General features: G+C 69.3%; 35 protein-coding genes (1 of these 35 only partly in view). 19 read left to right on the top strand and 16 right to left on the bottom strand.

The window, feature by feature from the left end:
* The 3 genes from BM070_RS13885 to BM070_RS13875 all read left to right on the top strand — a co-directional run.
* The coding region (locus BM070_RS13885; RefSeq protein WP_139222768.1) for a transposase at positions 1-328 on the top strand (328 nt) is incomplete at its 5' end.
* Between the two features lie 220 nt (positions 329-548).
* Positions 549-2,630, top strand: a complete 2,082-nt coding sequence (locus tag BM070_RS13880; RefSeq protein ID WP_245785223.1) for a methyl-accepting chemotaxis protein — start codon at positions 549-551, stop codon at positions 2,628-2,630.
* Positions 2,627-4,135 (top strand): chemotaxis protein CheW, encoded by a 1,509-nt coding sequence (locus tag BM070_RS13875; RefSeq protein ID WP_092939991.1) that lies wholly within the window; start codon positions 2,627-2,629, stop codon positions 4,133-4,135. Before BM070_RS13880 ends, BM070_RS13875 begins: the two co-directional genes overlap by 4 nt.
* Before the next feature lie 34 nt (positions 4,136-4,169).
* Here BM070_RS13875 and BM070_RS13870 read toward each other — a convergent pair whose 3' ends face one another.
* The 3 genes from BM070_RS13870 to tgt are packed head-to-tail and all read right to left on the bottom strand — an operon-like array spanning position 4,170 to position 7,630.
* Positions 4,170-4,859, bottom strand: coding sequence for a glutathione S-transferase family protein (locus BM070_RS13870; RefSeq protein ID WP_092939990.1), 690 nt, complete (start codon positions 4,857-4,859; stop codon positions 4,170-4,172).
* 31 nt (positions 4,860-4,890) lie between these two features.
* Entirely contained in the window at positions 4,891-6,438 is a 1,548-nt protein-coding gene (locus tag BM070_RS13865) for a GGDEF domain-containing protein (RefSeq protein WP_092939989.1), read from the bottom strand.
* A gap of 19 nt (positions 6,439-6,457) precedes the next feature.
* Positions 6,458-7,630: a tRNA guanosine(34) transglycosylase Tgt gene (gene tgt / locus BM070_RS13860; protein WP_092939988.1), complete on the bottom strand. Its 1,173-nt coding sequence runs from the start codon at positions 7,628-7,630 to the stop codon at positions 6,458-6,460.
* 95 nt (positions 7,631-7,725) lie between these two features.
* On the opposite strand from tgt, the gene BM070_RS13855 reads away from it, so the two are divergent.
* Complete coding sequence (locus BM070_RS13855; protein ID WP_092939987.1) at positions 7,726-8,187, top strand: universal stress protein; 462 nt, start codon at positions 7,726-7,728, stop codon at positions 8,185-8,187.
* Positions 8,188-8,287: 100 nt separating this feature from the next.
* Here the strand turns inward: BM070_RS13855 and BM070_RS13850 are convergent, their stop codons facing one another.
* Both BM070_RS13850 and BM070_RS13845 read right to left on the bottom strand, forming a co-directional pair.
* Positions 8,288-8,674, bottom strand: a complete 387-nt coding sequence (locus BM070_RS13850) for a hypothetical protein (RefSeq protein WP_092939986.1) — start codon at positions 8,672-8,674, stop codon at positions 8,288-8,290.
* Between the two features lie 226 nt (positions 8,675-8,900).
* On the bottom strand, positions 8,901-10,118 hold the full coding sequence (locus BM070_RS13845) for a phospholipase A (RefSeq protein ID WP_092939985.1): 1,218 nt from the start codon (positions 10,116-10,118) through the stop codon (positions 8,901-8,903).
* Positions 10,119-10,417: 299 nt separating this feature from the next.
* Here BM070_RS13845 and BM070_RS13840 point away from each other — a divergent pair, with 299 nt between their 5' ends.
* The gene (locus BM070_RS13840; protein WP_092939984.1) at positions 10,418-12,007 is read left to right on the top strand and encodes a methyl-accepting chemotaxis protein; all 1,590 of its coding nucleotides are present in this window, start codon (positions 10,418-10,420) and stop codon (positions 12,005-12,007) included.
* A 37-nt stretch (positions 12,008-12,044) separates the two neighbouring features.
* On the opposite strand, the gene BM070_RS13835 is transcribed toward BM070_RS13840, so the two are convergent.
* Positions 12,045-14,111: an ATP-dependent helicase gene (locus tag BM070_RS13835; protein ID WP_092939983.1), complete on the bottom strand. Its 2,067-nt coding sequence runs from the start codon at positions 14,109-14,111 to the stop codon at positions 12,045-12,047.
* A gap of 169 nt (positions 14,112-14,280) precedes the next feature.
* Between BM070_RS13835 and BM070_RS13830 the strand changes: the two genes are divergently transcribed.
* Positions 14,281-15,243 (top strand): AEC family transporter, encoded by a 963-nt coding sequence (locus BM070_RS13830; RefSeq protein ID WP_092940018.1) that lies wholly within the window; start codon positions 14,281-14,283, stop codon positions 15,241-15,243.
* 64 nt (positions 15,244-15,307) lie between these two features.
* Here BM070_RS13830 and BM070_RS13825 read toward each other — a convergent pair whose 3' ends face one another.
* Positions 15,308-15,652 carry a cupin domain-containing protein gene (locus BM070_RS13825; protein WP_434803188.1) on the bottom strand — a complete coding sequence of 115 codons (345 nt, stop codon included), beginning with the start codon at positions 15,650-15,652 and terminating at the stop codon, positions 15,308-15,310.
* Between the two features lie 83 nt (positions 15,653-15,735).
* Between BM070_RS13825 and BM070_RS13820 the strand changes: the two genes are divergently transcribed.
* From BM070_RS13820 to BM070_RS13805, 4 genes are all read left to right on the top strand, one after another.
* Positions 15,736-17,274, top strand: a complete 1,539-nt coding sequence (locus BM070_RS13820) for a glycosyltransferase family 39 protein (protein ID WP_092939982.1) — start codon at positions 15,736-15,738, stop codon at positions 17,272-17,274.
* 66 nt (positions 17,275-17,340) lie between these two features.
* Positions 17,341-18,375, top strand: coding sequence for a glycosyltransferase family 2 protein (locus BM070_RS13815; RefSeq protein WP_092939981.1), 1,035 nt, complete (start codon positions 17,341-17,343; stop codon positions 18,373-18,375).
* Complete coding sequence (locus BM070_RS13810) at positions 18,372-19,241, top strand: ChbG/HpnK family deacetylase (protein WP_092939980.1); 870 nt, start codon at positions 18,372-18,374, stop codon at positions 19,239-19,241. The genes BM070_RS13815 and BM070_RS13810 overlap by 4 nt, the downstream gene beginning before the upstream one ends.
* 198 nt (positions 19,242-19,439) lie before the next feature.
* Entirely contained in the window at positions 19,440-21,410 is a 1,971-nt protein-coding gene (locus BM070_RS13805; RefSeq protein WP_092939979.1) for a gamma-glutamyltransferase family protein, read from the top strand.
* 233 nt (positions 21,411-21,643) lie between these two features.
* Here the strand turns inward: BM070_RS13805 and priA are convergent, their stop codons facing one another.
* Both priA and hemE read right to left on the bottom strand, forming a co-directional pair.
* On the bottom strand, positions 21,644-23,821 hold the full coding sequence (gene priA, locus BM070_RS13800) for a replication restart helicase PriA (RefSeq protein ID WP_245785222.1): 2,178 nt from the start codon (positions 23,819-23,821) through the stop codon (positions 21,644-21,646).
* A gap of 638 nt (positions 23,822-24,459) precedes the next feature.
* On the bottom strand, positions 24,460-25,575 hold the full coding sequence (hemE, locus tag BM070_RS13795; protein ID WP_092939978.1) for a uroporphyrinogen decarboxylase: 1,116 nt from the start codon (positions 25,573-25,575) through the stop codon (positions 24,460-24,462).
* Positions 25,576-25,834: 259 nt separating this feature from the next.
* Here hemE and BM070_RS13790 point away from each other — a divergent pair, with 259 nt between their 5' ends.
* Positions 25,835-26,809, top strand: a complete 975-nt coding sequence (locus tag BM070_RS13790; protein ID WP_092939977.1) for a tripartite tricarboxylate transporter substrate-binding protein — start codon at positions 25,835-25,837, stop codon at positions 26,807-26,809.
* Between the two features lie 17 nt (positions 26,810-26,826).
* The gene (locus BM070_RS13785; RefSeq protein ID WP_092940015.1) at positions 26,827-28,170 is read left to right on the top strand and encodes a sulfatase family protein; all 1,344 of its coding nucleotides are present in this window, start codon (positions 26,827-26,829) and stop codon (positions 28,168-28,170) included.
* Positions 28,171-28,267: 97 nt separating this feature from the next.
* Here BM070_RS13785 and BM070_RS13780 read toward each other — a convergent pair whose 3' ends face one another.
* A complete protein-coding gene (locus BM070_RS13780; protein WP_092939976.1) occupies positions 28,268-29,203 on the bottom strand; it encodes a restriction endonuclease in 936 nt (311 codons plus the stop codon).
* A 184-nt stretch (positions 29,204-29,387) separates the two neighbouring features.
* Between BM070_RS13780 and BM070_RS13775 the strand changes: the two genes are divergently transcribed.
* The gene (locus tag BM070_RS13775; protein ID WP_092939975.1) at positions 29,388-31,292 is read left to right on the top strand and encodes an ATP-dependent nuclease; all 1,905 of its coding nucleotides are present in this window, start codon (positions 29,388-29,390) and stop codon (positions 31,290-31,292) included.
* A complete protein-coding gene (locus tag BM070_RS13770; protein WP_092939974.1) occupies positions 31,289-32,962 on the top strand; it encodes a UvrD-helicase domain-containing protein in 1,674 nt (557 codons plus the stop codon). The genes BM070_RS13775 and BM070_RS13770 overlap by 4 nt, the downstream gene beginning before the upstream one ends.
* A gap of 243 nt (positions 32,963-33,205) precedes the next feature.
* Here BM070_RS13770 and BM070_RS13765 read toward each other — a convergent pair whose 3' ends face one another.
* Positions 33,206-34,096 (bottom strand): LysR family transcriptional regulator, encoded by an 891-nt coding sequence (locus tag BM070_RS13765; protein ID WP_092939973.1) that lies wholly within the window; start codon positions 34,094-34,096, stop codon positions 33,206-33,208.
* A gap of 294 nt (positions 34,097-34,390) precedes the next feature.
* Here BM070_RS13765 and BM070_RS13760 point away from each other — a divergent pair, with 294 nt between their 5' ends.
* The 3 genes from BM070_RS13760 to BM070_RS13755 are packed head-to-tail and all read left to right on the top strand — an operon-like array spanning position 34,391 to position 36,173.
* Positions 34,391-35,398, top strand: a complete 1,008-nt coding sequence (locus BM070_RS13760) for a TerC family protein (protein ID WP_092939972.1) — start codon at positions 34,391-34,393, stop codon at positions 35,396-35,398.
* A 35-nt stretch (positions 35,399-35,433) separates the two neighbouring features.
* The gene (locus BM070_RS24810) at positions 35,434-35,598 is read left to right on the top strand and encodes a hypothetical protein (RefSeq protein ID WP_175518495.1); all 165 of its coding nucleotides are present in this window, start codon (positions 35,434-35,436) and stop codon (positions 35,596-35,598) included.
* On the top strand, positions 35,595-36,173 hold the full coding sequence (locus BM070_RS13755; protein ID WP_092939971.1) for a DUF2062 domain-containing protein: 579 nt from the start codon (positions 35,595-35,597) through the stop codon (positions 36,171-36,173). The genes BM070_RS24810 and BM070_RS13755 overlap by 4 nt, the downstream gene beginning before the upstream one ends.
* Positions 36,174-36,325: 152 nt before the next feature.
* Here the strand turns inward: BM070_RS13755 and BM070_RS13750 are convergent, their stop codons facing one another.
* Positions 36,326-37,525, bottom strand: coding sequence for an MFS transporter (locus BM070_RS13750; protein WP_245785221.1), 1,200 nt, complete (start codon positions 37,523-37,525; stop codon positions 36,326-36,328).
* Between the two features lie 111 nt (positions 37,526-37,636).
* On the opposite strand from BM070_RS13750, the gene BM070_RS13745 reads away from it, so the two are divergent.
* Both BM070_RS13745 and BM070_RS13740 read left to right on the top strand, forming a co-directional pair.
* Entirely contained in the window at positions 37,637-38,239 is a 603-nt protein-coding gene (locus BM070_RS13745) for a TetR/AcrR family transcriptional regulator (protein WP_092939969.1), read from the top strand.
* A 129-nt stretch (positions 38,240-38,368) separates the two neighbouring features.
* Positions 38,369-39,442, top strand: coding sequence for a formylglycine-generating enzyme family protein (locus tag BM070_RS13740; RefSeq protein ID WP_434803187.1), 1,074 nt, complete (start codon positions 38,369-38,371; stop codon positions 39,440-39,442).
* 78 nt (positions 39,443-39,520) lie between these two features.
* Here the strand turns inward: BM070_RS13740 and BM070_RS13735 are convergent, their stop codons facing one another.
* The 4 genes from BM070_RS13735 to BM070_RS13720 all read right to left on the bottom strand — a co-directional run.
* Positions 39,521-40,639, bottom strand: a complete 1,119-nt coding sequence (locus tag BM070_RS13735) for a branched-chain amino acid ABC transporter substrate-binding protein (RefSeq protein WP_092939967.1) — start codon at positions 40,637-40,639, stop codon at positions 39,521-39,523.
* Between the two features lie 133 nt (positions 40,640-40,772).
* A complete protein-coding gene (locus BM070_RS13730) occupies positions 40,773-42,221 on the bottom strand; it encodes an efflux transporter outer membrane subunit (protein WP_092939966.1) in 1,449 nt (482 codons plus the stop codon).
* Positions 42,218-45,445 (bottom strand): efflux RND transporter permease subunit, encoded by a 3,228-nt coding sequence (locus BM070_RS13725; RefSeq protein WP_092939965.1) that lies wholly within the window; start codon positions 45,443-45,445, stop codon positions 42,218-42,220. Before BM070_RS13725 ends, BM070_RS13730 begins: the two co-directional genes overlap by 4 nt.
* A protein-coding gene (locus BM070_RS13720; protein WP_092940014.1) for an efflux RND transporter permease subunit crosses the window boundary here: on the bottom strand, positions 45,442-46,025 show its 3' portion. It continues 2,560 nt past the right edge of the window; 584 of the gene's 3,144 nt are visible here — the last part of the coding sequence; the start codon falls outside the window, past its right edge — the gene reads right to left on this strand; its stop codon occupies positions 45,442-45,444. The genes BM070_RS13725 and BM070_RS13720 overlap by 4 nt, the downstream gene beginning before the upstream one ends.

Raw genomic sequence — 46,025 nt, 5'->3', positions numbered from 1 at the left:
GACGGACCGCAAAGGAGCCTTGCAGGCGCTGCAGCGCTGCCGACCTGCGCTGGGCAGGGTGCGAAGCCTGCTGTGCGACAGCGGCTACGTGGGCAAGCCGTTCGCCCTGGGCGTGCAAGAGATCCTGGGCGAGCACGTCACCGTTCAGATCGCCAAGCGAAGCGAGTTGCACGCGTTCAAGGTGATGCCTCAGCGCTGGGTGGTGGAGCGCAGCTTTGCCTGGTTGGACAAGAACAGGCGTTTATGGAAGAACTGCGAGAGGTCGCTCAACACCAGCTTGCAGTTCGTCCACTTGGCATTCTTGGCTTTGCTGTGTCGAAGATCGTAAACAGGTTCTTAGAGCCTGAAGCGGAGGTCGGCGCCGAGCCTCTTCCTGCAGGCAATCGGCAAGGGCTGCACGGCGTCGGGAGAACGTCGAGTGCTCCCAGGGGGCTCCGCCGGCAGCGCCCTGCAGAAATCTTTCGGCGCCGATAGTATGTAACCAGTTGAATTACAAAAAATCAATTGGAAACAAAATGACGGACCCGGTCTCTTCCCCTTCTGACGCGATGCTCGTCGCCCTGGCCCGAGGACTCCTGGATGCCCAGCCTTGCCTTGAGCTGGACGGGCGGGGCCAGATCATCTCGGCCAACGCGGCCTTTCTCTCGATCAGCCAGCATCAGGCGGACGAGGTGCTGGGGCATCACTACCGACAGTGCTTTCCCCGGGCAGCCGACTGGCTCGACGCGTGCCTGGCCACCGGCGAGGCACCGCCACAGCGGGTGACGGGACGGCACTTCGGCAGCTGGAAGCGTGATTGCGTCACGCGCACGCAAGTCCACCTGCTGCGCGACGAGGAGGGCGCACTGGCGCGGGTAGTGCTGCTCGTCGAAGACGTGTCGGAGCACCGCGCCGCGATGCGGGAATACGAAGGCCACATGGATGCCATCGACCGCTCGATGGCGGTCATCGAGTTCGACCTCAAGGGCCATGTGCTCAAGGCCAACCAGAATTTCCTGGACACCTTCGGCTACGCCGCTGAGGAGATCGCAGGCGTGCATCACCGCATCTTTTGCGACGCGGCCCATGCGCGCAGCCCGGACTACCGCGAATTCTGGGAGCGGCTGGCCGCCGGTGAATTCCAGCGCGGCGAGTACCGCCGCATCAGCAAGACGGGCCGCAACGTGTGGATCCAGGCCTCCTACACCCCGGTGCTGGACGAAGACGGCCGCCCGGTGAAGGTGGTCAAGTACGCCACCGACATCACCGAAGCCAAGCTGCAGACCACGGAGAACGCTGGCCGCGTGCAGGCGATCGACCGATCCACGGCCGTGGTGGAGTTCTCGCTCGACGGCATCGTGCTGGGAGCCAACCAGCTCTTTCTCGACGCCATGGGCTACACGCTGGACCAGATCCAGGGCCGGCACCACCGCATCTTCTGTACGCCCGAATACGCCGCAAGCCCCGCCTACCGCGACTTCTGGCGCAAGCTGGGCGACGGCGAATTCGAGTCCGCCGTGTACAGACGCGTCGCCAACGGCGGACGTGAAATCTGGCTTCAGGCCTCGTATAACCCCATCTTCGACGGCGAGGGCCGCCAGGTGAAGGTCATCAAGTACGCCACCGACATCACCGAGGCCAAGACCCGCAATGCCGAATACGAGGGCAAGGTCACCGCCATGTCGCGCGCCCAGGCGGTGATCGAGTTCGATCTGGAAGGCAATGTGCTGCATGCCAATGCCAACTTCCTCGATGCGCTGGGCTACACCCTGCGCGAAGTGGTCGGACAGCACCACAAGATGTTCTGCGAGCCCGAGTTCGTGCGGTCCTCCGAATACCGCGACTTCTGGGCGCGCCTGAGCCGCGGCGAGTTCTACTCGGGCCTCTACAAGCGCATCAGCAAGCACGGCTACCCGGTCTGGATCCAGGCGACCTACAACCCCATCATCGGCCCCAACGGCGAACCGGTGAAGATCATCAAATACTCCATCGACGTGAGCGAGCAGGTCGAGCGCGAGCAGCTCGTGCGAAGCCGCGTGCTGGCCATGAACGGCTCCATCCAGCAGCTGACCGAGACCATCGGCGAGATCGCGCGCACGACGCGCCAATCCACCGAGCTGGCGGCGGAGACGCAGTCCGAGGCCCGGCGCGGCAGCCAGACCCTGCTGCGCTCGCTGGACGCCACCCAGGCCATCCAGGAATCGTCCGACGACATCCGTGCCATCGTTCAGGTGATCGGCGATATCGCCAACCAGACCAACCTGCTGGCCTTCAACGCCGCCATCGAGGCCGCCCGGGCGGGCGAGCACGGGCTGGGCTTTTCCGTGGTGGCCGACGAGGTGCGCAAGCTGGCCGAGAAGTCGTCCCAGGCCACGCGCGAGATCACCAAGCTGATCGCCGAATCGGTGGCGCGGGTGCGCCAGGGCGGCGAAATCTCTTCGCAGGCGGCCGAGAACTTCGAGCGCATCGTGCAAGGCGTGGAGCGGACCACGACGTCCATCGCCGGCATCCTCGCCGCCACCGAGGCGCAGACGGTCGCCACGGGCAACGTCGCGGCGCTGCTGGACGAGCTGACACACGTCTCCTCGCGCGGCCACGCCGCCGCCGCCTCTGGCGCCACGGCCGGCAGCGCCCGGCCCGTGCGCGCATGAGTGCCGACGGGGCGGCCCTGCATTACGGCATCGTCCGCACCGCCGGGCAGGACATCGCGATAGCCGCCCGTGAACTGATCGAGGCGGTGGACATCCCCGAACCGCTGCTGCCGCTGCCCGAGCCTTCGCCGCTGATGGCCGGCATGTTCCTGCTGCGGGGCCAGCTGGTTCCCGTGCTGGACCTGCGCCGCCTGATGGCGCCGGCCGAGGCCGCGCCCGTGCTGCCGCGCGAGGACTGCGCCGCCGAGGCCGCGCCGCGGGCGGCCCGGCAGGTCGCGGTGGTCGCGCACGGCGGGCAGCGCCTGGGCATCGGTGTGGACGCCATCGCCGGCGTGCTGCGCGTTGCGCCTTCCGCCGTCACCCTGATGGGGGGCGTGCCGGGTGGCCTCTTTGATCGCTGGCTGGTCACGGACGGGCCGGATGCGCGCGCGCTGCCCGTGCTGCAGGTGGCGGCCTTGCTGGAGCGCACGCCGGGCGTGGTGCCGGTCCGCGAGCGCTCCGCCGCAGGTGGGCCGGATGCCGGTGCGTCGCGGCCTGCGGCGGCGCTGCGCCGGCACACGTTGGCGGGGCTGGGCACGCAGGTGCTGGCCTTCGACTTCGCCGATGTGCCCGACGTGCAGCCCATGCCGCCCTTGCGTTCCTTCTTCGCCGTCGGCGGTGCGCTGCGTGGCTTGGTGGCCTGGCGCGGCAAGGATGTGCCCGTCGTCGATCTGCAGAGGCTGCTGGGCTTGCCGGGCAGCGCGCCCGCATCAGGCCGCCCCTTGCTGATGCTGCTGCAGCACGGCGAGCGTCGCATCGGCGTGGAGGTCGATGCCCTGCTGGGCATGGAAATGGTGGCGGCCGACGCCATCGTGCCGCTGGGCGCCGGTGCCATCCTGCAGCCCGAGTGCTACGCGGGCGCCCTGCGCACGGCCGAGCATGGCATGGCCGCCGTGCTGCGCGTGCAGGCGCTGCTGGCGCACCCCCTCGTCGCCGGCTTTCTGGAGACGCATCCCGGTGCCGCAAGCCAGGCACCGGCGCAGTCGCCCTCGCACGCGGCGGCCGGCGGGCGCACCACGTTCCTCGTCTATCGGGCCGGTGGCGGCTGTGCGACGCCGCTCGTGGATATCGAGGAAATCCTGGACTACCCCGCGCCCGCCGTGCGCATCGATGCGGCGGGAGACGGCATGTGCGGCCTGGTCGAGCGCAAGGGCCGGCCGCTGGAAGTCTTCGATCTGCGCACCCTGCTGGGCAGCCCTGCGGTGGACATCTCGCCGCAGTCGCGCGTGCTCGTGGTGCGCCAGGGCGAGCGCCTGCGCGGTTTTCTGGTGGATAGCCTTGTGTCGCTCGTCGCGGCCGACGCCGCCGAGCAGCTGGGGTGCGAGCCTGCCGGTGGCGCCATGCGTTCCGGCAGCGGCCTGGGGCGCATGCTGGCGGTCGGCCAGGGGGCAGATTCCATGACCTGCCGGCAGGTGGACCTGCTCCGCTTCATGGGGCCGGCCCTGGCGCAGCGCGGACGGGAATAGCCGGCGTGCCCGGCTCTCGGAACAGGTCCCTCGCTCAGGTCCCCATCACCACCGGCCCGCCCTTGTCCAGCGCCCGCTGGTAGGCCGGCCGGGCGCGGATGCGGTCGCGGTAGGCGCTCAGGTGCGGGTGGCGCTCGGCGCCTTCGGCGCGCGAGAGCGCGGCTTCCACCGGAAAGCTCATCTGGAAGTCCGCCAGGCTCAGCGCATCGCCCGCGAACCAGGTGTGGCGCGAGAGGTGCTCGTCCATGAAGGCCAGCGCGGTCGCGAGGTTGGGGTCCACCAGCTTCTGCTGCGCCTGGCCGCAGACGGCCCGCGCCACGGGCCGCACGAAGAAGGGCATGGGCTGGGTGGGCAGCGTCTTGAAGACCAGCTTCATCACCAGCCAGTTCATGAGCGAACCCTCGGCGTAGTGCATCCAGAAGCGGTTCTGGCGGTGCGCCGGCGTGCCGCGCGCGGGTTCCAGCTGGGCGAGGTCGGGCGGTGCCTGGTCGCCGAAGCGCTCGGCCAGGTATTCGAGGATGGCGCCGGACTCGGCGATCACCTCGTCGCCGTCGGTGATGACCGGCGACTTGCCCAGCGGGTGGATGCGCTTGAGCTCGGGCGGCGCCAGCCGGGTGCGCGGGTCGCGCGCATAGCGCTTGAGCGCGTAGGGCACGCCCAGCTCCTCCAGCAGCCAGAGGACGCGCTGCGAGCGCGAGGTTTCGAGGTGGTGAACGGTCAGCATGCCCGCATCGTAGGCGCTGCACCGGTTCCCGTCATGTCGGACGGGCGGCGCTCGTCCAGTCCGTCTCCGCGAGGCTGCCGGGCCGGTCCAGGGCGCGGAAGACCACGCAGTCGCGCCCGGCGGCCTGCGCCTGGGCCCGCAGCCGGTCCGCGTCGCGCAGCATGGGGCGGATCAGGGTGTCGGACGTGCCATCGGCGGGCACCGCCACGTCGGCGTAGAAGGCGGCGCCGATGCTGATCGTCACGGCCAGCGGCTGCCCGTCGGCGAGGGTGACGGACAGGGTGCGGGTCGCGGCGCACAGGCGGTCGGCGGCGGCCAGGACCTCCGAGTCGGTGGCGCCGGGCAGCAGCAGGACGAACTTCTCGCCGCCCAGCGGCGCCAGGGGTTCGTCCGTGCGCAGCAGCGGCGCGATGCCCTCGGCGAAGGCGGCGCGCACGCGCTCGCCCGCGTCGCGGCCATGGCGCGCGACCACGGGCTGCAGGGAGTCCAGGCCGAGCATCAGCAGGCCGACCGGGCGGCGCTGGCCTTCGGAGAGCGTGAGCTCGAGCCAGTGCCGCGCGCGCTGCACGAAGGGGCTTTGCGCCAGGAAGGCGGCCAGATCGTCGTCGCCGGCCTGGGCCCGGTCCAGCTGCAGCAGCATCCCGTCGCGGGACGCCATGGCGCTCGCGACGGCCAGCGGGCCCAGCGACAGCATGGCGATGCCCAGGCGCAGCGACAGGATCATCTGCCACTGGTCGGGGCTGAACGCCAGCGCGGTCACGGCGGCCAGTTCCACGGTCTTCCAGAGGCAGACGGCCAGGCAGAGCAGGCAGGTGACGAAGCGGCTGTAGGTGACGGCGCACCACAGCAGGGCCGGCACGACCATCGCCACGGACCAGGGCCCGCCGACGACGGGCACCAGGATCTCGGCGCCCAGCACCGCGAGCAGCGGGCCCACCTGCTTCCAGGTGGGGGCCGCCGGGTGCCGCGTGGCGAAGACCGTTCCCAGCCGGCCGCGCCGGGGCGCGGTGAGCATCACGGGCAGGATGAGGATGTAGTTCAGCAGCTCGGAAGAGAACCACATGGACAGGCTGGGCAGCCAGGGCGTGCCGAAGACGGCAGGGCCGGCGCCCCCGCCCACCAGCGCCGCCACGCCCGATGCGGCTGCGGAGATGCCGAGCAGGTGCAGCGCCGAGAGCTGGCAGCGCAGCTGCCGTACGGGCGTCGCGAGCCGGCGCAGCAGCAGCGTGGCCATGAGCACGCCGGCCAGGTTGGCGCCGGTGAGCCAGGTGGCGAGGGTCCAGGCTGATCCGTTGATCAGGTCCGCCGCCACGTACCCGGCGAACGCGCCGGCCCAGACGGCCGGCCGCCGCACGAGGCGCAGGCGCACCAGCACGCCGACCAGCAGGGCGTTGGCCGGCCAGAAGCACGAGAAGAAGCCGGTGGGCCGCATCGCGATGCCGGCCAGGCAGGCCAGCAGCACGCCCAGCGCGACCAGCAGGGGCATGCGCACCGCCTGCGCCCAGGCCCGGGGGCTCGCAGGCAGCGGCTGCCCGCCGGCCGTGCTGCCGGGCAGGGGGGAGGGGGTGGCTGCGCGCATGGGGTGGTGGCCTGGGGGGTCAGACGCCGCGCGCGCGGTCGGCCGCGAACTGCTGGCGGAACTGCGCGAAACTGCCGGCGTCCAGCGCCTCGCGGATCTCGCGCATCAGGTTCAGGTAGTAGTGCAGGTTGTGGATGGTGGTGAGCATGGGGCCCAGCATCTCGCCGCAACGGTCCAGGTGGTGCAGGTAGGCGCGGCTGAAGCCGCCGCGGCCGCCGTCGGCCCAGGCCACGCCGTCCTTGCCGGCGCAGGCGTGGCAGGTGCAGGTGGGGTCCAGCGGCTGGTGGTCGGTCTTGTGGCGCGCGTTGCGCAGCTTCAGGTCGCCGTAGCGCGTGAAGATGGTGCCGTTGCGCGCGTTGCGCGTGGGCATCACGCAGTCGAACATGTCCACGCCGTCGGCCACGCCCTGCACCAGGTCCTCGGGCGTGCCCACGCCCATCAGGTAGCGCGGCTTGTTCGCGGGCAGCCGGTGGGGCGTGTGCGCCATGATCTCCAGCATCTCGTCCTTGGGCTCGCCCACCGAGACGCCGCCCACCGCATAGCCGGGAAAGTCCATCTCGACCAACGCCTGCAGCGACTCTTCGCGCAGGTGGGGGAACATGCCGCCCTGCACGATGCCGAAGAGCGCGTTGGGGTTGCCCAGGCGCTCGAATTCGTTCTTGGAGCGCACCGCCCAGCGGCGGCTCATCTCCATGGACTTGCGCGCCTCGGCCTCGGTGGTCTTGCGGCCCTGGGTCTCGTAGGGCGTGCATTCGTCCAGCTGCATCACGATGTCGGAATTGAGCGTGGTCTGGATCTGCATGCTCACCTCGGGCGACATGAAGAGCTTGTCGCCGTTGACGGGGCTGGCGAAGGTGACGCCTTCCTCGGTGATCTTGCGCATGGCGCCGAGGCTCCAGACCTGGAAGCCGCCGGAGTCGGTCAGGATGGGCTTGTTCCACTGCTCGAAACCGTGCAGGCCGCCGAAGCTCTGCATCACGTCCAGCCCCGGCCGCATCCACAGGTGGAAGGTGTTGCCCAGGATGATCTGCGCGCCCATGTCGTGCAGGCTCTGCGGCATGACGCCCTTGACGGTGCCGTAGGTGCCCACGGGCATGAAGATGGGCGTCTGCACCACGCCGTGGTTGAGGGTGAGGGTGCCGCGCCGCGCGTGGCTTGTGGGGTCGGTCTTGAGAAGGTCGAACTGAAGCATGGGCGGGATTGTCCCAGACGGCGCGGGGGCAGAGGGGCGTGGGGCCAGGCTCTACACTGGATCGACGCATTTCCATCCCATTCAGGAGCGAATCCATGTCCCTCAAGATCCTCATCGCCGTTGACGGCTCCGACCTTTCCCTCGATGCGGTGCGCCATGCGCTGGCGCTGCTGCAGTCCGGCCTGCGCGCCAGCCTGGTGCTGGCCCATGTGCAGGAACCCGCATCGCTCTATGAAATGGTGGTTTCGCGCGACCCGGACCTGATCGCCGCCGCCAGCCTGGAGGCCGGCCAGCACCTGATGGCCTCGGCCCGGGCCCTGATCGACGCGGCCGGCGTGCCCTACGAGACCGAAGTGGGCGTGGGCGACGTGGCGCACACGCTGGTGGACATCGCCGAGCGCCAGGGCTGCGGGCACATCGTGATCGGGGCGCGCGGCCATGGCGCGATCGCCAGCGCGCTGCTGGGCTCGGTCTCGCAGGAGCTGGTGCAGGCCAGCCCGGTGCCGGTGACCATCGTCAAGCACGCCGATGCGCTGGCGGCGGCAGGGGAGGCCTGAGAAGCGGAAGAGGTTCTGGAACGCAGCGCCTGAGCCGCAGCCGGCCGGCGGGAGGACGCCGCTGCGCCGGCAGGCCCTGGCGAAGGCCCGGTGCGGCGCGTCAGGCCGCCTGGCGGAAGGGCTCGGCCGTGCGCTGGAACTTGCCGTGCGGCAGGCTGGCCAGGCGCTTGAACATGCGCCGGCAGTAGCCGTTGATCCAGAGGCACTTGTTCAGCTCGTCCACCGGCAGCGGGCCGGAGACGACGACGATGTCGTTGGCCGCTTCCACCGCGCCGGCGGCGCGCAGGCGGCGGCGCGTGTTGCTGGCCCAGGACTGGATGCGGTTGGGGCTGCCGTGCTGGTGCACCTGGCCGGTGTGCAGGTCGAAGGCGATGGCCACGGTGTCGGTCTTCAATTTGAACCGGCGTTCGCCGGTGACCGCGCTGGGCGCATCACGCATGTCGTACAGGTAGTAGCTGCCCGACTTGAGCTGATATTGCATTTCCATGGGTTCGTCCTCCGAGCTGCATTTTCCGGGGGGCTCGTGGCGGGCTATGGCAGAGAAAACAGGAAGAAAACCGCGCTTATCGCAGCGCTGTCGCGCAATGGCCGGCCGGGCGTCGCATTGTGTCGCCCAGGCCGATGGTCGCGGGCCTGTGCGGCCGGGCAAAGGGTAACGGGTTGTTGTGGCGCCTGCTGCCGCGCAGGCGCCCCGGGCGCGGTGGCTGGCGCGGTCAGAAATCGACCAGGCTCAGCCCCACGCTGAACACCGTGCGCTTGCGGTTGTAGTCGATCAGGCTGTCGCCGTAGCCCGAGAAGATGGCTGTGTGCAGCCGCAGGTTGCTCTTGCCCGCGCCCATGTTCTGGCCCAGCGTCTGCAGCCATTCCAGGCGTGCGGAACCGCGGTGGGCGCCGCCCAGCGAATGCCGGCCGGTCAGGATGAAGGTGTTGCTGCGGTCGCGCTGCCAGCTCACCGTCATCTCGCCGCGGCCCATGTAGTTGCTGATGCCGGGGTTGTCGTCGTCGGCGGCGCTCTCGTGCAGGCGCTTCCAGAGGCGGGCGCCCACCGTCCAGCGGTTGTCCAGCTCGATGCCGGTCATCACGTAGGCGCGGTTCCAGCTGCGCGACAGCGGCAGGCTCTGGCCGTTGGACTGGTGGACCAGGCCCAGGCCCGAATAGCGCCAGCGCCAGCCGAAGGGCAGCTGCGCGGTGGTGGGATAGACGTACATCACCTCCGGCTCATGGTCGGTGGCGCGGAAGGGGCGCGAGATCGCGGGGCTGAAGACCTGCCAGTACGACTGCTGCGAGTAGCCCAGCCACAGCGAGTCGCGCAGGTTGGAGTTCTCCGACGTCAGGATGTTCTGCGCGAGCTTGGTGCGCACCGACAGCTGCACGCGCATTTCGGCGCTGCGGTAGTCGGTGGCGCTGGCGGCGGTGTGGCCCGGCGCGTCGGAGCTGGGCTGCCGGTTCACGCTGCTGGCCTTGGTGAGCGACACGCTGATCGGCCGGTAGCCGCGGAAGCGGAAGCTGCCGCAGTCGCTGCCGGATTCCAGCTCCCAGAAGCGTGAGAGCGCGCTGTACTGCTCGTCGCGGCAGCCGTCGGTCTGCGCGACTTCGATGATGCGGGTGGCGGGCAGCGTGGCGTCCACCGGCTTGGGCAGCGCGGCATTGCCGCCATCGGCCGGCGTTGCCGATGCCGTAGCGGCGGACGCGGTGGCGGACGGGGCCGCGGGCGCGCTGACCGACGCGCTGGCGGCCCACTGGTCGAAGCAGGCCAGCCGCGCCTCGCCGCTGTCGGTGATGGCGGCGCAGCGGCGCCAGGCGGTGTCGCCTCCGGTGGCGGGCGCGGCCGGGGCCTGCTGCGCCAGCGCGGCGCCCATGGGCGCGCTCAGCGCCAGCACGGTGGCGAAGGAGGCGGTGCGGGGAAGGACGGGGAAGGGCAGGAGGGGCATGGTTCGCGTCGGTTTCTGCGGGCAGCGGCGGTCGGCGAGTATCGCCGGCCCTGGCGCCCGGCAGTGCTGGCGGGGTGGGGCTGCTGGCCCCGGGGAGCGGCTCGCGGGGCCCTGCCGCAACCGTTGCCGCCGCTTGCCGCCTGGCCCCTGCAGCCCGGGGTGCCGCACCCGGCCAGAACCGCTTTTCCGGCACCGTCCGCCGCGTGTGAGTTTCGTATGTAATTCACAAATACATACAATTGATACATCTATCGGTTAACCTATAAGGGTTTTCACCTATGCATTGAGTTGAAGAAGAAATGAACCTGCATCACTTTTCCATCGGCAAGCGCCTGGGCATGGCGTTCGGTTTGCTCACTCTGTTCATCGTCGGCATGGTGGCCGTCGGAACCTGGCAGCTGCAATCGGTGGCCCGGGAAACGGCCAACGTCATGGCCCTGCCGCTCGCCAAGGAGCGCACGCTGTCCGACTGGTATCGCAACATCTACAGCAACGTCCGCCGCCACACCGTCGTGGCCCTGAGCCGCGACGAAACCCTGGCGCCGCGTCTGGCCGGCGAGAACACCGAGTTCTCGCGCGTCTCGTCGCTGCAGCAGCAGCAACTCGCCAAGCTGATTTCCGGGCCGCAGGAGCAGGCCCTGTTCGACGACGTGGGGGTGCAGCGCAAGCGCTTCCTCGCCGCCCGCGATGCGATCTACAAGGCCAAGGCGGAAGGGCGCGAGCAGGACGTGCAGCGCATGCTGGCCAGCGACCTCACGCCGCAAGGCGACCGCTATCTGGGCGCGCTGCAGAGCCTGCTGGACTTCCAGCGCGCGCGGATCAATGAGGCGGGCGAATCCGTCCAGCGCAACTACGAGGCCGGCCGCCTCGCGCTGATCGCGCTGGGCGTGCTGGCCACCGTGGCCGCCGTGGCCCTGGCCTGGGCGATCACCCGCAGCGTCACCGGGCCGCTGCACCGCGCGGTGGCTGTCGCCGAATCGGTCGCCGGCGGCGACCTGACCGTGCGCGCCGAAAGCACCGCGCGCGACGAAGCCGGCCAGCTGCTGCGCGCCCTGGACGCCATGGGCCGGCAGTTGCGCGACACCGTCGATCAGGTGCGCCGCGGCGCGGACGGCATCGCCCTGGCCTCCAGCGAGATCGCCAGCGGCAACATCGATCTCTCCAGCCGCACCGAGCAGCAGGCCAGCGCGCTGCAGCAGACGGCCGCGTCGATGGAGCAGATGACCGCCACCGTGCGCCAGAACGCCGACAGCGCCGCGCTGGCAGACCAGCTGGCGCGCTCGGCCTCCGACATGGCGGTGCGCGGCGGCGACGTGGTGGGCAACGTGGTGAGCACCATGGGCGGCATCCATTCCTCCTCGCGCAAGATCGTGGACATCATCGGCGTGATCGACTCCATCGCCTTCCAGACCAACATCCTGGCGCTCAACGCCGCCGTGGAAGCGGCCCGTGCGGGCGAGCAGGGCCGCGGCTTCGCCGTGGTCGCATCGGAAGTGCGCAGCCTGGCCGGCCGCTCGGCAGAGGCGGCCAAGGAGATCAAGGCCCTCATCGACGATTCGGTGACGCAGGTGGACGCCGGCAACCGGCTGGTCGAGGAAGCCGGCAAGGTGATCGGCGACGTGGTGGCCGGCGTGCGCCGCGTGACCGACATCGTGGGCGAGATCAGCGCCGCCAGCCGCGAGCAGACCCTGGGCCTGGAGCAGGTGAACCAGGCCATCGCGCAGATGGATCTGGTCACCCAGCAGAACGCGGCGCTGGTCGAAGAAGCCGCCGCTGCCACGGGTTCGCTGGAAACGCAGTCCAGCCAGCTGGTGCAGGCCATGTCGGTGTTCCAGCTGGACCAGGGCAGCAGCGCCCAGCGTGCGCGGCTGCGCCTGACGGCGGCCTGAAAACGGCGCCGGCCGCGGCCGGCGCCGGGGCGGCGGATCAGCCCCCGGCCGGCGGCGTGGCCTTGCGCGCCGCGAATTCCGCGCGCAGGGCGCGCAGCTTCTCGCGCGGGTCTTCGCGGGCGGTGTTCTTGTCCAGGCCCATCTCGGCGATGAAGCGGCTGGGCTGGGCGCTGACGAATTCGCGGCCCTTCTTGCGCTTCTTGGTCCAGCTCACGGCCAGGCTGCGCTGGGCGCGGGTGATGCCCACGTACATCAGGCGGCGCTCTTCCTGCAGGCGCTGCAGGGTGTCTTCGGTCACCACCTGCTGGCGGCCCTCGTCGTCGTCGAGCTTGAAGGGCAGCATGCCCTCGGTCACGCCCACCAGCATCACGTGCGGCCATTCCAGGCCCTTGGAGGCATGCAGGGTGGAGAGGGTGACGAGGTCTTCGTCCTTCTCGCGCTCGCTGATGGTGGAGAGCAGGGCGATGGTCTGCGCCACCTCCAGCAGGCTCTTGGTTTCCCTGGCCATCACGGTGCCGGCGGCGTCCTCGATCTGCCCGCCCGCGCGCTGGCTCATCCAGTCGCAGAACTCCAGCACGTTGGTCCAGCGCGACGCGGCGGCGGTCTCGCTTTCCTCGCTGTCGTAGAGGTACTGCTCGTAGCCGATCTCCTTGAGCCAGTCGGTCATGAAGGCGCGCGAGGCCTCGGCGCCGTGCGTCTGGCGGGCCTTGTATTCGAGGTAGTTGATGTAGCGGCCGAACTCGATCACGCTTTCGTGCGCCTTGCGCGGCAGCACGGCTTCGAGCATGTGGTTGAAGAGCGCGCCGAACATGCTCACCTTGTGCTGGGTGGCGAATTCGCCCAGCTTGGCCAGCGTGGTGTGGCCGATGCCGCGCTTCGGCGTGGTGATGGCGCGCAGGAAGGCCGGGTCGTCGTCGTTGTTGATCCAGAGGCGGAACCAGGCGCAGAGGTCCTTGATCTCGGCGCGGTCGAAGAAGCTGGTGCCGCCCGAGACCTTGTAGGGCACGTTGGCCTTGCGCAGCGCCTTTTCGAACGGCTTGGCCTGGTGGTTGGCGCGGTAGAGGATGGCGAAGCTCTTCCACGTCGGCTGCGGGTTGAGCGCGGCGCGCAGGCTCTGGATGCGGGCCACGGCGCGCTCGGCCTCGTGCTCCTCGTTGTCGGCATCGACGATGCGCACCGGCTCGCCCTCGCCCAGCTCGGAGAACAGCGTCTTCGGATACAGCTTGGGGTTGGGCTGGATCACGTTGTTGGCCGCGCGCAGGATGGCGCTGGTGGAGCGGTAGTTCTGCTCCAGCTTGATGACCTTCAGGTGCGGGTAGTCCAGCGGCAGCTTCTTCAGGTTCTCCAGCGTGGCGCCGCGCCAGCCGTAGATGGACTGGTCGTCGTCGCCCACGGCGGTGAAGTGGCCGCGCTCGCCCACCAGCAGCTTGAGCAGTTCGTACTGCGTGGCGTTGGTGTCCTGGTATTCATCGACCAGCACGTGGCCCAGCGCCTTCTGCCACTTGGCGCGCACCTCGGGGAAGTCGCGCAGGAGGCGCAGCGGCATGCCGATCAGGTCGTCGAAGTCCACGCTCTGGTAGGCCGTCAGGCGCTCTTCGTAGCGCTGCATGATGAGGGCGATGCTGCGCTCGTTGTCGTCCTTGGCCTGGGCCAGGGCCTGGGCGCTGTCCAGGCCGGCGTTCTTCCAGGCGCTGATGGTCCACTGCCACTGGCGGGCGGTGGCGATGTCGGTGGTGCCGCCGGCCGCGTCCTTGATGATGCCGGTCACGTCGTCGGAGTCGAGGATGCTGAACTGGGGCTTGAGGCCCAGCACGTGCCCGTCCTCTCGCACCATGCGCACGCCCAGGGCGTGGAAGGTGCAGACCATCACGTCCTTGGCCGCGCGGCCGATCAGGTGCTGGGCGCGCTCGCGCATTTCGGCGGCGGCCTTGTTGGTGAAGGTGATGGCCGCGATGCGCCTGGGCGCCAGGCCCGTCTCGATCAGCCGGCCGATCTTCATCGTGATGACGCGGGTCTTGCCGGAGCCGGCGCCGGCCAGCACCAGGCAGGGCCCCTCCGTGTAGTGGACGGCCTGAAGCTGGGCGAGGTTGAGTCCTGCGGACATGGGCGGCGGTGGAGAGGTCGGGTGGCGGACAGGAAAGCAGGCGGCAGACGGGCGGGGTGCTGCGCGGGGTGCGGCCCGGCCATGCCTCGCGATGAGCGCCGGGCTGCCGGGCGGAGCGCGAATGATACAGACCGGGCGCTTCCCGCCCGGGGCGGGGAGAATGCAGCGCGTGCTCTCCGTCCTCGCCATCACCTTCCCCTTCTTCGCCCTGGTGCTCTGCGGCTATCTGGCCGCGCGCGCGGGGCTGCTGCCGCAGGCCGCCATTCCGGGACTGAACGCCTTCGTGCTCTTCTTCGCGCTGCCCTGCATGCTCTACCGCTTCGGTGCGCAGACGCCCATCGGCCAGCTGCTGGACCCGGCGGCGGCCGGCGTCTATGCGCTCTGCGCCGTGGCGCTGGTGGCGGCCACGGTGGCGCTCACGCGGAGGCGCCTGGGCTGGAACGACGCGGCCTTCGGCGCGCTGGTGGCGGCCTTTCCCAACACTGGCTTCATGGGCGTGCCGCTGCTGGTCGCGCTGCTGGGGCCGGCGGCGGCGGGGCCGGCGATCCTCACCATGCTGGTGGACATGGTGTTCACCACGTCGCTGTGCATCGCTCTCTCGCGGCTCGACGGCGCGGGCACGCACGGCGTGGCGGTGGCGCTGCGGCGCGCGCTGCGCGGCATGCTGGCCAATCCCATGCCCTGGGCCATCGTGCTGGGGGCGGTGGCCTCGGCCGCGCAGTGGCGGCTGCCCGCGCCCATCGACGGCACGCTGGCGCTGCTGGCCCAGGCGGCCTCGCCCGTGGCGCTCTTCACCATCGGCGCGGTGCTGGCGCGTTCGCGCATGCAGGCCGGCCACGACCCGGGCGAGCGCGTGGCGCCGCGCGACTACCTGCCCATCGCGCTGGCCAAGCTCTTCGTGCATCCGCTGCTGGTGTGGGCGGCCGGCGGGGCGGCCAGCGCGGCGGGGCTGCCGCTCTCGCCCCTGGCGCATACCGCACTGGTGCTGGCGGCGGCGCTGCCCAGCGCCAGCAACGTGTCGCTGCTGGCCGAGCGCTTCGGCGCCCACAACGGGCGCATCGCGCGGATCATCCTGGTATCGACCGCGCTGGCCTTCCTGAGCTTTTCAGGGGCCGTGGCGCTGAGAGTCTGATGCTATGGTCTTGATAGCTAAAGCCGCAGGCGCAGCCTGTGCTGGTGGCTAGAATGCCGCAAAGTCAGCCAGCGGCCGGCACGCGCCGGCCCACCAGATAGGCCACGCCTTCGGGGCCGTACCACTCGGCATGGGGCTGCTCGGCGCCCAGGTGGAAGATCTCGCCTTCGCGGTAGGTGCGCTCGGCGCCGTCTCCGGTGCGGATGCGGATCTCGCCCGAGACGATCAGCGCCTTGGCCTCGAATTCGTGGCTGTGGTCGTCCCACATGCCGCCGGGTTCGCGTTCCACGCGCACGATGTGGTCGAAGCCCTCTTGGGCGAGCTGGCTCTGGAAGGTGGTGGCGTCCATGGCGTTGCAGATGGCGTGGTGGATGTCGCTGAAAGCGGCGGCGCAGAGGGGCGGGTCCAAGCCCTATCGGCCGTCAGGTATGTTGCAAATTTTACAATCGCGTCTTCTTCGCCTGGCAGCGCGCAGCTGCATCTCCCCACCCCATGCCAGCCCATTCCACGACGCCCGGCGCGCCGCAGCCTTCCTTACCCTTGCGCGCCATCGCGCTCTTCGCCCTGGTCTATGTGCTGGCCTGGTCGCTGCTGCCGCCGTTGCTCAGTTCCAGCATGCCGCTGGACGTGGCCGAGAGCCTGTCCTGGGGCCATGAGTGGCAGTGGGGCTACTACAAGCACCCGCCCCTCGCGCCGGTGCTGCTGGAGCTGGCCTACCGCGCCTTCGGCCACGCCGGCCCGTTCCTGCTGAGCCAGCTCTTCATCGGCGCCACGCTCTGGATCGTGTGGCGCACGGGCTGCCGGCTCATGTCGCGCGAGCGGGCCTTCATCGGCACGCTGCTGACCATGGGCGTGGCCTACTACACCCGCCCGGCGCTGGAGTTCAACCACAACATCGCGCAGATGCCGTTCTGGGCTGCCGTGGGCTACGGCTTCACGGCCGCGCTGCAGAAGGACGGGCGGCTGCGCCACTGGGCGCTGGTGGGCGTGGCGGGCGGGCTGGGCCTCATCACCAAGTATTCGGTGGGCGCGCTGCTGGCCACGCTGGCGATCTACCTGCTGGCCACGCCGGCGCGCCGCCAGATGCTGCGCCCGGGCCCGTGGCTCGCGCTGGCGCTGATGGGGCTCATCTTCTGGCCGCACCTGTGCTGGCTGCAGCTCACCGACTGGATGCCCATGGCCTACGCCAGCAGCCGCGCCGCCACCGACGGCGAGGTCAGCCGGGCGGACGGGCTCAACTTCCTGCTCGTGCAGGCCCTCAACCACGTGCCGCTCGCGCTGATCGTGCTGGCGGCGGCGCTCTGCACCCGCGGCCGGCGCCGCGCGCTGGCCGCAGCCGACCCGCAGGGCGTGCGCTGGCGGCTGCATACGCCGATGCCGGCCTATCTGCTGGCGCTGTCGGTGGGCCCGGCCCTGCTGGTGGCCGGGCTGGGCCTGGCCATGGGCCTGCGCGTGCGCGACATGTGGGGCGTGCCCATGTGGGTCTTCAGCGGGCTGCTGGTGGCCGCGTGGCTGCCTTCGGCCGGGCTGCGCGCCATGCAGGCCTATCTGCTGCGCGGGCTGGCCGTGTGGCTGCTGATCGTGTCGCTGGTGACCTTCGCCTTCCTGGCCTACGGCGCGCAGTGGCGCCACCGCCCCTCGCGCATGGACTGGCCCCAGGCCGCGATGGCGCAGCAGGCCGCCGCCACCTGGCAAGCGCAGTCGCGCTGCGCGATCGATTCGGTGTCGGGCGACTACTGGCTGGCGGGCCTGCTGGCGGCGCAATTGCCCGAGCGGCCGTCGGTCTTCATCGCGGGCGACGAGCGCTATTCGCCCTGGATCACGCCGCAGCGCCTGGCCGCTCACGGTACGCTCTGGGTCGGCTTGGGCAGCGACGTGCCGCCGCCGTGGGTGGAGCGCCTGGGCGCCGACGCCGGCATGCGTCTGCAGCAGGGCGTGTGGACGGTGGACTGGCCCGACAAGCGCGCCGGCCCGCCCATGGACCTGCACTGGCGCACCTATGTGCCGGCGGCCTGCGCGCGCCTGCCCTGATCCCCGACATCTGAGAACCGACCGCCCCCCCGATCATCGAACCGGCCCCACAACGCCCGCCTGCCCATGTCCTTCCCGCCCGCTGCCGAACCCCATTTCTATGCCGAGTTCGCCCCGGACGCGCCCAGGGCCCCGCTGCCGCGCGCGCCGCTGCGGCTGAGCTGCGTGGTGCCCGCGCACAACGAGGCGCCCAACCTGGACGGCTTCGTGCGCGCCCTGGCGCAGTCGGTGGCGGCGATCACGCCCGACTTCGAGATCATCGTGGTCAACGACGGCAGCCGCGACGCCACGCATGAGGTCGCGCTCGCCCTGGCCGCCGAGCTGCCGGTGCGCTACATCGCCCTGTCGCGCAACTTCGGCAAGGAGGCCGCGCTCTCGGCCGGCATCGACCACGCCCGCGGCAACGCCGTGCTGCTGATCGACGCCGACTTCCAGCACCCGCTGGACCTGCTGCCCGAGATGCACGCGCTCTGGCAGTCCGGCTACGAGATGATCTATGGCGTGATCGCCGACCGCTGCGCGGAGAGCGGCGTCAAGCGCGTGGGCACCAACGTCTTCTACCGGCTGATGAACCTGGGCAACTCCGTCAAGGTGCCGCCGCATGCGGGCGACTTCCGCTGGCTGGACCGCCGCGTGGTCGATGCGCTCCGGTCGCTGACCGAGCGCAACCTGTTCATGAAGGGCCTCTACGCCTGGGTGGGCTTCAAGACCGCCGCGCTGCCCTTCGTGCCGCTGGAGCGCGCGGCGGGCGTGTCCAGCTTCAACATGCGGCAGCTCGGCTCGCTCGCCATGCTGGGGCTGACCTCGTTCACCACGCTGCCGCTGCGCATGTGGAGCCTGCTGGGCGGCATCATCTCGGTGGTGGCGCTGTGCTATGGCCTGTGGATCGCCATCGCCACGCTGGCCTTCGGCAGCGACCTGGACGGCTGGCCCACGCTGGCGGTGAGCATCATGCTGTTCTCGGGCGTGCAGCTCATGTCCATCGGCATCCTGGGCGAATACATCGGCCGCATCTACGACGAGGTCAAGCGCCGGCCCAAGTACCTCGTCGCCCGCGACGAAGACCACAGCCCGCTGCGCGGCGGCGACCGCCAGCCATGACGGCGCCGCAGGCGCAGGCACCGGCGCAGGAGCCGCTGCGCTCCATCGTCCTCTGCGCCGACGACTACGCGCTGCACCCGCTGGTGGACGAGGCCGTCGAGCGCCTGGCGCTGGCCGGGCGCCTCTCGGCCACCAGCTGCATGGCGACTTCGCCAGGCTGGCCGGCCGCCGCCGCGCGCCTGGCCGCGCTGCGCCCGCAGCTGGCCGTGGGCCTGCACTTCAACCTCACCGAAGGCCACGGCGGTGCCCACCCCGCGCAGGCGCTGGGCGATGTGATCCGCCAGGCCTATCTGCGCCGGCCGGCCGCCGGCGCGCTGCGCACGGCCTGGCGCGAGCAGCTCGACGCCTTCGAGCGCGCCCTGGGCACGCCGCCCGATTTCATCGACGGCCACCAGCACGTGCACCAGCTGCCCGGCCTGCGCGACGCGCTGCTGGCCGAGCTGCAGGCCCGCTACGCGCCGCACGAGCGGCCCTGGGTGCGTTCCACCGCGCCCGCCGGCCGCCTGTGGCGCAGCCCCAAGGCCGCCGTGATCGCCCTGCTGGGCGGCTGGACGGCCACGCGCCGGCTGCGCCGCGCCGGGGTGGCGATGAACCGGGGCTTCGGCGGGGTCTATGGCTTCGACGCCGCCACCGAGGCCGGCTACGGCGCGCAGATGGCCGCCTGGCTGCCCCAGGTGCCGCACGGCGGCCTGCTCATGTGCCACCCGGCGGCGGGCGTGGTGCCGGGCGACGCCATCGGCGCGCAGCGCCCGGTGGAGTTCGCCTACCTGGCCTCGGAGGCGTTCGGCGCGCTGCTGCAGCGCACGGGCTGCGTGGTGCAGCAGGGGCCGCAGGCCATCGCCGCGCTGCTCGCGCCGGCAGCCTGATGCTACGCAAACGATAGCTGCAGGCCCTTGCTGGATCGGGGCTGCAGGCCATTCCAGGCATGGGGCGTGCGCCCCGGCGCCGCGTCGCGGCAGCGACAGGCGCCTGTCCTGGGCGCGCGCCGCCGGCGGCATGATCGTTGCTTGACCGCCGGGTGGGCCGGTCAGGTCATCACCACACAACACCACAGGAGTCGATGCATGGCAAAGAAAACCTGGCTCTGGGCGATCACGCCCCTGGCCCTGGCGGCAGCCCTCTCTGGCTGCGGCGGCGGGGGCTCCGGCAGCACCCCGCTGATCGTGGACACCAACGCGCAGAGCTGCTCGGTGCTCTCCAGCACCGGCTCGGCCGTGGTGGTGGGCTCGGGCGCCTCGGGCGATCCGGCCGCGCCCGAGGCCGCCTCCGGCTACCGCCTGGGCAACAAGGCCAAGTACTCGAACAGCTACATGGTGGTCGCCAACACGCCGCTGGCCACCAAGGCCGGCTGCGACGTGCTCAAGGCCGGCGGCACCGCCGTGGACGCGGCGGTGGCCGTGCAGGCCGTGCTGGGCCTGGTGGAGCCGCAGTCGAGCACCATCGCCGGCAGCGCCTTCCTGATGTACTACGACGCGGCCAGCCGCAAGGTCATCGCCTACGACGGCCGCGAGACGGCGCCCGCCGCCGCCGCCGGCCACTACCTGGTGCGCCAGGACCAGTCCAGCGCCGCATCCCCGGCCCCGGTGCCCAGCGCGCGCCGCAGCGGGCGCTCCATCGGCGTGCCCGGCGTGATGCGCATGCTGGACATGGCTCACCGCGACTACGGCCGCCTGGCCTGGAGCGGCCTGTTCGACGAGGGCGTGCGCCTGGCGTCCAATGGCTTCACCATCCCCGCCCGCATGGGCAGCGCCATCAGCAGCAACGCGGCCAGCCTGCGGCTCGATGCCAACGCCGTGGCGCTGTTCTTCAACCCCGACGGCACGCCGCGCGCGGCGGGCACGACCATGACCAATGCGCCCTACGCGCAGTCGCTGCGCACCCTGGCCAGCCAGGGCGCGGGCGCGATGTACAGCGGCCCCATGGCCCAGGCCATCGTGGCCAAGGCCGCGCAGTCGGTGGGCGACGACGCCGCCCGCACGCCGATCACCCCCAGCCTGATGACGGTCGATGACCTGCGCAGCTACCAGGCCAAAAGGCGCGAGCCGGTGTGCACCACCTACCGCGGCGCCTACTACGTCTGCACCATGTCGCCGCCGTCCTCGGGCGGCATCGCCATCGCGCAGTCGCTGGGCGTCCTGGAGAACTTCGACCTGTCGCAGTACGCGCCGGCCAACCCCGCCAACGAAGGCGGCGTGCCCAGCGTGATGGGCGTGCACCTGGTGTCCGAGGCCGAGCGCCTGGCCTATGCCGACCGCGACAAGTACGTGGCCGACACCGACTTCGTGCCCCTGCCAGGCAAGGGTGTGGCGACGATGCTCGACAAGGCCTACCTGAAGCAGCGCGCCGCGCTGATCCGCCCCGACGGCAACTCCCTGGGCGTGGTCCAGGCGGGCGACCTGGGCACGGTGCCGCTGGGCGTGGACAAGACGGTCGAGCACGGCACGACGCACTTCTCCATCGTCGATGCCTACGGCAACGTGCTGTCCATGACCTCCACCGTGGAGTCGAGCATGGGCTCCTTCCACATGGTCGGCGGCTTCCTGCTGACCAACCAGCTGACCGACTTCTCGGCCCAGCCCGCCGACAGCTCCGGCACGCCGGTGGCCAATCGGGTGGCCCCGGGCAAGCGCCCGCGCAGCACCATGGCGCCCACGCTGGTGTTCAAGGGCACGGCGCCGGGCGACTTCCTCATGGCCACCGGCTCGCCGGGCGGCGGCACCATCATCCAGTACGTGCTGAAGACGGTCGTGGGGGCCGTGGACTGGAAGCTGAACGCGCAGCAGGCCACGTCGCTGGTGAACTTCGGCGCGGCCAACAGCACGACCACCAACGTGGATGGGTCCAACACCGCGCTGGACCTCACCGGCCTGGTCAGCGGGCTGCAGGCCAAGGGCCACACGGTGTCCACCGCCGCGCAGTCCAGCGGCGTGTCCACCATCATGCGGGTCCAGCGCAGCGGCGGCGCCACGCTGGAGCTGGAAGGCGGCGTGGACCCGCGCCGCGAAGGCATCGTGCTGGGCGACGGCGCGCTGTGACCGCCGCGCCCCGGCCGCCCCGCTGTACCGCGGGCGGCGGGGCGCAGTGCGGATTGCGGGTTGCTATCTTTTGGTGAGCAGTAGGCCCAGGTGCATCAAGGGCTTGCGGGCATTTCAGTGTGCAATGCCGCAGCGTTGCGCCGCAGGCTGCCCCGCGCGCTCACGCCGGGTCACAGGGGGTCGCTCGGGGTCAGACGGGCCGCGCGACCCCGCCAAAGACGCTGAACAGGCGCTCAGATCGCCAGCGGATCGACATCCACCAGCCAGCGTACCAGCCCCTTGTGCTCGGGCGCGGCCCGCGTGGCGTGCAGCAGCGGCTGCCAGGCCGAGAGGAAATGCTGCAGCGCGGCGCGGCTCGGGCTTTCCAGCAGCATCTGGGCGCGCTCCACGTTCGCCACGCGCTGCACGGCCAGCGGCACGGGCGGGAAGATGAAGACATGCTCCAGCCCCGGCAGGGCGGCGGCCTGGGCGGCCTCGCCGGCCGAGCGCAGAAAGGCCTGGGCGGCTTCCTGCGTGCGGGCGTCGGCGCGCACCAGGGCCTGGTAGGCGAACGGCGGCATGCCGGCCTCCACGCGCTCGGCCAGTTGGGCGGCGGCGAAGGCCGGGTAGTCGTGCCGGCGCAGCGCGGCGTAGAGGGCGTGCTCCGGGTGCCAGGTCTGCACCCACATCTCGCTGGGCTGGCCGCCCTGCGCGGCCACGTACTGCGCATCGCGCCCGGCGCGGCCGGCGGCCTGCATCAACAGGGCGAAGAGCCGCTCGGGCGCGCGGAAGTCGCTGGAAAAGAGCGCTCCGTCGGGCTGCACCGCCGCCACCAGGGTGATGCGGCGGAAGTCGTGGCCCTTGGCGATCATCTGCGTGCCCACCAGCACGTCCACCTCGCCCGCATGCACCTGGGCCAGCTGCTCTTCGAGCGCGCCCTTGGCGCGGGTGGTGTCGGCGTCGATGCGGGCCACGCGCGCGGCGCGGCGCTCGGGCGTGATCACGTTGCGCAGCAGCGCGGCGAGCTGCTCTTCGAGCTGCTCCGTGCCCCGGCCGATGGGCGCGATGTCCGGGTTGCCGCAGGTGGGGCAGGCGAAGGGCACGCGCTGCGCATAGCCGCAGTGGTGGCAGCGCAGCGTGCGGTCGATCTTGTGGAACACCTGGTGCGCGCTGCAGTGCGGGCAGTCGCTCTTCCAGCCGCATTCGGTGCAGTGCAGCACGGGCGCGAAGCCGCGCCGGTTCAGCAGCACCAGGCATTGCTCGCCGCGCTCCACCCGCTCGGTGATGGCGGCGATCAGCGGTGGCGAGAACACGGAGCCCCGGGGCTGCTGGGCCAGATCCACCAGCCGCACACGGGGCAGGGCGCCCGCGCCGATGCGGCTGGGCATGGCCAGGCGCAGGTAGCGCCCGCCCGGGTCGTCGCCCTCCGGCGGGCGGCTGGCGTGCCAGGTCTCCAGCGACGGCGTGGCCGAGCCCAGGATCACCTTGGCCCCCTGCTCGCGCCCGCGCCAGATGGCCAGGTCGCGCGCCGAATAGCGGGCGCCTTCCTGCTGCTTGTAGCTGGCGTCGTGCTCCTCGTCCACCACGATCAGCTTCAGGCCCGGCAGGCTGGCGAACACGGCCATGCGCGTGCCCAGCACGATGCGCGCCGTGCCGGCATGCGCCGCCAGCCAGCTCTTCAGGCGCTGCGGGTTGGTCATGCCGCTGTGCAGGCTGACCACGCTGCCCGCGCCGTAGCGGCCGGCGAAGCGCGCCTCGAAGCGCTCCTGCAGCTGCGGCGTGAGGTTGATCTCGGGCACCATCACCAGCGCCTGGGCGGCGGGGTCGGCCTCCAGCACGCGCTGCACGGCATGCAGATAGACCTCGGTCTTGCCGCTGCCGGTGCTGCCGTAGAGCAGGAAGGGGCCGGGCTGCGCCTCGATCTGCGCGGTGGCCTCGGCCTGCTCCGCGCTCAGCGCGATGGCGGCCGCTGCATCGGCGGCGCCCGCTGCATCGCCCGCAGGCGCGGCCGGGCGGCGCAGGCGGCGCGCCAGCTGCTCGGGCGAAAGGTCGCGTAGCTGCGGCGGCAGGGCGGCGAGGGCGATCTCGCCCAGCGAGCGCTGGTAGTAGCGCGCGGCGAAGGCCACCAGCCGGCGCCAGGGCGCACCCAGCGGCGGCAGGCCCTCCAGCACGCCCGCGATGGCGCGCGGCACGAAGCCCGGCGGCAGCCCGGCATCGCCCTGCGCCGGCGTATCCCACACCACGCCCAGCACCTCGCGCCGGCCCAGGGGCACGCGCACCAGCGTGCCGGGCGTGAGCGGGCGCTCGCTGGCGTAGCTCAGCAGGTGGCCCACGCCGCTGTGCGCGGGCGTCTGCACGGCCACGTGCACCAGCGCGGCCGCGTGGCCTGCGGGCTCGGCAGTCGGGGAGGGGGGCGATGGACTTGCGGACACTTCTTCAGAAGGTGGGGCGGGTGAGGGGGCTAAGTGCTTGATTTGCCGTGCAATCCACAGCGCTTCGGGTTTTCTGTGGATAACTTTGTTGACATCTGCTGCGTATCGGCTCGGGAGCCGCATGGGCGCTGGCTTGCGGCAGTTTGCCTGCGAAACGGGCACTCTTCAAAAACGTATATGAATCAACGCTCTTTGCTGCAGTGCAGCGTGTGGTAGGGAGAGGCGTTCCGGCCTGCTGGAAAACCCGCCGCTGCCTGGAATGTGTGCATAAGTGGGTTTGTCAAGGCCTGGATGGGGCCGCTTTTTGTGGTAGCTGGGTGCCGTGCTGCAGGATTGTGCGTGCAGTTCCGGCGCCAAGTGCTTGATTTTCCAGGGTTTGCCGGGAACTCCCGGTTTTCTGTGGATAACTTTGTTGATACTTCCGGCCCAACCGTGCCAGAGCCTTGAAAACATTGGGTTTCCGGTGGTTGCACGCCACAACGGCAGCCGGCGTGTCTCTATATGAATCAAGCACTTAGCGCATGCTTGCGGAAAGTTGATCTGACACAAGGCCCTGAGCCCTCCGCACCGCACGCCGGCCGCCGCTCGCCCGCAGGTGTGCATAAGTCAAGCCCCCCGGTCGTGGGGGGCTGCCTGCGTCAGGTGCGGCTGCGCTGGGCGCGGGAATGGCTGTGGACGGCCTCCACCAGCGCGGCGACGTGCTCGGGCGGGGTGAACTGGCTGATGCCGTGGCCCAGGTTGAAGATGTGCGTGGGGCCGGTGGCGGCGCGGTCGGTGTGCGGCGTGCCGAAGCTGTCCAGCACGGCGCGCACCTGGGTGGCGATGGCTTCCGGCGGGGCGAACAGCACGTTCGGGTCGATGTTGCCCTGCAGCGCCTTGCCGGGGCCGCCCACGGCGCCGCCCACCAGGGCGCGGGCGCGGGCCAGGTTGGCCGTCCAGTCCAGGCCCAGCACCTCGCAATCGAGCCCGCCCATGGCCTCCAGCCACAGGGCGCCGCCCTTGGTGAAGACGATGCGCGGCACATCGGTGCCGTCCGTGCCGGTGCGCTTGAGCTGCGCCAGCACGCGGGCCGTGTAGTCCAGGCTGAACTGCTGGAAGGCGCCGTCGGCCAGCACGCCGCCCCAGCTGTCGAAGATCATCACCGCCTGTGCGCCCGCGTCGATCTGGGCGTTCAGGTAGGCCGCCACCGCATCGGCGTTGATGGCCAGGATGCGGTGCATCAGGTCGGGCCGCGAATACATCAGCGTCTTGACCAGCCGGTAGTCGTCGCTGCCCTTGCCTTCGACCATGTAGCAGGCCAGCGTCCAGGGGCTGCCCGAGAAGCCGATCAGCGGCACCCGGCCGTTCAGCGCCCGGCGGATGGAGGTGACCGCATCGAACACGTAGCGCAGCTTGTCCATGTCAGGCACGGCGAGGCGATCCACGGCCGCCTCGTCGCGCACCACCTGGGCGAAGCGCGGGCCCTCGCCCTCGGCGAAGGACAGGCCCAGGCCCATGGCGTCGGGCACCGTGAGGATGTCGGAAAAGAGGATCGCCGCGTCCAGCGGGAAGCGCTCCAGAGGCTGCAGCGTGACCTCGGTGGCGTAATCCACGTTCGTGGCCAGCCCCATGAAGCTGCCGGCCCGCGCGCGCGTGGCCTTGTACTCGGGCAGATAGCGGCCGGCCTGGCGCATCAGCCAGAGCGGCGTGTAGTCGGTGGCCTGGCGCCGGCAGGCGCGCAGGAACGTGTCGTTCTGGAGCGGGGCGAAACTCATGGCGGGCATTGTCGCAGGGCAGGCTCACCCGGGCCGGCCGCGGTCTTGCCTCGGATCAAGGAATCGGCTCGTCACCCTCCCGCCCGGCGGGGGCCGGGCGCCGTGCTTCGGCATATCGACATAACGCGCAATGATGAGGCCTGTGCCAGCATGCGCGGCCTGCCGCCTCTTGCAGAAGACGGCGGACGGCTTCCCCTTTTCCTCCCTTTTCTCGCTTCCTTTCTTTCTTTCAGCCATCCACTTCCCGGAGTCCCCCGCGATGACCTCTCGCCGCCAGTTCCTCACCCGTTCCGCCTTGCTGGCCGCCTCCGCCGGGCCGCTGGCCGCATCCGCGCCCGCCTGGGCGCAGGACGGCACCCTGCGCATCGTGGTGGGCTACCCGCCCGGCGGCTCGAGCGACCGCGTCGCCCGCATCGTGGCCGACGGGCTGCAGCGCGTGCTCGGCCAGACCGTGATCGTCGAGAACAAGGTGGGCGCGGGCGGCCGCATCTCGGCCCAGTACGTGAAGAGCGCCCCCGCCAGCCAGCCCATGCTGCTGCTGGCCAACCCGGCGGTGATGGTCGTCTCGCCCCTGGTGGTGCCCGACGTGGGCTACCAGCCCGAGCAGGACTTCGTGCCCCTGAGCGAGGTCAACAGCTACGTCTTCGGCGTGGCCGTGGCCTCGGCCGTGCCGGTGCAGGAACTGCAGCACCTGCTGGCCTGGCTGCGCGCCAACCCCGCCCAGGCCAACATCGGCGTGCCGGCCACAGGCAGCTTGCCGCACTTCTTCGCGCTCATGCTGGGCAAGAAGGCCGGCGTCCCCATCGAAGCCGTGGGCTACCGCGGCTCCGCCCCGCTCATCACCGACCTGATCGGCGGGCAGGTGCCCGTGGCGGTGGACACGCTGGACGCCCTGCAGCCCCAGTTCGAAGGCGGCAAGCTGCGCCTGCTGGCCGTCTCCAGCGAACAGCGCCTGCCGGACCTGCCCAAGGTGCCCACGCTGCGGCAGGCCGGCGTCGATCTGGCCGCATCGGGCTGGAACACCGTGTTCGCGCCCCGTTCCATGCCCGCCGCGCAGGCCGAACGCTACGCCGAAGCCATCCAGAAGGTGATGAAGGACCCGGAGGTCGTCCGCCAGTTCAAGTCCAACCACCTCGACCCCGTGGTCAGCACCCCGGCCCAGACCCGCCAGAGCCTGGCCGCCTACCGCAAGCAGTGGGTGCCCGTCATCCGCGAATCGGGCTACCGCCCCTGAGCCCGGAGATGGCCGCCATGCCGCAACCCTCACGCCCGAACATCGTCTTCATCGTGGCCGACGACCTCGGCTATGCCGACTTAGGCTGCTACGGCGGGCGCGACGCCGCCTTCGGCCCCGTCTCGCCCGTGCTGGATGCGCTCGCCGCGGGCGGGCTCAAGCTCACCCAGGGCTATTCCAACTCGCCCGTGTGCTCGCCCACGCGCTTCGCGCTGATGACGGCGCGCTACCAATACCGCCTGCGCGGCGCCGCCGAAGAGCCCATCCGCACCGCCACGCGCGGCAACGACCGCCTGGGCCTGCCGCCCGCGCACCCCACGCTGCCCTCGCTGCTCAAGGAGGCCGGCTACCGCACCGCCCTGATGGGCAAGTGGCACCTGGGCTACCCGCCGCATTTCAGCCCGCTCAAGTCGGGCTACGAGGAATTCTTCGGCCCCATGTCCGGCGGGGTGGACTACTTCACCCACTGCGGCGCCAACGGCACGCACGACCTCTGGTTCGGCGAAGAGGAAAAGGCGCAAGAGGGCTACCTGACCGACCTCATCACCGACCACTCGGTGGACTACATCACCCGCATGGCCGAAGGCGCCAAGCAGGGCACGCCCTTCTTCCTGAGCGTGCACTACACCGCCCCCCACTGGCCCTGGGAAACCCGCGACGACGAAGCCCTGGCCCACGAACTGCGCGAAAGCCAGCAGGCCATCTACCACCTGGCCGGCGGCAACGTCGAAACCTACCGCCGCATGATCCACCACATGGACGAAGGCATCGGCAAGCTCGTCGCCACCCTGCGCGCCCACGGCCTGGAGCGCGACACCCTCATCGTCTTCACCAGCGACAACGGCGGCGAACGCTTCTCCGACAACTGGCCCCTGGTGGGCGGCAAGATGGACCTGACCGAAGGCGGCATCCGCGTGCCCTGGATCGCCCACTGGCCCGCCGCCATCCCACCCGGCGGCGCCAGCGCCCAGCCCTGCCTGACCATGGACTGGAGCGCCACGATGCTGGAGCTGGGCGGCGCGCAACAGCACGCCGACTACACGCTCGACGGCCAGACCCTGGCGCCGCTGCTGAGCGACGCTGCCTGGACGGCCGACCGCCCCCTGTTCTGGCGCATGAACCACCGCGGCCAGCGCGCCATGCGGCACGGCGACTGGAAATACCTGCGGGTGGATGGGGTGGATTACCTGTTCAATTTGTCGCAGGACGAGCGCGAGCGGGCCAACCTGGCGCCGCTGCAGCCCGCAAGGCTGGCGGAGATGGTGCAGGCGTGGGAGGCGTGGAATGCAACCATGCCGGCGATTCCGGGGGATGCGACGGTGAGTCTTTGTTATACGGACAAGGACATGCCGCAGAGGTGAGCCGGATGGGCGGGCTGGGCGTTAACTGCCCACCTTTCTGTTGGCAGTGTCCAGCACGTAGGACGGCGACAGAGCCCAGGGCTGGCTTCTTAATGGGTTAGTCCGCCGCCCGTGTTCCCCGGCACTTCGGATAGGTCGAACAGCCCCAGAAGCTGCGGCCCGCATGGGCCCCTTGCCGCGCCGTGCGCAACTGCATCGCCGCTCCGCAGCGCGGGCACTCGGGCTGATGACCAGGCGCTGCCGCTGCCGCCGCTGTCGGCTGCGGGGCCGCTGTGCCGGCCGGGTGGTGCGGGGCTCCTGCCGAGCTGGTGAATTCTCGGGTCGCGGTCCCCGTGGTGGTCATTTGGCCTTGGGCCTGCCTCGCGCGCCGAATCATCGCGAAGAGCTGAGGACCATCGACCAGCTGGATGTTGCGCCCCTGAGCGAACGCCTGTGCATCGTTGGTGAAGCGCCCCGACGTGACGACGAAGCCACCCGCCGCGCCCTTGGCCGCCATGACGCCATACAGCTCGCGCACGGTGGTCACGCTCACCTTGTAGGCCCTCCACTGCTTGCATTGCACGAAGAACTTCTCGCCACCTTTAAGCAGTACCAGATCCACGCCGCCATCTGCGCCATTGCCGCCCAATTCGGTCACGCGGTAACCCTGCTGCCGATACGCCTCACCCACCAGCAACTCGAATTCCCGCCAACTGATGCCCTCCAGCGCATCGGCATTGGGCGCGTGGGCAACGTCTGCCAGCAGCGATTGCCGGTGTTTTCTCCGCCAGGCGGACATGGCTGCTGCGGCGAGGCAGAGCAAAGGAACCAAGTATTGGCCGGCGGAGGCCAAGCCGTGGATCACAGCCTTTTGCATCATGGCGCCAGCGAACGCACCGCCTTGGCCCTGAAAGTCTGCCGCCTGAAGGGGCGCGGCAAATCGGTGCAAGACCATATAGCTCAACGCTGCGAGCGCCAGGCAGACCCACCAGGGGAGCATGGCGAGTAGATCCAGGATGTCGTCCAATGGACTGGATTTCTTGCGTCTTGTCATGATTCCCTCCTGTTATGTAGGCGATATTGTGCTGGCTTCGCTTACTATTTCTTTTTCGGCTGGGGTGACTCAATGGCTGCTTCGTAGCGGTTGTTGTCGGTCGGGGCTTTCGGCCAAACGACCGGTATTTGGCGGGGACTGGCCGCTCACTTCCCATAATGACAAACTCAGGGGAGAACATTCAATGAAGCTTCAAACGATCCGGCTATCGAATTTCCAATCATTCGGAGCGGCGCCCACCGACATTCGGCTGGAGGAGATTACTTACCTCATCGGCCCTAACGGCTCAGGCAAGACAGCAGCACTCCAAGCCCTGTGCCGTCTGTTTGCCTTTGATCCATCACTGCGCCGGATCTTGCGCTCGGACTTTCATGTCCCATTTAACGAGGTGGCATCGCCTGCTGAGCGTCAGCTATGGATCGAGGCTGACTTTCTGTTCCCGGAACTTGGCGACGACGACAACAACAGCACAGTAGCCCCTCATTTCGGCCACATGCGCCTTGACGAAGTCGATGGCGCGCCGCGTGTGCGTTTCCGCCTCACCGCCACAATGGACTTGGATGGGGACATAGAAGAAAACATGGTCTATGTGCTGGACATCAATGCAGATAGCTCGCCACTGACCACTTCTCAAGTTCCCCGATCTGAACGCAACCATATCCACGTTCACTATCTGCCCGCACGCCGTGATCCCGCAGATCACATTGCCTATGGCGCCAATGCCCTGCTGGGACGCATGCTGCGTGCAGTGAACTGGGATGCAGAGCGAACGGTCATCAAGGGTCTGACTGACCAAATCAGCGGCAGCTTGGCGGCCAATCCATCAATCAATGCGTTCAGCACAAGCTTGAAGTCGGCATGGAGCGCTTTGCATAAGGGAAGCTTCTTTGCCGACCCCAAGTTAACATTTGTTGCGTCTGAGATTGAAGCCTTGCTGCGGCACCTGTCGGTGTCATTCTCGCCGGGCCACGATGAGCAGTTGGTCGACTTCTCGCGACTGAGCGATGGTCAGAAGTCGATGCTTTATCTCTCGCTCGTGCTGTCCTCGCAAGCCATCGGTCGTGCGGTCCTCGCTGCAGAAGACGATTCTTTCGACGCAGACAAGCTGCGCCCGCCCGTGTTTACGGTGGTGGCGGTCGAAGAGCCAGAAAACAGCCTTTCGCCCCACTACCTTGGACGGATCGTCAACGCGCTCAACGCGATGACCGGTGATGGTGACGCGCAAGCACTGATTGCAACTCACTCGCCGTCGATGCTGCGGCGAGTCGCTCCGGAACGTATCCGCTATCTGCGGCTGACCCAGGAGCGAACAGCGCGCGTTACGCATATCCAGCTGCCAGATGCAACTGATGAGGCTCACAAGTTTGTGCGCGAGGCAGTGCAAGCCTTTCCAGAAGTCTATTTCTCGCGGCTTGTAATTCTTGGAGAGGGCGATAGCGAAGAAATAGTGTTGCCACGACTGCTACAGGTCAAAGGAGCGCCGGTTGATGAGTCCGCTGTCACGATTGCCCCGCTTGGAGGCAGGCACGTCAATCACTTCTGGCGCCTGTTGTCGGCTTTGCAGATCCCATATCTGACACTCCTTGATCTGGATGTCGCTCGTTATGCCGCAGGCTGGGGACGAATCAAGTACGTCAATGACCAGTTGGCTGTTCATGAGCCCAGTAAGGTTCTGCCCGCCGATCATGGCATTCCCAATTGGAATGATGCCACCCAGAAAGTCCGAAACTACGAACACTATCGCGATTTGCTTGAGGATCGAGCTGTGTACTTCTCATACCCCATGGATCTCGACTTCGCAATGTTGCTCGCCTACCCAACTGCGTATAGCGTAGTGAGGGAAGACCCCGAGGAGTCCACGATCAAAGCCGTCTTAGGAAAGAGCCACGACGACGCAAGCCAGTACAGCAAAGACGAACAGCAGCTATTCAATACTTACCATCAGCGCTTCAAACTTGGTAGCAAACCCGCCGCCCATATTGACGCACTGGCTCAGCTGACAGATGAAGAGCTGCTGGCAGATATGCCTGCATCGTTGAGCAGACTGGCTGATGCGGTCATCACCAAACTCGCGGAGTTGCCTGAGTGATTGCGGTCGATGCCTGGAAGCCTGCAGATGGGCTGACCCTTGAACCGAACGCACTTCTAGCAGCCAAGGAGCAGGCGCGCAGCCTCGCTTTGACAGCGGGCCCAGGAGCGGGAAAGACCGAAATGCTTGCGCAGCGAGCGGACTTCCTGCTACGCACGGGGACCTGTCGTTATCCAAAACGGATTCTGGCCATTTCGTTCAAGGTTGACGCCAGTAGCAACCTGAAAGAGCGGGTCAAGCGGCGCTGTGGTTCCGCGCTTGCCTCCCGGTTTGATAGCTATACCTTTCACGCATTTGCCAAGCGCATCATTGATCGTTTCCGTCCGGTGCTGACGGGGGTGTATGCGCTGGATGTTGGGTACAAAATTGCAGATCGAAAGCTTGGCCCTTCACGGACCTTGATCGAGTTTTCTGATCTGGTGCCGTTTGCGATTCAGATTCTGCGACAGTCTGCATTCGCGAGAAACGCCATTCGGCAAACCTACGGCGACGTCTTCCTCGACGAGTTCCAGGACTGCACTAACTTGCAGTACGAGTTGCTCAAGCTCGCCTTTCAAGGTACGAACATTCGCTTGACTGCCGTGGGCGACACCAAACAGAAAATCATGGGCTGGGCTGGGGCCATGAATGGAATTTTTCAGGCTTTTGTTGCCGACTTTGATGCCACTCCACTCAATATGTACCGCAACTTTCGCTCAAAGCCGCGACTGCTCCGCCTGCAGAACGAGATCATTCGCAAGCTTGACCCCTCATCGGTCATGCCTGATGAGCAGCTTGCCGGCGACGAAGGCGAGATATTTGCTTGGCGCTTCGAAGATAGTCGTCAGGAGGCTGACTACCTCGCAGGTTTGATTGAAGGCTGGATAAAGACCGAGCAGCTGCCACCCGCGGAAATTGCGGTCCTGATTCGGAATCAGCTCGACCTGTACGCCGATCATTTAATGGCAGCACTTGAGGCGCGTGGCATACCCTTCCGCAACGAGCAGCAGATGCAGGACATCACGGTCGAGCCGGCTGCACGTTTGATTGTGGACTATCTCTCCTGCCTCTATGGTCAGCGCGAGCCCAAAGCCTGGATTCGGCTCATGAATCAGCTGATCCCTTTTGCTGATGAAGAGATTCAATCAAACGCGCGCAAGAACCTTGATCGGCTCGTCAAGCAGCAGCGGAAAGAGACAGCCATCGCCGAGCTTGTTGATGAGCCATTCTCCGGCTGGTGGAAGTTGGTTCAGGCATTCCTGAAGCAAGTCAGCATCCAAACACTGATGTCGCTTTCCCCGGATTACGAGTCGCTCGATCGGTTGAAAGAGGTGGTTCGTGATACCAAGGCCAGAATCGAGGAGCTGCTAAAGATGGAGCCTGACTTGCCCAAGGCTCTTGCGCGATTCTCAGACGATCAAGCCGTACGAATCCTGACCATCCATAAGAGTAAGGGGCTTGAGTTCGATTCGGTCATCATCATGGCTGTCGAAAACGAAATCTTCTTTGGCGATCAGGATGAAAGCCGATGTACCTATTTCGTCGGGGTTTCTCGCGCCAAGAGGCGCTTGATCCTTACCTATGCAGATCAACGGGATCGCCCTGCGGCAGCTAGGCGATGGGATGTGCAACGCACAGTTCAAAATGAATACTTTGGCTATGCGGCGCCGTTTGTGTACAAAGAACAATAGGAAAACAGAGCGACGCTGGAGTCGGGTGATTTTCGGCGACTTGGTGCGCCTGTCTACAGCCGGCACCCAAGATCATTCGCTCCTGCGCCTTCCGCGGCCGGGCGAAGGCATGTGAAGCGGTAAAAAAATTGGTGGTTGCAAATGTCGGGTCCCAGATTAGGCAGTCGTTCGGCGTGTTCATGGCGAACGACCGATATCAGCCTTCTGCAGTCATTCACCACAAACCAATTCCAGGCCAACCCTTCAATCCAACCCCCGCCCCTCCACCAACCTCACCACCAACGGATGCATCACCTTCCTCGCGCTGAAGATCAGGTGAAACTGCTCCTGCACATCCGCGGTCACGCCCACCGCCACCAGCCCATGCGTGCGCGCCAGATGCTCGCCCATCGACTCCGGCGCGGGCATCACGCCCATGCCCGTGCTCGCGAACGTGGCGAGCAGGGCGCTGTCCTCGAATTCACCCGCGATGCGCGGGCGGATGCGTTCGCGTTCCAGCCAGTGGTCGATGCGGGCGCGGGCGGCGGCGTGTTCGGTCGGTAGCAGCACGGGCACGACGGCGAGGCTCTGGGGGAAGTTCCGGGCCGCCGCCTCGGCCCACTGGGGCGGGGCGTACCAGGCGAGGGGGCTGGTGCCCAGCAGCTGGCTGGTGGTCTTGAGGGCCGGGTTGGGCGGGGCGGGGCGGTCGGCCAGCACGGCGTCGAGCTTGTGCAGGGCCAACTCGCCCAGCAGGGGCTGGAATTCGCCTTCGTGGCACAGCAAACGCAAGTGGGGCGCGTCCAGCACGGGGGTGAGCAGGCGGTGGACGGCCACCTTGGCGATGCCGTCCGAAATGCCCAGGTTCAGCCGCAGGATGCGGCCGGTGGCGGCTTCGGCCACGCGGTGGGGCAGTTGCTCGCCCAGGGCGAAGATCTGGTCGGCCTCGTGCATGGCGGCCACGCCGGCGTCGGTCAGCACCAGGTTGCGGCCCTCGGCGCGCAGCAGGGCGGTGCCCAGGTCTTTTTCCAGCGAGCGCACCTGGGCGCTGATGGTCTGCACGGCCATGTCCAGGCGCTCTGCGGCGCGGGCCAGGCCGCCTTCCTTGGCGACGACCCAGAAGTAGTAGAGATGCCGGTAGTTGAAGCTCTGGCTCATTTTTTGTAGGACAAAGAAGCGAAACAGTTCGGAAAAACCGAAGTGATCTTACGGCGCGGCTATCTTTCTTCGCGCGCCGTAACGGGCGACAGTGCCGGCTCGTGTGTCCCTCGCCTTTTTCCGGCTCTTTTTCTTCTCCTTCTTTGACGAACCTACAGGATCGCTTCGCCATGACGACAACTTCCCGACTCCCCCTGGCGCCGCAAGGCGCCATGCCGGCCGGGCGCGGCTGCGTTGCCGCCCCGTTTCCCGTAGCCATTGGTGCGCCCCTGCGGCGCGAGGAGGGCTGACGCCATGGTCGAAACCATCGGAACTCCGCTGATGTGGGCCGGCTTCGGCCTGTTCGTCGTGATCGCCATCGCCATCGACCTGCTGGTGATGGAGCGCCAGGGTGCGCACAAGGTGACCATGAAGGAGGCGCTCAAGTGGAGCGTGCTCTGGTTCTCGCTGGCCTTCGTGTTCGTGGGCCTCTTGTGGTGGTATCTGGACGGCTCGCAGGGCCGGGAGGTGGCCAACACGGTGTCGATGCAGTTCATCACCGGCTACCTCGTGGAAAAGAGCCTGTCGGTGGACAACATCTTCGTCTTCCTGATGATCTTCAGCTACTTCGCCGTGCCGGCGGAATACCAGAAGCGCGCGCTCATCATCGGCATCATCGGCGCCATCGTGCTGCGCACGGTGCTGATCCTGGCGGGCGCCTGGCTGCTGGCCACCTTCCACTGGCTGCTCTACGTGTTCGGCGCGTTCCTGGTCATCACCGGCGTGAAGATGTGGATCGCCGCAGGCCAGGAGCCGGACATCTCCACCAACCCGGTGCTCAAGTTCCTGCGCAAGCGCATCCGCATGTCGGACCACTTCGACGGCGAGAAGATGACCACCATGGTCGATGGCGTGAAGCGCTTCACCCCGCTCTTCGTGGTGCTGATCATGATCGGCGTGACGGACGTGATCTTCGCGGTGGACAGCATCCCGGCCATCTTCGCCATCACCAGCGACCCGTTCATTGTGCTCACGGCCAACATCTTCGCCATCCTGGGCCTGCGCGCGCTGTACTTCCTGCTGGCCGATCTGGCGGACCGCTTCCACCTGCTGGCCTACGGCCTGGCGATGGTGCTGGTGTTCATCGGCGCGAAGATGCTGCTGATCGACCTCTACAAGATCCCGATCGGCTATGCGCTGCTGGTGACGGGTGCGCTGATCGCCGGCTCCATCGTGGCTTCGCTCTGGACCTCGCGCGGCAAGGACGGCGGCGGCGAAGGCGGCAACGGCACGCCTCCGGCCCTGCCGGGCAAGGGCGCCTGAGCCCCCACTGCTGGTAGCCTGAAAGGACCGATGCCATGGATCTGACGATGTTCGAGGCCGTGATGGCCACCATGCTGGCCGCGTTCGCGCTCACCACCTGGCTGAGCTGGCGCGGCGGCAACGAGCGCAGCGACGTGCGCCTGCTCGCGGCCCTGACCGGGGCCTGGGGCACGGCCACCGCCGTGGCGGTGGCGCTGTGAGCGCCGGCTGGGCGCTGGCCGGCTGGCTGGCGCAGCCGCTGGCCCGTGCGATGACCGGCGTGCGCCGCTGGCTGCGCCGGCAGGAGCCCGCCACCCGCGCGCTCATGGAGCGCCCCTTTCTCGCGCGGCTGCGCCCCTGGCTGGAGCGGCGCCAGCTGCTGTGCCTGCGGCGCGAGGCCCTGGCGCGGGGCACGGCCGCCGGGCTCTTCTGCGGGCTGATCCCCGGGCCCCTGCAGGTGCCCGCCACGGTGGCGGCCTGCGCCGCGCTGCGCGGCAACGCGGTGGCGGGCGCGGCGGCCACGCTCTACACCAACCCCCTCACCACGCTGCCGCTCTATGCGCTGGCCTTCCAGGTGGGCGCCTGGGTGCTGCCGGGCGAGCAGCGGCTGCCGGCTTGGGAGGGCTGGTCCGCCTCGGGCGGCGTGGAGGCGGTGGCGACGTGGATACAGGCGCTGGGCGCGCCGCTGGCCGTGGGCCTGCCGCTGCTGGCGCTGGCCTTCGCGCTCGCGGGCTATGCGGCGGTGCAGGCGCTGTGGCTGGTGCCGGTGTGGCACCGGGCGCAGCGCAGGCGGTAAGCGCGGCTCACGCAACCCTGTTGGCGTCGTTGCCGCATCTCGTCGTACTACCCGTACTGCCTTCGATGCGGCGCCTCCCCAGAACCGCTTCGCTGGGTTTTGTGAGCCGCTCCAAGTAGTCAGGATGAGGCCGGGCGCTCTCTTGCGGTGCCTCAGCGCGTGGGCACGGCGCGCGCCGTGAACGCGGCCGTGGAGGCCAGCGCGATCAGCAGCAGGCCGTAGCCCATCGCCGTGGGCTGCAGGCCATAGAGCCCGGTGAGCACGCCCGCGGCGATGGCCGGCAGGCTGAAGGCCAGGTAGCTCAGCACGAAGAAGCTGGCCATGAGGCCAGCCCTGTCCTGCGCCGAGGCCAGCGGCACCAGGCTGCGCACCGAGGCGCTGAAGCCCGCGCCGAAGCCCAGGCCCGCCACCAGCGTGCCGGCGAAGAAGCCCGCCGTGCTGTGGCAGGCCACGCCCGTGAGCGTGATCGCCAGGCCCACCGCCAGCGCCACGGCGCTGCCCTGCAGCACGGTGCGCGGGGCGTGGTGGCGCGACACCGCGATGGCCAGCGCGCCCGGCAGCACCAGGGCGGAGATCAGCAGCCCGCCCACCAGGGGCGAGGCGCTGTGCGTCACCAGCCGGCCCAGCGAGGGGCCGAGCGAAAGATAGAAGCCGCCCAGCGCCCAGCCGGCCGTGCTCAGCGGCAGGATGCGCAGCATCGGCGCCCGCGCGGCCTGCGGCACGTGCATGCGCGGCACCAGCGAACGCCAGGCGCCCGGGCGGCGCGCCACCGTCTCCGGCAGCCAGAAGGCGGCGGCGCACTGCAGCGCGACCACCACCAGCAGCAGCTCGAACACCAGGTGCGTCGGCGCGGGCAGGTACTGCACCAGCAGGCTGGTGCCGAGCGCGCCGACGGCCATGCCGGTCATGGGCGCCAGGGTGTTCATCAGCGGGCCGCGCACGGGGTGCAGGTCCACCAGCAGGGCGCTCAGCGCGCTGGTCGCCATGCCCGTGGCCAGGCCCTGCAGCAGGCGGGCCGCCACCAGCCAGGCGACCGAGTCGGCATGCCAGAAGGCCAGCATCGAGACGAACTCCAGCACCAGCGAGGCCACCACCACGCTGCGCCGCCCGACGTGGTCCGACAGCGCGCCGAAGCACAGCAGCGCCGCCAGCAGCGCGAACGCATAGCTGGAGAAGATCACGGTGAGGCTGAGGGCCGAGAAGCCCCACATCTCGCGGTACAGCGCGTAGAGGGGCGAGGGCGCGCTCGACGCGGCGAGGAACATCATCAGCACGGACACCACGAGCCACAGCGCGGCGTCGGGCCCCAGGCGGCGCAGGGGCCAGGCGGGTGATGCAAGGGAGGAGGTCATTGCGGTGGACATGTTTAACGCTAAGAATTTGCGTTAGCGGGATTGTCTCACTAAAGCAAAGTCTTTGCTTTACGGTAACCCCGGCGGCACGGCCCACCCTAGAATCGCCGCATGACGAATGGAGCCACCCGATTGCGCCCCGGCGGGCGCAGCGCCCGCGTGCAGGCCGCCGTGCACCAGGCCGTGCGCGACCTGACGGCGCTGCACGGCCGCGATGCGCTGACCATTCCGCAGATCGCGGCGCAGGCGGGCGTGACGCCGTCCACCATCTACCGCCGCTGGGGCGATCTGGTCGAGCTGCTGGCCGACGTGTCGATCGAGCGCCTGCGCGACGAGGCCGAGCCGCCCGACACCGGCAGCGTGCGCGGCGACCTGCAGGCCTGGGGCGAGCAGTTCCTCGAAGAGATGTCGTCCGAGCTGGGCCGCCAGATGCTCAAGGACGTGCTCACGGCCAGCGGCTACGGCGACGGCTCCGCGCCCTGCCAGTGCCTGCAGATCACGGCCGGGCAGATCACCATGATGGTCGAGCGCGCGCTGGCCCGCGGCCAGGCGACGCCCTCCGTGGACTGCGTGCTCGATACGGTGGTCTCGCCCATCATCTACCGCCTGCTCATGGGGGCGGGCACGCCGACCGCGCAGCAGCTGGTGCAGTGGGTGGATGCGTGCATGGCGCAGGCGGGCGCAGCCGCCGCCGCTGGCAAGCCGGCGCACTAGCCGGGGACCGGCCGCGGGTATCGCCGCGGCTGGAAAAAGCGCATGCCGTGGCACCATGGGCTGCGGGCCGCATCGCCGTGCGCGCCCGGGATGGTTCCGCCACGGCTTACCTCTTGCAGGAGCGCCCCCATGGAGACTCTCCCCCGCCTTTCCCCGCGCAGCACAGCCCTGATGGCGCTAGGCCTGTGCTGGCCCGCCGCGCAGGCTGCGCCTCCCGCCGCTGCTGCCGCGCCGGTGTGGATCAACACGCTGGGCATGCGCTTCGTGCAGATCCCGGCCGGCCGTTTCCGCATGGGCAGCGACGAGCCGGTGGAGGCGCTGGCGCGCGACTTCCCGCAGCTGGAGCGCCGCCGTTTCGAGGAGCTGAAGGACGAGTCGCCCCCGCACGCCGTGCGCATCACGCGGGCTTTCTGGATCGGGCAGACCGAGGTCACGGTGGGCCAGTTCCGCCGTTTCCTGCAGGCCTCGGGCTACCGGCCCGAGTCGGTGGCCGACGGCACGGGCGGCTATGGCTACAACCCGGCCTACGACCCCGCCGCCAGCGCGCGCGGCGATGCCTTCGAGGGGCGCGATCCGCGCTATTCGTGGCAGAGCCCGGGCTTCGCGCAGGGCGACGACCACCCGGTGGTCAACGTCACCTGGCACGACGCCGCCGCGCTGGCCGCGTGGCTCGGCGCCACCGAAGGCCACCGCTACCGTCTGCCGACCGAGGCCGAATGGGAATACGCCTGCCGCGCCGGCACCACCACGCGCTGGCCGCACGGCGACGATCCGCAGGCCCTGGCACGGCAGGCCAATGTGTTCGACCAGTCCGCTGCGCCGTACTGGCCGCGCTGGCGGGCCCAGGCGCTGGGCGGCAACGACGGCCACGCCTTCACCGCGCCCGTGGCGCAGTACCCGGCCAATGCCTTCGGCGTGCACGACATGGTGGGCAATGTGTGGGAGTGGGTGTGGGACTGGCATGCCGACGATGCCTACGCCCAGGCGCCGCTGGCCGACCCGCAGGGCCCGGCACGCGGCAGCGTGAAGGTGCGCCGGGGCGGCTCCTGGCACACCTGGCCGCTCTATGCCCGCTGCGCCTACCGCAACTGGAACGCGCCGGACACGCGCTACACGCTGGTGGGCATGCGGCTGGTGCGGGAGCTGGATGAGGGCGAGGCGCCCGCGCAGGCCGCGCCGCGCAAGCCCGGGGCGGCCCGCTGACCCTGAGAAAACATCGGGAGCCTTCGGGCGGCGCTGCCGGCCGGCAAGGTGCGGGCCTGCGGCAGCGCCTTCACCTCGTCACAGGCTCTTGAGCGGAACGACTTCCTTGCCCTTGAACGTGAACACCGTCACGGCCGAGGAGCGCAGGTCGTGCTTGTCGTCGTAGCTGTATTCGCCGCTCACGCCGGCGTATTTGCCACGGGCGATGTGGTCGATGAGCTTCTTCGCGTCGGTGCTCTGCGTGGCTTCGATGGCCGAGGCCAGCAGATTCATTCCGTCGTAGAAGGCGGCTGCGTAGGTCAGCGGGTCGCGCTTGTATTCGGCGCGGTAGCGCTCGATGAACTTCTGGCCCTTGTCGCTGCGGTCCAGCATGGAGCCGCCCTGGGTGCAATAGACGTTCAGGTTGCCGCTGACCTGCGACAGCGTGGCCGTCTCGGTCGAGCAGATGCCGTCGCCGCCCAGCAGGGGCACGTTCAGGCCCAGCGCGCGCATCTGGCGCAGCATGGGGCCGCCCTGGGGCGAATAGCCGCCGAAGAACACGGCGTCGGGCTTGCTGGCGCGCAGGCCGGTCAGGATGGCGGTGAAGTCGGTGGCCTTGTCGGTGGTGAATTCGTGGCTTACCACCTTCAGGCCCTGGCGCTTGGCCTCTTCCTCGAACTCCTTGGCCACGCCCTGGCCGTAGGCCGTGCGGTCGTCGATCACGGCCACGGTCTTGAGCTTGAGGTCCTGCGCGGCATAGGCCGCCATCTTGGTGCCCAGCTGGTTGTCGCTGGCGCCGATGCGGAACAGCGGGCGATAGCCCTGCTGCGTGATCTTGGGGTTGGAGGCGACGGTGAAGGTGAGGATGTCCGCGTCGGCCAGCACGCGCGATGCCGGCATCGCCACGCCCGAGTTGTAGGGCCCGAGCACGAACCTGATCTTCTTGTCGGCCAGCGTCTGGGCGATCTGCACGCCCTGCTTGGGGTCGGCGCCGTCGTCGTTGATGTCCAGCTCGAACTGCACCGGCTTGCCGGCCAGTTTCAGGCCCTTGGCGTTCAGTTCCTTGATAGCGAGCAGCGCGCCGTCGCGGTTGTCCACGCCGTTGGCGGCCTGCGGGCCGGTGACGGGGCTCATGAAGCCCACGCGAATGCGCTCCTGGGCATGGCTGAAGCCGGCGGCGGCCAGGCTGGCGATGAGCAGGGCGGAGCGGAGAAGCATCTGTCGATTCACGGCATGTTCCTTGTGTCTCTTGTTGAAGGCAGGGATGGCGCCGGCCCGCCTTGGCGGATAGCCGAAGCAGCCCGGGTCCGGGAGTATGCCGCGAGCCGGGCCCGCCCGGCCCCTTGCCGCATCAAGTCGCGCGCTGCTGTTCCCAGGGCGCCTGCCAGCCCCCGCCCAGCGCCTGCACCAGCGCCGCGGCGGCCAGCTGGCGGCTGACCTGCAGCTGCAGCAGCGTGCGCCGGGCCGTGAGCGCGGCGATCTGCGCGGTGACCACGTCGGTGTAGCTGGCCTGGCCGGCGCGGTAGCGGTTCTGCAGCTGGGTTTCGGTCAGGCGGGCGGCGGTGACGGCCTCCTGGCGCAGCGGCTCCTGCGTCTGCAGGGCGCGGATGGTGGTGAGCTGGTCTTCCACGCCCTGGAAGGCGGTCAGCACCGTCTGGCGGTAGCCGGCGGCGCGGGCGTCGCGCGCCGCCCGGGCTTCATCGACCCGCGCCGCGATGGCGCCCCCGTCGAACACCGTCTGCGCCGCCGACAGGCCCAGCGACCACAGCGCGCCCGAGGCGCTGAACAGGTCCGCCACGCTGGAGCCACTGCGCCCCAGCGACGCGCTGAGGCTCAAGCTGGGGTAGTAGGCCGCGCGCTGCACGCCGATCTGCGCATTGGCGGCGGCCACGGCGCGCTCGGCCGAGGCGATGTCGGGCCGGCGCTGCAGCAGCTCCGACGGCACGGCCGCCGGCACCTGCGGCACGCGGGCCACCCAGGTGGCGGGCGGCAGGCTGAAGCTGCCCGGCGGCACGCCCGTCAGCACGGCGATGGCGTGCTCGTAGCGCGCGCGGTTCTGCCGCACGGTGGCGAGGTCGGCCTGGGCGTTGGCGAGCTGGGTGCGGGCCTGCTGCACGTCGGAGGCGGGCGCCACGCCGGCCTCGTAGCGGTTGCGGGTGATCTGCAGGCTGCGCTGGTAGGCCTGGTCGATCTCCTGCAGCAGCGCGATCTCGGCGTCGGCCTCGCGCAGCTGGAAATAGGCCGCGACCAGCGAGCCCACGGCCGACAGGCGCGCCGAGGCCAGGTCCGCCTGGCTGGCCTGGGCGCTGGCGCGGGCGCCGCTCACCGTGCTGCCCAGGCGGCCCCAGAGGTCGGGCGCCCAGCTCGCGCCCAGCGCGGCCTGGGCCGTGGTGCCGCGCCGGGCCGAGCCTTCGCCGCCCGATCGCGTCTCGCTGCCCGTGAGGTTCACCGAGGGCAGCAGGGCCGCGCCCTGCTCGCGCACCAGCGCCTGGGCCTGGTCGTAGGCGGCCACGGCGGCGGCGATGTTCTGGTTGGACAGCTGCACCTGCGCGGCCAGGCGGTTCAGCTCGTCGTCCTGGAACAGCGTCCACCAGTCGCCGCGGTCGATGGCGTCGGCCGGTTGCGCGGGCTGCCAGAGCGCGCCGGCTTCCTTGAAGGCGGCGGGCATGGCGGGCAGCGCGGGGCGTTCATAGACCGGCGCGACCGAGCAGGCGGCCAGCGGCAGCAGGGCGCCCAGGCAGGCGGCGCGCAGGGCGCGGGGTGCGCGGAAGGCGAAGGGGGGGCGGCGGCCGGTGGTCATGGTTGTTGCAGTGGGGGCTGTTGTGCGGCCGCGGGGGGCTCCGCGAGGCGGCTCAGTTGGCGGTCGTTGGCGGCGGGGCGGCGCAGCCGGTCCAGCAGCACATAGACCACGGGGGTGGTCAGCAGGGTCAGCACCTGGCTGGCGATGAGGCCGCCGATGATGGCCACGCCCAGCGGCTGGCGCAGCTCCGAGCCCTGGCCGAAGCCGATGGCCAGCGGCAGCGCGCCCAGGGCGGCGGCCAGCGTGGTCATCAGGATGGGGCGGAAGCGCAGCATGCAGGCCTCGCGCACCGCCTCGGTGGCCGGCAGGCCCCGGGCGCGCTCGGCCTCCAGCGCGAAGTCGATGATGAGGATGGCGTTCTTCTTCACGATGCCGATCAGCAGGAACACGCCGATCAGCGCGATCACCGTGAACTGCATGTGGAAGAGCAAGAGCGCCAGCACCGCGCCCACGCCGGCCGAGGGCAGGGTGGTGAGCACGGTGATGGGATGGATCAGGCTTTCGTAGAGCACGCCCAGCACGATGTAGATGACCACCAGCGCCGCCAGGATGAGAAAGAGCTGCTGCGACTGCGACTGCTGCGCGCCCAGGGCCGTGCCCTGGAAGCTGCCGCGCACGTTGGTGGGCATGGCGATGTCGGCCTCGGCCTGCGCGATGATCTGGCGCGCATCGTCGAGCGTGGTGCCGTCGGCCAGATCGAACGAGATGGTGGTGGCCAGCTCGCCGTCCTGGTGGTTGATGGAGGTGGGCGAGGCCCGCTCCACCACATGCGCGAAGGCGCTGAGCGGCACCATGGTGGAGGGCGTGTTGCTCAGCACCTGCCCGGTGGAGGCGCCGCGCTGGCCCGGGTTGGCGGCCGTGCCCACCGTGCCCGTGGGGTTGGCCGGCACGAAGATGTCGGCCAGCGCGGGCGGGCCGCGCGTGTATTCGGGCGCCCATTCCATGATCACCGAATACTGGTTCAGCTCGCCGTAGATGGTGGCGACCGAGCGCTGGCCGAAGGCGTTGTAGAGCGCGCTGTCGATGGCGGCGGCGCTCACGCCCAGGCGCGATGCGGTGGCCTTGTCCACGTCCACGAAGGTCTCCACGCCGTTGTCGGCCTGGTCGGTGTCCACATCGACCAGCCGTTCTTCCTGCTTCAGGCGTTCGGTCAGCCGCGTGGCCCAGAGGCGCATGTCGGCCAGGTTGTCGCTCTGCAGCGTGTACTGGTAGGTGGAGTTGCTGGAGCGCCCGCCCATGCGCAGCTCCTGCACCGGGCTCAGGAACACGCGCAGCCCGGTGAGCTGGGCCAGCTGCGGGCGCAGGCGGTTGATGACGGTGGCGCTGCTGTCGGCACGCTGGTCCACGGGCTTCAAGTTGACGAACATGAAGCCGCCGCCCGCGCGCCCGCCGCCCGAGAAGCCCACCACCGTGTCCACCGCCGGGTCGCGGTGGATGATGTCCACGGCCTGGCGCAGCTTGCGCGCCAGCGCGTCCGACGAGATGCTCTGGTCGGCGCGCAGGCCGGCGTTGATCTGGCCGTTGTCCTGCTGCGGGAAGTAGCCCTTGGGGATGTGGCGGAAGAGATAGACGTTGAGGCCCACCACCACCAGCAGCAGCGCCATGACCAGCCATTGGCTGGCCAGGGCCCAGTCCAGCGCATGGCCGTAGCCGCGCAGCAGGGCCTGGTAGGCGCGCTCGGCCCCGCGCGCCAGCCGGCCGGGCGGCTTCGGAGGGGCGTCCTCCCCGCCACCGTTGCCGCCCTCGTGCGAGCGCAGCAGCCATGCGCACATCATGGGCGTGGCGGTGAGCGAGATGACCAGCGAGATCGCCACCGACGCCGAGAGCGTGATGGCGAATTCGCGGAACAGGCGCCCGACCTGGCCCTCCATGAACAGCAGCGGAATGAACACCGCCACCAGCGACAGGCTGATCGAGAGCACGGTGAAGCCCACCTCGCGCGCGCCCAGCAGCGCGGCCTGCAGGCGGTCCATGCCGGCCTCGATGTGGCGGCTGGTGTTCTCCAGCACCACGATGGCGTCATCGACCACGAAGCCGGTGGCCACCGTGAGCGCCATCAGGCTCAGGTTGTTGAGGCTGAAGCCCAGCAGGTACATGACGCCGAAGGTGCCCAGCAGCGACACCACCGTGGCCACGGCCGGAATGACCGTGGCGCGCGCCTTGCGCAGAAAGAGCCCGACCACCAGCACCACCAGGGCGATGGAGAGCATCAGCGTGAATTCGATCTCGTGCAGCGAGGCGCGGATGGAGTTGGTGCTGTCCGATGCGACGGAGATGCGGATGTCCTGCGGCAGCTGCGCCTGCAGCTCGGGCAGCAGGGCGCGCACGCTGTCCACCGTCTCGATGATGTTGGCGCCCGGCTGGCGCGTGATGAGCACGATGATGGCCGGCTGGCCGTTGAAGAGGCCCAGCGTGCGCGTGTTCTCCACGCCGTCCACCACCCGCGCCACGTCGCCCAGGCGCACGGCGGCGCCATTGCGCCAGGCGATCACGAGCGATGCGTAGTCGGACGCCTTGCGCGAGGGCGAAGGCGTGTAGATCTGCAGGCGCCGGCCGTCGCCCTCGACGGCGCCTTTGGGCCGGTTGGCGTTGGCCGCCTGGATGGCGGCGCGCACGTCTTCGGTGCTGATGCCGTACTGGTTGAGCGCGAAGGGCAAGAGCTCCACGCGCACGGCGGGCAGCGAGCCGCCGCCGATCTCGACCTCGCCCACGCCGTCCACCTGCGACAGGCGCTGGCTGACCACGTTGGAGACCTCGTCGTAGATCTCGCCGGGCGTGCGCGTCTTGGAGGTGAGCGCCAGGATGACGGCCGGCGAGTCGGCCGAGTTGCGCTTGCGGTAGGTGGGGTTGCTGCGCAGCGTGGCGGGCAGATCGACGCGCGATGCGTTGATGGCGGCCTGCACCTCGCGCGCGGCGCTGTCGATGTTGCGGCTCAGGTCGAACTGCAGGCTGATGCGCGCCGAGCCCTGCGAGCTGCTGGAGGTCATCTCGTTGACCCCCGCGATCACGCCCAGGCGCCGCTCCAGCGGCGTGGCCACGCTGCTGGCCATGGTCTCGGGGCTGGCGCCCGCGAGGCTCGCCGTGACCGAGATGGCCGGATAGTCCACCTGCGGCAGCGGCGCCACCGGCAGCACGAAGAAGGCGGCGATGCCCGCCAGCGCCAGGCCGATGGTCAGCAGCACGGTGGCTACCGGCCGCTCGATGAAGGGGCGCGAGAGGTTCATGGCGCGGCGTCGCCCGGCGCGGCCGTTGCCGTGGTGGCGAGGGCGCCGGATGCGGTGGGCGTTGCGGCCGTGCCCCGGCCCGTCCAGCGGCGGCCCAGGCGGTCGAAGGCCAGGTAGATCACCGGCGTGGTGAACAGCGTGAGCAGCTGGCTCAGCACCAGCCCGCCGAAGATGGCCAGGCCCAGCGGCCGGCGCAGCTCGGCGCCGTCACCCCAGCCCAGCATCAGCGGCAGCGCGGCGAAGAGTGCGGCCAGCGTGGTCATCAGGATCGGGCGGAAGCGCAGCAGCGCGGCCTGGTGGATGGCCTGCTGCGGACCCATGCCCTGGTTGCGCTCGGCGTCGATGGCGAAGTCGATCATCATGATCGCGTTCTTCTTCACGATGCCGATGAGCAGGATGATGCCGATGATGCCGATCACCCCCAGGTCGTTGCCCGTCACCATCAGCGCCAGCAGCGCGCCCACGCCGGCCGAGGGCAGGGTGGAGAGGATGGTGAGCGGGTGCACGTAGCTCTCGTAGAGCACGCCCAGCACGATATAGACGCAGACCATGGCCGCCAGGATCAGCCAGAGCTGGCTGG

Source organism: Paracidovorax wautersii, assembly GCF_900113035.1.
Classification (GTDB): domain Bacteria; phylum Pseudomonadota; class Gammaproteobacteria; order Burkholderiales; family Burkholderiaceae_C; genus Paracidovorax; species Paracidovorax wautersii.
This window is presented reverse-complemented; position numbering and strand designations above follow the sequence as displayed.

Bases quoted from the DNA above. Each gene is read 5' to 3' on its own strand.
- BM070_RS13820 (WP_092939982.1), top strand. From the start codon at position 15,736: ATGCCAGCCCATTCCACGACGCCCGGCGCGCCGCAGCCTTCCTTACCC.
- BM070_RS13810 (WP_092939980.1), top strand. From the start codon at position 18,372: ATGACGGCGCCGCAGGCGCAGGCACCGGCGCAGGAGCCGCTGCGCTCC.
- BM070_RS13835 (WP_092939983.1), bottom strand. From the start codon at position 14,111: ATGTCCGCAGGACTCAACCTCGCCCAGCTTCAGGCCGTCCACTACACG.
- BM070_RS13765 (WP_092939973.1), bottom strand. From the start codon at position 34,096: ATGAGCCAGAGCTTCAACTACCGGCATCTCTACTACTTCTGGGTCGTC.
- BM070_RS13790 (WP_092939977.1), top strand. From the start codon at position 25,835: ATGACCTCTCGCCGCCAGTTCCTCACCCGTTCCGCCTTGCTGGCCGCC.
- BM070_RS13870 (WP_092939990.1), bottom strand. From the start codon at position 4,859: ATGCTGACCGTTCACCACCTCGAAACCTCGCGCTCGCAGCGCGTCCTC.
- BM070_RS13845 (WP_092939985.1), bottom strand. From the start codon at position 10,118: ATGCCCCTCCTGCCCTTCCCCGTCCTTCCCCGCACCGCCTCCTTCGCC.
- BM070_RS13780 (WP_092939976.1), bottom strand. From the start codon at position 29,203: ATGACAAGACGCAAGAAATCCAGTCCATTGGACGACATCCTGGATCTA.
- BM070_RS13730 (WP_092939966.1), bottom strand. From the start codon at position 42,221: ATGACCACCGGCCGCCGCCCCCCCTTCGCCTTCCGCGCACCCCGCGCC.
- BM070_RS13775 (WP_092939975.1), top strand. From the start codon at position 29,388: ATGAAGCTTCAAACGATCCGGCTATCGAATTTCCAATCATTCGGAGCG.
- BM070_RS13735 (WP_092939967.1), bottom strand. From the start codon at position 40,639: ATGCTTCTCCGCTCCGCCCTGCTCATCGCCAGCCTGGCCGCCGCCGGC.
- BM070_RS13785 (WP_092940015.1), top strand. From the start codon at position 26,827: ATGCCGCAACCCTCACGCCCGAACATCGTCTTCATCGTGGCCGACGAC.
- hemE (WP_092939978.1), bottom strand. From the start codon at position 25,575: ATGAGTTTCGCCCCGCTCCAGAACGACACGTTCCTGCGCGCCTGCCGG.
- BM070_RS13740 (WP_434803187.1), top strand. From the start codon at position 38,369: ATGGAGACTCTCCCCCGCCTTTCCCCGCGCAGCACAGCCCTGATGGCG.
- BM070_RS13850 (WP_092939986.1), bottom strand. From the start codon at position 8,674: ATGGAAATGCAATATCAGCTCAAGTCGGGCAGCTACTACCTGTACGAC.
- BM070_RS13750 (WP_245785221.1), bottom strand. From the start codon at position 37,525: ATGACCTCCTCCCTTGCATCACCCGCCTGGCCCCTGCGCCGCCTGGGG.
- BM070_RS13815 (WP_092939981.1), top strand. From the start codon at position 17,341: ATGTCCTTCCCGCCCGCTGCCGAACCCCATTTCTATGCCGAGTTCGCC.
- BM070_RS13880 (WP_245785223.1), top strand. From the start codon at position 549: ATGCTCGTCGCCCTGGCCCGAGGACTCCTGGATGCCCAGCCTTGCCTT.
- BM070_RS13745 (WP_092939969.1), top strand. From the start codon at position 37,637: ATGACGAATGGAGCCACCCGATTGCGCCCCGGCGGGCGCAGCGCCCGC.
- tgt (WP_092939988.1), bottom strand. From the start codon at position 7,630: ATGCTTCAGTTCGACCTTCTCAAGACCGACCCCACAAGCCACGCGCGG.
- BM070_RS13805 (WP_092939979.1), top strand. From the start codon at position 19,440: ATGGCAAAGAAAACCTGGCTCTGGGCGATCACGCCCCTGGCCCTGGCG.
- BM070_RS13855 (WP_092939987.1), top strand. From the start codon at position 7,726: ATGTCCCTCAAGATCCTCATCGCCGTTGACGGCTCCGACCTTTCCCTC.
- BM070_RS13760 (WP_092939972.1), top strand. From the start codon at position 34,391: ATGGTCGAAACCATCGGAACTCCGCTGATGTGGGCCGGCTTCGGCCTG.
- BM070_RS13875 (WP_092939991.1), top strand. From the start codon at position 2,627: ATGAGTGCCGACGGGGCGGCCCTGCATTACGGCATCGTCCGCACCGCC.
- BM070_RS24810 (WP_175518495.1), top strand. From the start codon at position 35,434: ATGGATCTGACGATGTTCGAGGCCGTGATGGCCACCATGCTGGCCGCG.
- BM070_RS13865 (WP_092939989.1), bottom strand. From the start codon at position 6,438: ATGCGCGCAGCCACCCCCTCCCCCCTGCCCGGCAGCACGGCCGGCGGG.
- BM070_RS13840 (WP_092939984.1), top strand. From the start codon at position 10,418: ATGAACCTGCATCACTTTTCCATCGGCAAGCGCCTGGGCATGGCGTTC.
- BM070_RS13725 (WP_092939965.1), bottom strand. From the start codon at position 45,445: ATGAACCTCTCGCGCCCCTTCATCGAGCGGCCGGTAGCCACCGTGCTG.